Source organism: Granulicella sp. S156, from assembly GCF_009766105.1.
Taxonomy (GTDB): domain Bacteria; phylum Acidobacteriota; class Terriglobia; order Terriglobales; family Acidobacteriaceae; genus Granulicella.
In genome coordinates, this window is the sequence record NZ_LMUH01000009.1 from 147099 (window position 1) to 203118 (window position 56020).

54 protein-coding genes and 1 tRNA gene (2 of these 55 only partly in view) are annotated in these 56020 nt (G+C 58.8%); 34 read left to right on the top strand and 21 right to left on the bottom strand.

The window, feature by feature from the left end:
• Positions 1–173 carry the 3' portion of a glycosyltransferase 87 family protein gene (locus tag GSQ91_RS08200; RefSeq protein WP_158820968.1) on the top strand. Its footprint begins 1375 nt before the window's first position, so only the last 173 of its 1548 coding nucleotides appear in the window; its start codon lies off the left edge, out of view; its stop codon occupies positions 171–173.
• A gap of 51 nt (positions 174–224) precedes the next feature.
• Here the strand turns inward: GSQ91_RS08200 and GSQ91_RS08205 are convergent, their stop codons facing one another.
• The gene (locus tag GSQ91_RS08205) at positions 225–1220 is read right to left on the bottom strand and encodes a transaldolase (RefSeq protein ID WP_158820970.1); all 996 of its coding nucleotides are present in this window, start codon (positions 1218–1220) and stop codon (positions 225–227) included.
• Positions 1221–1560: 340 nt separating this feature from the next.
• Between GSQ91_RS08205 and GSQ91_RS08210 the strand changes: the two genes are divergently transcribed.
• Positions 1561–1758: a hypothetical protein gene (locus GSQ91_RS08210; protein WP_158820972.1), complete on the top strand. Its 198-nt coding sequence runs from the start codon at positions 1561–1563 to the stop codon at positions 1756–1758.
• Positions 1759–1896: 138 nt separating this feature from the next.
• The gene (locus GSQ91_RS08215) at positions 1897–2967 is read left to right on the top strand and encodes a hypothetical protein (protein ID WP_158820974.1); all 1071 of its coding nucleotides are present in this window, start codon (positions 1897–1899) and stop codon (positions 2965–2967) included.
• 4 nt (positions 2968–2971) lie between these two features.
• On the opposite strand, the gene glgA is transcribed toward GSQ91_RS08215, so the two are convergent.
• On the bottom strand, positions 2972–4216 hold the full coding sequence (glgA, locus tag GSQ91_RS08220; protein WP_158820976.1) for a glycogen synthase: 1245 nt from the start codon (positions 4214–4216) through the stop codon (positions 2972–2974).
• A gap of 180 nt (positions 4217–4396) precedes the next feature.
• Here glgA and GSQ91_RS08225 point away from each other — a divergent pair, with 180 nt between their 5' ends.
• Both GSQ91_RS08225 and GSQ91_RS08230 read left to right on the top strand, forming a co-directional pair.
• Positions 4397–6181, top strand: coding sequence for a DUF885 family protein (locus tag GSQ91_RS08225; protein ID WP_158820978.1), 1785 nt, complete (start codon positions 4397–4399; stop codon positions 6179–6181).
• 201 nt (positions 6182–6382) lie between these two features.
• Positions 6383–8047: a S10 family peptidase gene (locus GSQ91_RS08230; protein WP_158820980.1), complete on the top strand. Its 1665-nt coding sequence runs from the start codon at positions 6383–6385 to the stop codon at positions 8045–8047.
• 211 nt (positions 8048–8258) lie between these two features.
• Here GSQ91_RS08230 and GSQ91_RS08235 read toward each other — a convergent pair whose 3' ends face one another.
• The 3 genes from GSQ91_RS08235 to GSQ91_RS08245 all read right to left on the bottom strand — a co-directional run bounded on the left by GSQ91_RS08235 (position 8259) and on the right by GSQ91_RS08245 (position 10154).
• Complete coding sequence (locus GSQ91_RS08235) at positions 8259–8645, bottom strand: type II toxin-antitoxin system VapC family toxin (RefSeq protein WP_158820982.1); 387 nt, start codon at positions 8643–8645, stop codon at positions 8259–8261.
• Complete coding sequence (locus GSQ91_RS08240; protein ID WP_158820984.1) at positions 8642–8887, bottom strand: type II toxin-antitoxin system Phd/YefM family antitoxin; 246 nt, start codon at positions 8885–8887, stop codon at positions 8642–8644. Before GSQ91_RS08240 ends, GSQ91_RS08235 begins: the two co-directional genes overlap by 4 nt.
• Before the next feature lie 343 nt (positions 8888–9230).
• Positions 9231–10154 (bottom strand): DMT family transporter, encoded by a 924-nt coding sequence (locus GSQ91_RS08245; protein ID WP_158820987.1) that lies wholly within the window; start codon positions 10152–10154, stop codon positions 9231–9233.
• A 106-nt stretch (positions 10155–10260) separates the two neighbouring features.
• Here GSQ91_RS08245 and GSQ91_RS08250 point away from each other — a divergent pair, with 106 nt between their 5' ends.
• Entirely contained in the window at positions 10261–11175 is a 915-nt protein-coding gene (locus tag GSQ91_RS08250; RefSeq protein ID WP_158820989.1) for a LysR family transcriptional regulator, read from the top strand.
• Positions 11176–11429: 254 nt separating this feature from the next.
• On the opposite strand, the gene GSQ91_RS08255 is transcribed toward GSQ91_RS08250, so the two are convergent.
• The gene (locus GSQ91_RS08255; RefSeq protein WP_158820991.1) at positions 11430–12035 is read right to left on the bottom strand and encodes a TetR/AcrR family transcriptional regulator; all 606 of its coding nucleotides are present in this window, start codon (positions 12033–12035) and stop codon (positions 11430–11432) included.
• 66 nt (positions 12036–12101) lie between these two features.
• On the opposite strand from GSQ91_RS08255, the gene GSQ91_RS08260 reads away from it, so the two are divergent.
• The 5 genes from GSQ91_RS08260 to GSQ91_RS08280 all read left to right on the top strand — a co-directional run bounded on the left by GSQ91_RS08260 (position 12102) and on the right by GSQ91_RS08280 (position 19992).
• Entirely contained in the window at positions 12102–13769 is a 1668-nt protein-coding gene (locus GSQ91_RS08260; protein ID WP_158820993.1) for a DHA2 family efflux MFS transporter permease subunit, read from the top strand.
• 245 nt (positions 13770–14014) lie between these two features.
• On the top strand, positions 14015–14566 hold the full coding sequence (locus GSQ91_RS08265; protein ID WP_158820995.1) for an RNA polymerase sigma factor: 552 nt from the start codon (positions 14015–14017) through the stop codon (positions 14564–14566).
• Positions 14563–15489, top strand: a complete 927-nt coding sequence (locus tag GSQ91_RS08270) for an energy transducer TonB (RefSeq protein WP_158820997.1) — start codon at positions 14563–14565, stop codon at positions 15487–15489. The genes GSQ91_RS08265 and GSQ91_RS08270 overlap by 4 nt, the downstream gene beginning before the upstream one ends.
• Positions 15490–15727: 238 nt before the next feature.
• On the top strand, positions 15728–17857 hold the full coding sequence (locus GSQ91_RS08275; RefSeq protein WP_158820999.1) for a prolyl oligopeptidase family protein: 2130 nt from the start codon (positions 15728–15730) through the stop codon (positions 17855–17857).
• Positions 17858–18120: 263 nt separating this feature from the next.
• Positions 18121–19992: an HAD-IIIC family phosphatase gene (locus GSQ91_RS08280; protein WP_158821001.1), complete on the top strand. Its 1872-nt coding sequence runs from the start codon at positions 18121–18123 to the stop codon at positions 19990–19992.
• Here the strand turns inward: GSQ91_RS08280 and GSQ91_RS08285 are convergent.
• Positions 19989–20510 (bottom strand): Uma2 family endonuclease, encoded by a 522-nt coding sequence (locus tag GSQ91_RS08285; RefSeq protein ID WP_158821003.1) that lies wholly within the window; start codon positions 20508–20510, stop codon positions 19989–19991. The two genes, GSQ91_RS08280 and GSQ91_RS08285, sit on opposite strands and share 4 nt — an antisense overlap.
• A gap of 71 nt (positions 20511–20581) precedes the next feature.
• Here GSQ91_RS08285 and ispE point away from each other — a divergent pair, with 71 nt between their 5' ends.
• The 10 genes from ispE (at position 20582) to GSQ91_RS08335 (ending at position 29228) form a co-directional block, all read left to right on the top strand.
• Entirely contained in the window at positions 20582–21604 is a 1023-nt protein-coding gene (gene ispE, locus GSQ91_RS08290; RefSeq protein WP_158821005.1) for a 4-(cytidine 5'-diphospho)-2-C-methyl-D-erythritol kinase, read from the top strand.
• A gap of 38 nt (positions 21605–21642) precedes the next feature.
• Positions 21643–21716: transfer RNA gene (locus tag GSQ91_RS08295), tRNA-Gln, on the top strand.
• A gap of 487 nt (positions 21717–22203) precedes the next feature.
• Positions 22204–23151 carry a ribose-phosphate pyrophosphokinase gene (locus GSQ91_RS08300; RefSeq protein ID WP_174240667.1) on the top strand — a complete coding sequence of 316 codons (948 nt, stop codon included), beginning with the start codon at positions 22204–22206 and terminating at the stop codon, positions 23149–23151.
• A 151-nt stretch (positions 23152–23302) separates the two neighbouring features.
• Complete coding sequence (locus GSQ91_RS08305) at positions 23303–23989, top strand: 50S ribosomal protein L25 (protein WP_158821009.1); 687 nt, start codon at positions 23303–23305, stop codon at positions 23987–23989.
• A 95-nt stretch (positions 23990–24084) separates the two neighbouring features.
• Positions 24085–24681 (top strand): aminoacyl-tRNA hydrolase, encoded by a 597-nt coding sequence (gene pth, locus GSQ91_RS08310; protein ID WP_158821011.1) that lies wholly within the window; start codon positions 24085–24087, stop codon positions 24679–24681.
• A gap of 89 nt (positions 24682–24770) precedes the next feature.
• Entirely contained in the window at positions 24771–25235 is a 465-nt protein-coding gene (gene rpsF, locus GSQ91_RS08315; protein ID WP_158821013.1) for a 30S ribosomal protein S6, read from the top strand.
• Between the two features lie 181 nt (positions 25236–25416).
• Positions 25417–25791 (top strand): 30S ribosomal protein S18, encoded by a 375-nt coding sequence (rpsR, locus tag GSQ91_RS26215; RefSeq protein WP_158821015.1) that lies wholly within the window; start codon positions 25417–25419, stop codon positions 25789–25791.
• A gap of 88 nt (positions 25792–25879) precedes the next feature.
• Positions 25880–26410, top strand: a complete 531-nt coding sequence (gene rplI / locus GSQ91_RS08325) for a 50S ribosomal protein L9 (RefSeq protein WP_158821017.1) — start codon at positions 25880–25882, stop codon at positions 26408–26410.
• A gap of 140 nt (positions 26411–26550) precedes the next feature.
• Complete coding sequence (locus GSQ91_RS08330) at positions 26551–27741, top strand: hypothetical protein (RefSeq protein ID WP_158821020.1); 1191 nt, start codon at positions 26551–26553, stop codon at positions 27739–27741.
• On the top strand, positions 27738–29228 hold the full coding sequence (locus GSQ91_RS08335; RefSeq protein ID WP_158821022.1) for a hypothetical protein: 1491 nt from the start codon (positions 27738–27740) through the stop codon (positions 29226–29228). The genes GSQ91_RS08330 and GSQ91_RS08335 overlap by 4 nt, the downstream gene beginning before the upstream one ends.
• A 10-nt stretch (positions 29229–29238) precedes the next feature.
• On the opposite strand, the gene GSQ91_RS08340 is transcribed toward GSQ91_RS08335, so the two are convergent.
• The 4 genes from GSQ91_RS08340 to GSQ91_RS08355 form a co-directional block, all read right to left on the bottom strand.
• Positions 29239–30558: an ABC transporter permease gene (locus GSQ91_RS08340; RefSeq protein WP_158821024.1), complete on the bottom strand. Its 1320-nt coding sequence runs from the start codon at positions 30556–30558 to the stop codon at positions 29239–29241.
• A 114-nt stretch (positions 30559–30672) separates the two neighbouring features.
• Positions 30673–30948, bottom strand: a complete 276-nt coding sequence (locus tag GSQ91_RS08345; protein ID WP_158821026.1) for an MOFRL family protein — start codon at positions 30946–30948, stop codon at positions 30673–30675.
• Between the two features lie 24 nt (positions 30949–30972).
• Positions 30973–31974 (bottom strand): ABC transporter substrate-binding protein, encoded by a 1002-nt coding sequence (locus tag GSQ91_RS08350; RefSeq protein ID WP_158821028.1) that lies wholly within the window; start codon positions 31972–31974, stop codon positions 30973–30975.
• Entirely contained in the window at positions 31971–33257 is a 1287-nt protein-coding gene (locus GSQ91_RS08355) for an amidase (protein ID WP_158821030.1), read from the bottom strand. Before GSQ91_RS08355 ends, GSQ91_RS08350 begins: the two co-directional genes overlap by 4 nt.
• Before the next feature lie 99 nt (positions 33258–33356).
• Between GSQ91_RS08355 and GSQ91_RS08360 the strand changes: the two genes are divergently transcribed.
• From GSQ91_RS08360 to GSQ91_RS08390, 7 genes are all read left to right on the top strand, one after another.
• Entirely contained in the window at positions 33357–33911 is a 555-nt protein-coding gene (locus GSQ91_RS08360) for a nucleoside deaminase (protein WP_216845140.1), read from the top strand.
• Between the two features lie 80 nt (positions 33912–33991).
• A complete protein-coding gene (locus GSQ91_RS08365) occupies positions 33992–35362 on the top strand; it encodes an FAD-binding oxidoreductase (protein ID WP_254064470.1) in 1371 nt (456 codons plus the stop codon).
• Complete coding sequence (locus tag GSQ91_RS08370; protein WP_158821036.1) at positions 35359–36153, top strand: creatininase family protein; 795 nt, start codon at positions 35359–35361, stop codon at positions 36151–36153. The genes GSQ91_RS08365 and GSQ91_RS08370 overlap by 4 nt, the downstream gene beginning before the upstream one ends.
• A 48-nt stretch (positions 36154–36201) precedes the next feature.
• Positions 36202–37911 (top strand): CocE/NonD family hydrolase, encoded by a 1710-nt coding sequence (locus tag GSQ91_RS08375; RefSeq protein ID WP_158821038.1) that lies wholly within the window; start codon positions 36202–36204, stop codon positions 37909–37911.
• Positions 37908–38681 (top strand): ABC transporter ATP-binding protein, encoded by a 774-nt coding sequence (locus GSQ91_RS08380; RefSeq protein ID WP_158821040.1) that lies wholly within the window; start codon positions 37908–37910, stop codon positions 38679–38681. Before GSQ91_RS08375 ends, GSQ91_RS08380 begins: the two co-directional genes overlap by 4 nt.
• On the top strand, positions 38678–39469 hold the full coding sequence (locus tag GSQ91_RS08385; RefSeq protein ID WP_158821042.1) for an ABC transporter permease: 792 nt from the start codon (positions 38678–38680) through the stop codon (positions 39467–39469). The genes GSQ91_RS08380 and GSQ91_RS08385 overlap by 4 nt, the downstream gene beginning before the upstream one ends.
• 18 nt (positions 39470–39487) lie before the next feature.
• Positions 39488–40309, top strand: a complete 822-nt coding sequence (locus GSQ91_RS08390; RefSeq protein WP_158821044.1) for a DUF3891 family protein — start codon at positions 39488–39490, stop codon at positions 40307–40309.
• 35 nt (positions 40310–40344) lie between these two features.
• Here GSQ91_RS08390 and hpxZ read toward each other — a convergent pair whose 3' ends face one another.
• Genes hpxZ through GSQ91_RS08405 form a run of 3 tightly spaced genes read right to left on the bottom strand, consistent with a single transcriptional unit; the run spans position 40345 to position 42128 of the window.
• On the bottom strand, positions 40345–40725 hold the full coding sequence (gene hpxZ, locus GSQ91_RS08395; RefSeq protein WP_158821046.1) for an oxalurate catabolism protein HpxZ: 381 nt from the start codon (positions 40723–40725) through the stop codon (positions 40345–40347).
• A gap of 14 nt (positions 40726–40739) precedes the next feature.
• Positions 40740–41672 carry an acetamidase/formamidase family protein gene (locus GSQ91_RS08400; RefSeq protein ID WP_158821048.1) on the bottom strand — a complete coding sequence of 311 codons (933 nt, stop codon included), beginning with the start codon at positions 41670–41672 and terminating at the stop codon, positions 40740–40742.
• Between the two features lie 3 nt (positions 41673–41675).
• Positions 41676–42128, bottom strand: coding sequence for a RidA family protein (locus tag GSQ91_RS08405; RefSeq protein ID WP_158821049.1), 453 nt, complete (start codon positions 42126–42128; stop codon positions 41676–41678).
• A 53-nt stretch (positions 42129–42181) separates the two neighbouring features.
• On the opposite strand from GSQ91_RS08405, the gene GSQ91_RS08410 reads away from it, so the two are divergent.
• The gene (locus GSQ91_RS08410; protein WP_254064425.1) at positions 42182–42691 is read left to right on the top strand and encodes a DUF2165 family protein; all 510 of its coding nucleotides are present in this window, start codon (positions 42182–42184) and stop codon (positions 42689–42691) included.
• A gap of 30 nt (positions 42692–42721) precedes the next feature.
• Here the strand turns inward: GSQ91_RS08410 and GSQ91_RS08415 are convergent, their stop codons facing one another.
• On the bottom strand, positions 42722–43759 hold the full coding sequence (locus GSQ91_RS08415; protein ID WP_158821051.1) for a zf-HC2 domain-containing protein: 1038 nt from the start codon (positions 43757–43759) through the stop codon (positions 42722–42724).
• A complete protein-coding gene (locus tag GSQ91_RS08420) occupies positions 43756–44727 on the bottom strand; it encodes a sigma-70 family RNA polymerase sigma factor (RefSeq protein WP_158821053.1) in 972 nt (323 codons plus the stop codon). Before GSQ91_RS08420 ends, GSQ91_RS08415 begins: the two co-directional genes overlap by 4 nt.
• Before the next feature lie 95 nt (positions 44728–44822).
• Between GSQ91_RS08420 and GSQ91_RS08425 the strand changes: the two genes are divergently transcribed.
• The 3 genes from GSQ91_RS08425 to GSQ91_RS08435 all read left to right on the top strand — a co-directional run bounded on the left by GSQ91_RS08425 (position 44823) and on the right by GSQ91_RS08435 (position 47875).
• Positions 44823–45572, top strand: a complete 750-nt coding sequence (locus tag GSQ91_RS08425) for a bifunctional 2-polyprenyl-6-hydroxyphenol methylase/3-demethylubiquinol 3-O-methyltransferase UbiG (RefSeq protein WP_158821338.1) — start codon at positions 44823–44825, stop codon at positions 45570–45572.
• 163 nt (positions 45573–45735) lie between these two features.
• Positions 45736–46836 carry an IS110 family transposase gene (locus GSQ91_RS08430; protein ID WP_158821055.1) on the top strand — a complete coding sequence of 367 codons (1101 nt, stop codon included), beginning with the start codon at positions 45736–45738 and terminating at the stop codon, positions 46834–46836.
• Positions 46837–47374: 538 nt separating this feature from the next.
• Positions 47375–47875, top strand: coding sequence for an N-acetyltransferase (locus tag GSQ91_RS08435; RefSeq protein ID WP_158821057.1), 501 nt, complete (start codon positions 47375–47377; stop codon positions 47873–47875).
• A gap of 200 nt (positions 47876–48075) precedes the next feature.
• On the opposite strand, the gene GSQ91_RS08440 is transcribed toward GSQ91_RS08435, so the two are convergent.
• Both GSQ91_RS08440 and GSQ91_RS08445 read right to left on the bottom strand, forming a co-directional pair.
• Positions 48076–48702: a TetR/AcrR family transcriptional regulator gene (locus GSQ91_RS08440; protein ID WP_158821059.1), complete on the bottom strand. Its 627-nt coding sequence runs from the start codon at positions 48700–48702 to the stop codon at positions 48076–48078.
• A 99-nt stretch (positions 48703–48801) separates the two neighbouring features.
• Entirely contained in the window at positions 48802–49764 is a 963-nt protein-coding gene (locus GSQ91_RS08445; RefSeq protein WP_158821061.1) for an alpha/beta fold hydrolase, read from the bottom strand.
• Positions 49765–49906: 142 nt separating this feature from the next.
• Here GSQ91_RS08445 and GSQ91_RS08450 point away from each other — a divergent pair, with 142 nt between their 5' ends.
• Positions 49907–50950 carry a trans-acting enoyl reductase family protein gene (locus tag GSQ91_RS08450; protein WP_158821063.1) on the top strand — a complete coding sequence of 348 codons (1044 nt, stop codon included), beginning with the start codon at positions 49907–49909 and terminating at the stop codon, positions 50948–50950.
• Positions 50951–50978: 28 nt separating this feature from the next.
• On the opposite strand, the gene GSQ91_RS08455 is transcribed toward GSQ91_RS08450, so the two are convergent.
• Both GSQ91_RS08455 and GSQ91_RS08460 read right to left on the bottom strand, forming a co-directional pair.
• Positions 50979–51908, bottom strand: a complete 930-nt coding sequence (locus GSQ91_RS08455; protein ID WP_158821065.1) for a hypothetical protein — start codon at positions 51906–51908, stop codon at positions 50979–50981.
• 6 nt (positions 51909–51914) lie between these two features.
• Positions 51915–52127, bottom strand: coding sequence for a hypothetical protein (locus GSQ91_RS08460; RefSeq protein ID WP_158821067.1), 213 nt, complete (start codon positions 52125–52127; stop codon positions 51915–51917).
• A gap of 533 nt (positions 52128–52660) precedes the next feature.
• On the opposite strand from GSQ91_RS08460, the gene GSQ91_RS08465 reads away from it, so the two are divergent.
• Positions 52661–53491 carry a TIGR03435 family protein gene (locus GSQ91_RS08465; RefSeq protein ID WP_158821069.1) on the top strand — a complete coding sequence of 277 codons (831 nt, stop codon included), beginning with the start codon at positions 52661–52663 and terminating at the stop codon, positions 53489–53491.
• 69 nt (positions 53492–53560) lie between these two features.
• Here the strand turns inward: GSQ91_RS08465 and GSQ91_RS08470 are convergent, their stop codons facing one another.
• A protein-coding gene (locus tag GSQ91_RS08470; protein ID WP_158821071.1) for an ABC transporter permease crosses the window boundary here: on the bottom strand, positions 53561–56020 show its 3' portion. Its footprint extends 288 nt past the window's final position; the window shows 2460 of its 2748 coding nt (coding positions 289–2748); its start codon lies off the right edge, out of view; it ends in the stop codon at positions 53561–53563.

Consider the following 56020-nt stretch of genomic DNA (forward strand, 5'->3'; position numbering starts at 1 on the left):
CGACGCCACCCTTCAGCGACGTCTATGTTCTGCAGGCCGCGGCCCCCGGCGCAGCGGTCGACCAGCCAAACCTCGTGCTGCTGCCCTGTGCGGCTGCTTCTGCTCCACAACCTCAGCCCGGACTGTTACGCCTGGATGCAGGTTTCGTGGATCGTTCGCAGTGCAAGCCTTGACCGTTGATGGGAGGCAGAAAAATGGCGGCCCGCAAGGGCCGCCATTTTTTCTTATGCCTGAAGCGCAGGCTCAGGTAGTTCCGTCAGTCGTTCGGTCAGCAAGTGCTCAAGCCCTTCAAGCGCCTTGGAGAAGCCTTCGATGCCTTCCTTCAGCTTGTCGTGCGCCATGCGGTTCTCAGCATGCATCTTGTCGAAGGTGGCCTTGTCGACCGTAATCTTCTCGATCGCATCGTCTTTGGAAGCGGCAGGTTCGAGCTTACGAACCAGCGTGCCTTCGGTAGTCTGCAGCTCTTCGAGCAGCTTGGGTGCGATGGTGAGCAGATCGCAGCCGGCCAGTTCGATGATCTCGCCGGTGTTGCGGAAGCTCGCACCCATCACGACGGTCTTATAGCCGAACTTCTTGTAGTAGTGATAGATCTCCGTGACCGAGTGGACGCCGGGGTCATCCGCACCCTTGTAGTCCTTACCGGTGTCCTGCTTGTACCAATCGAGGATACGGCCGACGAACGGCGAGATCAGCGTGACGTGGGCTTCAGCAGCGGCGACGGCCTGGTGCATGCCGAAGAGCAGCGTCATATTGCAGTGGATACCCTCTTTTTCGAGGATCTCCGCGGCGCGGATGCCCTCCCACGTAGACGCGAGCTTAATGAGCACGCGATCGGTGCCGATACCGGCGTCAGCGTACTGCTTGATGATGTCGCGCGCCGCAGCGAGGGAACCCTCGGTGTCGTAGCTCAGGCGTGCATCCACCTCGGTGGAGACGCGACCCGGGACGATGTCGAGAATCTTGAGGCCGAAGGCCACAGCCAGCGACTTGAACGCCGAAGCCGCGACATCTTTGTCGGATGTGCCGGCGGGGGCCTTCGCGCGCGCGGTCTGCAACACGCCGTCGACGATGGGCTGATACTCGGGCAATGCGGCAGCAGCCGCAATGAGCGAAGGATTCGTCGTCGCGTCGGTTGGTTTGTACTTCTTGATGGCATTGATGTCGCCGGTATCGGAAACCACCGTGGTCATCGACTTAAGCTGATCTAGCAGGTTTGACATAGCAAAACTCCTCGGTGAGGAAAGTGTGGGGCGCGGTTCGAACGCGCGTAGGAAGTCCATTATAAATCTCTTTGCCGGCGTTCGCTGGATGCCGCCGAACAGGCGCTTTCGTCTGCTGTGAACATGGCATGAACGATGCCTGAGCGGAACACGCTAGTTTTCAGCCGCTTGGAGCGGATAATTCCCTGAAAATTGCATCCAAGGAGAAAGACGGAGCAGAGCCCCTATAGGTATACCCAAAGGCAATCATTTGGACGGAGCTTTTCAGCAAGAAAAGCTCCACTCCTCAGCTCTTTCCGGGGGACAGTAATAGGGGTTCTGCTCTAAGAAGGCAGGTTCAATGAGTGACGAGAAACATGGTGGTGAGCATTCGCATCGCGATACGGGACCGCATCCCCCGCATCCTCAGGGGATTCCCTATTGGCAACGCGCGCATAAGGACTGGAAGTTCTGGGTGGGTGTTGTCTTCATCGCCGCGGCGATCGTGATCTATGTCCTTACGCTCGATCTATCCACGGTTCCTCGCCCCCAGCATTAGAGTGTTAGCTCCGGGCAGCGTTGGCTTTTGCTCTGCCGGAACGGAATACTATCCGGTTGCAGGTATGCTCGCTTCTTCGGGCGAGAATCACAGGGGAAAAGGCACTATTCAGCCCCTGCCGCTGCAAGGGAGACCCGTTTGGACTTGCATTTTTCGTGGTACTTTATCGTGTTCTTCCTTCTGGTCAAAGGCTGGCCGGTAGTGCTGGTCGTAGCACTCGCCAGTCTGGCTGCCGGTTGGCGAACTCATGGAATTGCAAGAGTTATTTTTCTGTCAATCTCTGCGATTTTTATCGCCTTCCTTGTTGGCGTTGGCGTTTGGCTGCGGCTCGACAAGATCAAGGAAGCTCGCGAGGCCAGAGAAAATGCGGCATCCGAGGCCAGAGAATATGCGGCATCCGAGGCGCATCGCCACACGACACTCACTGCGCCCAGGCAGATCGAAGGGCTCGATCTGCCTGCCGGCACAGCGATCTACTGGAAGGATGACGCTCTCACGGATCTAAGCACGGCCGATCTGCCCGGTCCCACACGCATTCTGGGTGTCATGCTCTCAGGCCATATCGGTCACGACTATGACTCCTGGTGGGACGTGACTCTGGCGGAAGACGCGGTCATTGGTGGCTGGCCATGCAGCGCCGGAGACATCGAACTGGCCAGGAGAGAACCCCTGCTATGGCGATGCGATCTGTCGAAAGAAACGCCGGTGCGCGCACCCCGGCAGGCAGGCCAGCCAGCGGCGAGTCCGTTGCTCTTTCCCGCTGGGACGAAGGTCAGCCAATCTCCGGGTAGCGACATCGGCTTTGAGCTTTTCCTGCCTAAGGGCAAGTCGATGAAGCTGAACGAAGTCGGCGTTGTCATTCCCAGCGGTATCGACGTGCATCTTTTTCCGAACGGAGCTATTCGACAGCTCTATGCCGGGGGCGAGTCGTTATTTTCGATTCGCGGCATCCCCTTTGTGACGGACATCCGTTGGATCTATCCCGAAGATCTTCCCGAGGATTCGCAAGGGTCAACCATGGCTCCCATTGCCGTCTTCGGCACGCTTGGGCAGGACGTTCGCTGCGCTAACCATCTCTACTCATCGTCCGCGTTTGCCCGTATTACCCTCAAGTCGAACACAGTAGAGTTCATCGGGTATGACGGCGATAAAAGGATTGCCACGCCCCCGATAGCCACCTCGGAGTGCGCCATTGTGCCTCGGAGCTAAATAACTATCCCCGTGCTGCGATGAGCTTCTCGTACAGCTCGATCGTCTGATCCGCGATCGCAGTCCAGGAGAAGTGGTCTTCCACCCGCTTGCGCCCGGCTTCCCCCATCTGTTTAGCCTTCGCGGGGTCAGCAAGCACTTCAGAGATACGCGCGGCCAGATCCCGTGCAAACTGCGCCGTGTCGACTGGAAATGTCGTAACCGGATCGGCGGTAAAAGGCACCAGGTGACCGGTTTCGCCCTCTACGACCACCTCTAGAATCCCACCTGTAGCGCTCGCCACCACCGGAGCCCGGCAGGCCATCGCCTCCAGATTGATAATGCCGAAGGGCTCATAGACCGAAGGGCAGCAGAAGACCGCGCAGTGCGAGTAGAGCTGAATCGCGTCCTGTTTGCTAACCATGTTCTCAATCCACACGATATTGCCCCCGGCCGCTCGTGCAGTGGCGACTTTTTCCTGTATTTCGGCAGCGATCTCCGGAGTGTCGGGCGCACCCGCGCAGAGCACAACCTGCGTCCCCGCAGGCAGGTGCTGAACGGCTTCGACCAGATGCGTCACACCTTTCTGCCGTGTGATTCGACCGACAAACAGAACGTAAGGCTTCGTCTCGTCCACGCCAAAGGCGTGCAGCGCGGTTGTGTCGGGCGTCCACTGGTACTGATTCAGATCGATGCCGTTGTAGATAACGTGAATGCGCGCGGGATCAACATCGGGATAGGCCTTCAGGATGTCGGCCTTGGTGCCATTCGACACCGCGACAATAGCATCGGCATCCAGAATGGCCGTCCGCTCCATCCATGAACTCAAGGCATAACCGGTGCCAAGCTGCTCGGCCTTCCATGCGCGCAATGGCTCCAGCGAGTGCGTCGTCAGCACGAACGGAATGTTGTACAGCTTCTTCGCCAGAAAGCCCGCCATCGACACGTACCAGGTGTGGGTGTGGATGACGTCGAGCTTCTCCAGATGAAGCTGTTGCAGCAGGTTTAGCGAGAGTGCCTCAAGCGCTCCCTTGAACTTGGCCTGGGTGCCGTGCGAGATCAGCGGCCACGGGTTCTCGAAGTGGACATCGAGATGCGCCTCATGTGGAGTTTCGAGTTCTTTCAGCCCATCATGGTCCGGAGCATCGCCCCACGCATAGACTTCGACCTCGATCTTCCTGGCGAGTTCACGCGAGAGATACTCAACGTGGACGCCTGCGCCTCCATAGACGTAGGGTGGATATTCACGGGTCATCAGGCCTACACGCATGAAATGGGCTCCTTGAAATGCGTCTGCGTATGCGCAGCAGGCATAGATCGAATTTTACGGGATGAACACGGACCTCAGCCCCGAAGGGGCGAGATATCGTGCTACCACTGCAGCGAGCCAACAACCTGCCGTCTCTACCCACCGCCTTTAGAATTGCTGATACATGAGAGGCGAGAAACGATGAAGTTCAGGTTCGGGATGGCGGTCATCGCGGCAACCGTGTTTGCCATAACCTTTGCCGTATCGGCGGAATCACAATCATCCGCCGTGACCCCAAATACCCGTGAAGACGCTCGTCTGAAGGCGATCTACACCGCCGAGTCAGCGTGGCGGAAGGCGCAGCCCGGCGGCTCCGACGATGAGAACGACGAGACCATCCTCCCCGAACTGCCGAAGGTAGATGAAGCCACCCAGCAGGCCTATCTGGCGCACTGGACAAACGTGAGGTCGCAACTCGACGCGCTGCATGTGAAAGCTCTTTCCCCTGCGGAGACCATGAACTACCGCGTCTTTCGCTCGCAGATCGAGGTGCTGATCAATAGCGAGAAGTTCCGCGACTACGAGATGCCGGTAAACTCCGACAGTGCCTTCTGGTCGGGGATCTCGGACCCGCCAGTCAACTCCTTCAAGACGGCCGAGGATTACACCCACTACGTCTCCCAGTTGAACGACACACCGCGCTTCTTCAACGAAGAGGTAGCGAACATGCGCGCCGGCCTTGCGCGCCGGTTTACGCCACCCAAAGTAACCCTGAAGGGCCGCGATCTTTCCATCGCCGCGATTGCCGAGGCAAAGCACGCGGAAGACACGCCATTCTGGAAGCCCTTCGCCACGATGCCGGCCTCCATCCCCGAGAGCACGCAAGCCGAGATCCGGCTCAAAGCACGTGCCGTCATAGAACAGAAGATCATTCCGGTCTACGCGTCTTTGCTTAAGTTTTTCCGCGAAGAGTATCTGCCCGGAGCGCAGGAGTCGCTCGCCGCAGAGAGTCTGCCGGACGGCAAGGCTTACTACCGGTCGAAGATTCTCGAATACGCCACAGTCGATCTGTCCCCAGAGCAGATCCACGAGATCGGCCTGCATGAGATGGCCGGCATCCACGCCGAGATGCTCACCGCGATCCAGCAGACGGGCTTCAAGGGCGACTTCCCGGCATTCCTCCAGTACCTTCGCACTGATCCCCAGTTCTACGCGAAGACGCCGGAAGAGTTGCTGATGCGCGCTGCCTTTATCGCCAAGGAGTTCGACGGCGTAGCCGCACGCTACTTCGGCTATCTGCCACGAGAGCGATTTGGCATACGCCCTGTTCCAGCGGAGATTGCGCCGTTCTACACCTCGGCCCGAGGCGGCCCGGGAGTGTACTTCGTGAACACCTACGATCTCCCGTCGCGCGGCCTGTTCGCGCTGCCCGCACTCACCCTGCACGAGTCCGCGCCTGGTCACGCCTTCCAGATTCCAATCGCCATGGAGCACAAAGACCTGCCGAAGTTTCGCGGCGCGTATATCTCTGCCTATGGCGAGGGATGGGCCGTCTACTGTGAACGGCTTGGCACGGAGATGGGCATCTATCACACACCCTATGAGACCTTCGGCATGTTGAGCTATCAAGCCTGGCGCGCAGCGCGGCTGGTCGTCGATACCGGCATCCACTCGCAGGGCTGGACCCGCGAACAGGCGCGGCAGTATCTGCACGACAACACAGCACTCTCCGACCATGAGATCGAGACCGAAGTCGACCGCTACATCTCCTGGCCGGGGCAGGCACTCTCCTACTACCTCGGTGAGCTGTCGATCCTCAAGGAGCGCCACAAAGCAGAGGCTGCCTTGGGCACGAAGTTCAACATCCGTGCTTTCCACGACGCCGTGCTGGAGACAGGGTCCGTGCCGCTCCCCGTCCTCGAAGAACACCTCGACCAGTGGATCGCCGGTGGCGGAGTCGGACCCTATCCGGAGATGGAGCAGTAAACGCAAAGGCCGCCACGACACCCTCTGCGAAACCTCCGCGCCCTCTGCGTTAAAGCTTTTGCTGTTGCTTGTTCTTCGTGTAGTGAAATGCTCTACACTATTGGCCTCCGCCGTGTTCTGCAAACTGCCGCAATTGCAACTGCAATCGCAATATAGTAAAACTTCGAATCATACTGCGCGTCGTAGCAACAGGAGAAATAAATGCGTCCAACTCTTTCTGTGACCAATCTTTCGGTCTGTGTTCTCTGTCTGTTCTCCGCTGTGGCTCTAGCCCAGGAGCATCACGGCAACGAGAAAACCACCACGACAACCACCACTACCGTCGCTGCTGAGTCGGATAAGAAGCCCACACCTCCTCCAGCCGATTCCGTAACCGAAGGTTCCGTAACGGTCGAGGGTGGCAAGGCTATCGCGTATAAGGCCGTCGCCGGCATCATCACTGTCGGTTCAAGCGACGCACAGGACGCGACGCTTGGATTGGATGGCAAGCTGCTGCCGGACTCCGGTGTGGACCTCCCCGTTAAGCTCGAAGATCAGCCCGCCACAGCGCGCATCTTCTATACGGCCTACTTCGCCAAAGGCCCGGACGCAGGCACGCGGCCGGTAGTGTTCTTCTACAACGGCGGCCCCGGCTCGGCGACGATGTATCTGCGCATGGGCAGCATGTCTCCTGTGCGGGTCGTAACGCCGGACACACAGCACCAGTTCGGTGGCCCCTACAAGATCGTGCCCAACCAGTACAGCCTGCTGGATGTCGCTGACCTGGTCTTCATCGACGCACCGGGCACGGGCTACAGCCGCGTGCTGGGCAAGGACGCCTTCAAGTCGTTCTACGGCATCGATCAGGATGCGGGCGCCTTCGACCGCTTCATCCGCCGCTTCCTGACCAAGTACGACCGCTGGACATCGCCGAAGTTCCTCTTCGGCGAGAGCTACGGCACCACGCGCGACGCCGTGCTGAGCGCAACCCTGCAACAGCATGCCGTGGATCTGAACGGAGTGGTCCTGTTGAGCCAGATCCTGAGCTTCAACAACTCGGCTGACGGGGCCGATGGCAATCCCGGCACGGACAACGGCTTCTTCCTCGCGCTGCCGAGCTTTGCGGCAACCGCGTGGTATCACCACAAGGTGCCGAACCAGCCCGCGGAGCTCGAGCCCTGGCTGCATGAGGTGGAACAATATTCAATCGGCGAGTATGCCACAGCGCTGCTGCAAGGCGCGGACCTGGATCCGTCGAAGAAGGCTGCTGTAGCCACAAAGCTCGAAAGCTACACGGGAGTTCCTCAAGCCCTCTGGATAAAGGCCAACCTGCGCATGACAGGCGGCGAGTTCTCCAAGTACCTGCAGGACGGCAGCGACACGACGACAGGCCGTCTGGACTCGCGCTATGAAGGCCCGCACATCGATCCTCTGAGCGCGAGCGCCGACTATGACCCGTTTACTGAAGCCATTGGCTCGGCCTATCTGGCATCGATGAATGCCTATGCCCACCAGACGTTGAAGTTCGGCGACAACCTGACCTACAAGCCGAGCGCAGCCGAGCCTGGATTCAACTGGGACATGAAGCACAACGGACAGGGCGGATGGCCTGGCACGAGTGTGAACGTCTCGGCCGACCTGGCCTACACCATGAAGGTGAACCCGAAGATGCATGTGTTGCTGATGGGCGGCTACTTCGACCTCGGCACGCTGTACTTCGGCGCGACGTATGAGATGAAGCACCTTCCTCTCCCGGCCTCCCTGCAGAAGAACATCGAGTACAAGTTCTTTCCCACCGGCCACATGGTCTATGTGAATGAGGAAGCGCTACACGGCCTGCACGACCGAACAGCGGCGTTCATCAAAGAGAACGAGGGCGGACAGTAGGTTCGTTCCACGATCGAAAAGACAGAGGCCGGGCAAACATGCCCGGCCTCTGCTTTTTGAGCCCTGAAAGGGCGATATATACCAGCCCAGGGCGAAGCCCTGGGTTAGGGAACCACCTCAAAACCAAGCGCTGAAGGCGCGAAATATAGGTGGCGGCACGATGGTCGCACTTTCTTAACCCGCATAAACCACGTTGAATCTATTTTGCGTTTCAGATCTTTCGTATAGGGCCTGGATACTCGGCAACGGTAGCATCGACCGTCAGCAAAGTAATGCCTTCCACCATGGCCTGCGCAATCAGAATCCGATCGAAAGGATCTTTGTGGATCGGGGGCAAGTTCAGCAGGGCCATGGAGTGCTCACTTGTGAGCGGAAGTTCCTCGTAACCGTTGTCGAACAGATTGCGCCGCAAAACACGGGGATCGATCTGAAAGTCGCGTTTGCCCAGGCCCGCTTTGATGGTGATCTCCCACACACTGGCCGAACTGAAAATCAGATCGTTTTCCGGATCGCTAAGCAGGCGTTTTGTTTTTTCGGGCAATGGCCGCGTGACAAGAGCAGACCAGATCAATAGGTGGGAATCGAGGAGCAGCTTCATTCGGACAACCCGAACATCTCCTCGATCTCTTCACGCCCGACGGCCTTGAAATCCTCTGGAAACGTTCCTTGCCCCTTCATGAAACCAATCCGCTTCTTTGGTTTTTCTTCGGGGGCATCGAAAGCTACGAGCCTCACCATAGGCCTTCCGGCCTTGGCGATGATAATGGACTCTCCCTTCGAAGCTTTGTCGACGAGCTTCGAAAGATGAGTTTTGGCCTCGTGCATGTTGACGGTTTCCACTGGAGCCTCCATCGGACTTAGTCTAGTTAGTCTAGTCCAATCATGGCCTCTCATACAAGTTGGTATAGAGCCAACAGTTGCTGGTGCGTCTCCTGCGACAGAACACATATAGGACTTACGCAAGAACCTCGAAGCGGCATCGAACCAGCCCCAAAGGGGCGGTATATCCCAGCCTGGGCGCAAGCCCGTGACGCAGAGCGCGATTCAAATGTTTGTGGCGCGCTTTGCGTCTAAGCCCCAGGTACCAAGCCCATAACGAATCAAGCGCTGAAAGCGCGGTATATCTCGTCTGCACTGGCGAGACATACCGCGCTTTCAGACCGCCTTCTCGCCCCACCGAAACTCACGCATCAAGCGAAGCCCGACAAACTTCGATTGGAACCGGCATCTCCTTCGCCGGCACTTTCCGATTGAGCAGGTAAAGCCCCGAGATCACGATAGCAACACCGATATAAGCCGGCGCCGCGATGTGTTCATGCGCGATAGCTCCCCAGAAAAGCCCCCAGATCGGCAGCAGATACGTCACCGAGACCACACGCGTCGAAGAGATCCGATCCAGCAGGCTGTAGTACAGCAGATAGGCCAGGCCACTGCCGGCAATGCCGAGGGTAATGCCCGCAAGGATCGACTTCGTCTGCACATGAACAGGATGCGGGCCGAGCAGCGCGACCGGAAGGACCATGAGGCCGGCAAGGCTGAGCTGGGTAGTCGCCAGACCGATCGGGTCGAGGCCCGCGAGCTTGGCTTTGGCGATGACCGTAGCGATGGCATATCCGGCGCTGGCCAGGGCGATGAAGAGAATGCCTACGGCATACGAGTGCACGGAGCGCACCGCAGACGTGTCGGCCCCATGCGAGTAGACCACCAGGATGACGCCGAAGAAACCGAGCAGCACGCCGGGAATCGTGCGGCTTTCGAACTTCTGCTTCATGAAGCTGAGGCTGAGCAGGACTGCCCAGATAGGCGTGGTGGCATTGAGAATCGCGGCGATGCTGCTGGGAACGGTGCGCTCGCCGATGGCGAAGAAGACGAACGGAATCGCGTTATTGAACAGCGCGACCAGCAGCAGCCACACGATCAGGCGGCGCGGTGGGAGGGTGCGGCGCTTGGCCAGCAGCACAGTCCAGAGGAAGGCGGAGCCAAAGGTGACACGAATGAGCGCAACCCAGGTGGGGGGAAAGCTCTGCACGGTCAGGCTGATGAGCAGGAAAGAAGCCCCCCAGATAGCGGAGAGCAGCAGCAGTTCCAGTGTGTCGCGGAGTTTCATGCAAGCCTCCTTTGAGGCAAGGTAATGATTCAGCGTGACACCGCACAGGCATCGCGTCCAACGATTTGTTTCGATACTAATCATCGAAAAATGCGATAGTAGAGTCATGCTCGACCTGCGAGAACTGAAGACATTTCGTACGGTGGCGACGGAGAAGAGCTTTACCCGTGCTGCCAGCCTGCTGCACTACGCGCAATCGAGCGTAACGGCGCAGATCCATAGCTTGGAAGAAGAGCTGGCGGTCCCACTCTTCGATCGGATGGGCCGTCGTGTGGAGCTGACATTAGCGGGGCGGCAGCTGCTCACCTACGCAGACAAACTCCTGGACATGGCGGACGAGGCCAAGCGCGCGGTGCAGAACGACGGACAGCCGGCCGGTACGCTGACCGTAGGTGCACCGGAGACGTTGCTGGCATATCGGATGCCCGAACTGCTGAAGCGATTTCAGGCTCAGTATCCGGCCATTCATCTCTCGCTGACCGCAAGCGAGAGCTGTGAGATTGGACCAGGCGGGACCATCATCGCTCCAAACGTTGATATTGCCTTCACGCTGGACGTTCCTCTGCGGAGCACCCATCTGAAAATAGAGTGCCTGCGACCGGAGCCGATCGTGCTGGCGGTCTCACCGCAGCATCCGTTGGCAGGCAAGAAGAAGGTCAAGGCAGAGGCGATCGCTCAGCAGCAGGTGTTGCTGACGGACCGCGCGTGCAGCTACCGCGCTCTGTTTGAACGCACCTTGATCGGAGAAGGGGCGCCCCTTGGCGCGTCGCTCGAGTTCCTGAGTGTCGAAGCCATCAAGCAATGCGCCCTGGCCACCATGGGCATTGCGGTACTTCCGGAAGTCGTCATCGCAAACGAACTGAAGCGCGGAACCCTGGTTCCCGTGGACTGGCCAAGGAAGCCGCTACTGGTCTTCACGCAGATGTTTCGCCATCAGGACAAGTGGATGTCCCCGGTAATGTGCGCCTTCTGGAACCTGACATCCTCTCTGCTCCAGGGCGAACCCGGAAAGAAAAGCTAGGGCCTGTCATCAAGCCCAACCATCGCTGCACTGTGGAATGCTACAAAAGCCTTGACGCAACGGTTCGCAAAAAAACGCGACGGCATTTGTGTTTCAGAAGATGCTTGCCCTAAGCACTACAGCCGTCGCGTTTCTTTGCGAACCGTTGCGCCCGTTGCGTCAAGGCTTTTGTAACGCCCGGCAGGAACGATGGCATAGTTTTTATCCTGAATGGCAAGCGCCGATACCATTCAGGATACCCAATCTTGCGCGTTTCAAATCCCAAGACTCCGCAGCGCTGCCTCAAGAATGAACTCGGCATCCTGCTGCGGCGTCCTATCCGTAACACCGTCGAGGCGGCGTTCATTGCAGCCGCGGGTCATATCCAGGATGGCCCAGCAGAGCGCATCGAAGTCCTGAGCCCGCAGCTCTCCGGCAGCGACCCCTTCTTGGAAGATGGCGAGAAAACTGTCATGGCCGAAACGCAGGGCCTCGTTCGTCTGGCGGCGATGTTTGGGTTCGCGGCCAACGGTAAGCAGCAGGCGATAGAGGTTCTGCTGGCCGAACCAGAACTCCATCCGGATGGCGATAGCCGCGGCCAGTTTGCCCCGCACGCCGTTGACAGCCGATACGCGCTCCGCCACCAGCGTTCGCAACTGATCGACGGTATGCCGCACCGCCGTCGCGTAGATGTCTTCCTTGGATTTGAAATAGAGATAGAGCGTGCCCTTGGCGATCTTCGCGGCAGCCGCGACATCTTCGGCGCGAGTGTCGGCGAAACCCTTCTTTCCAAACACCTTAATGGCGGCCGCGAGGATCTCCTGGCGGCGCAGTTCGGTCAGCACCCGGCGGCTGGACGAGGTCTTGGGAGCGGAAGGCACAAAATCAACCTAGCATAGTGAGTCCATCGGCTGCCCGGATGCTCTAATGACTGAGGAGTCATTTTTGTGACTGGTGGGTCAACAGCCGTAGAAGAGATACTGGAACTTGAACCGGAGGCGCTGCTGGGCCGCGATCTCTGGCCGCATGTTGAGCCAAAAGCCGCCCCCGAACCGCGCATATTTAATCCTTGGATCATCGCGCTGGTCGTCACGATGGGCACGTTCATGGAGGTGCTGGACACCTCCATCGCGAACGTCGCGCTGCCCCACATCGCGGGCAGCCTCTCCGCCTCGCAGGATGAGAGCACCTGGGTGCTGACCAGCTACCTCGTCGCCAACGCGATCATCCTCCCCATCAGCGGCTGGATCTCCAGCGTGATGGGGCGCAAAAACTTCTACCTCTTCTCGGTAACCCTTTTTACGGTATTTTCGGCCTGCTGCGGCTTGGCTCCCACGTTGGGCATGCTGGTCGTGTTTCGCGTCCTGCAGGGCCTGGCCGGCGGCGGCTTGCAGCCCTCGGTGCAGGCGATTCTGGCCGATGCGTTTCCCGGCGAGAAGCGCGGCATGGCGATGGCGGTCTATACGATCGCGATTCTGTGCGCCCCGGTGTTGGGGCCGACTCTGGGCGGCTGGATCACCGATAACTACTCCTGGCGCTGGATCTTCTACATCAATATTCCGGTAGGCATCCTGTGCGCGTTCTTTACCCGCATGGTGCTGGTCGACCCGGCGCATCTGACCGCGAAACGCTTGCTGCAAAAGGGCAAGAAGCTGCAGATCGATATCGGTGGGCTGGCTTTGGTGAGTCTCGGGTTGGCAACGTTGGAGATTGTGCTCGACCGCGGCCAGGAGCTGGACTGGTTTGGCTCAACGTTCATCGCGTGGTGTGCGGCGATCGCCGTCTTCTCCATTGCAGGCGCGATCCTGTGGGAGCTGCACGTAAAGACTCCCGTCGTAAACCTGCGTTTGTTGAAAGAGCGCAACTTCCTCTTCTGCTGCATGATCGTGCTGGGTCTCTATACGGCGCTCTATGCGACGACATTCCTTCTGCCGCAGTTCATGCAGGAGTTGATGGGGTATGACGCGACCACAGCCGGGCTGGCCGTTTCGCCGGCGGGTTTGGTCACGATGATCGAGATCCCGATGATTGGGTGGCTGCTGAGCAAGGGCATGGACGCGCGGCGCATGATCTTCGTAGGCATCGTCACCATCGCCCTGGGCACCTGGTGGCTCTCGCTGGGCAACCTGCAGCTGGCCGAATCGAACTTTATCTGGCCGCGCGTCCTACAGATCATGGGCCTGGGTATGACCACAGTGCCGCTCAGTACGATCATGTTCCGCTTTCTGCCGACGGACCAGAGCAGCAACGCTGCCGGCATCTATGCGCTGGTACGCAACGAGGGTGGCAGTATAGGTATCGCGCTTTCGAGCACCTTCCTGCAACGCGCCCAGCAGACCCACCAGACCTACCTCACGGCGAACCTGTCGACGACCAACCCACTTGTTCAACAAGCGTCTCATGCGATGGGCTCAATACGGGGCGGAGCCGCCTCGGACCAGGCCTATGCCGGGCTGGCGCTGATGTATGAGCAGGTGCACCGGCAGGCGTCCTTGCTGGCCTATATGGATCAATACCGCATGTTTGGCTACCTGCTGGCCGCCATGCTGCCGCTGGTCTTCTTCCTCAAGCGCCCACCCAGAGTCGTCGGCAAGATCGAACTCGACGCCCACTAGCCACAAAACCAGCCCCGAAGGGGCGGCTCTATCACAGCCCAGGGTGAAACCCTGGGTAACAGGGCAAGGAGAAGATGAGCCCTGAAAGGGCGGTCTATCGTGGATTGCCTCGATAGGTCGCCCTTTCGGGGCTGGCGTAATGCCGACAGGGTGGGATCTCTCTCAAAAAATACTTCAAAACCCATGAACACTTTTGCCATCCGCCCGGTCTTGATCAATGAAGGGACACGGTGCCGCAGCCGACGATGGCAGTTCCCAACCAGACACGCGAGTCCGCCTTTACACGGATCGTCGCCGAACACGCGAGGTTTCTCTATCGCGTAGCCCATAGCGTCCTGCGCCACCCGCAGGACGCAGAGGACGCCGTACAGGACGCGCTGCTCAAGCTGTATCGCAGCGAGGCCTGGCGGGCGATGGAAGACGAGCGGGCATTTCTAGCCAGAGTGGTTTGGCGAACAGCGCTCGACCGGATGCGAATACGTTCGGTCTCTGTGGACGACGAAGGCGCGGAGCTGCGATTGCCCGACGCACGGCCTACGCCTGAGTCAGCAGTTGCGGAGAGCGATGAGCGGGCACTGCTGCACGAACTCATCGACACGTTGTCAGACGAGCTGCGCGAGCCGCTGCTGCTCTCCGCCATAGAGGAGCTGAATTCGCGAGAGGTCGGTCTGATGCTGGGCCTGCCCGAGGGCACCGTGCGAACGCGGCTGATGCGGGCCAGAACAGAGTTACGGGCGCGGTTTGAGGCAAGAACTCTCAATCAGGTGGCTGTGGCAGGAATAGGGAGAAGGCGATGAGCGAAGTGATTGCAATGCACGAGTTCGGCGAATTCAATGCGCTGCTGCAGAGCGTTCTGCGTGAACGCTCTTCGACTGAGACCCCCAAAGGATTGGAGCAGCGGCTTCTGGCTCACCTGGCGCAGGAAGAGACCTCACGGCCGTTTGCCTTTGCCGAACGTGTTGCCACGCGAGCCAGTGCGGCTTCGATGGGTGTGGCTGTAGGAGCCCATGCGGCTGTGATTCTGGTGATCTTTGCGTTAGCCGCCCGGCATATACCGACGATTGTGCCGGGCAAGATGGTCATGACTCAACTGACTGCCCCGCACCTACTGGTCGCACCGAAACCGGACATAGTCGGTGGCGGAGGAGGCCAGCATGATCTCGCACCGGTCACGCAAGGGCATCTGCCCAGGCTGGCCCTGCAGCAGATTGTTCCGCCCATGGCCCCGCCAACCATCCCACCCAAACTGGCGGTGGAACCTACGGTCGTTGCCCAGCCCGACCTGAAGATGGCCGACAGCACGATGCCCAACATCGGCAACCCGAACTCATCGCTGAAGGGTTTTTCACTGGGCATGGGCAGCGGTACGGGCATTGGCTCGGGGGATGGGAACGGCATTGGGCCTGGTTCAGGTGGCAATGTCGGCGGTGGGGTGATGCATCCCGGCGGCTCAGTGCATGCACCGGTACCGCTCTACGAGGTTGACGCTGAGTTCTCTGAAGAGGCTCGCAGGGAGAAGTTTTCGGGCAATGTCGAGATCTATCTAGTGGTAGACGAGCATGGAAATCCGACGCACATTCGTGTGACCCGTGGCGTGGGTATGGGACTGGATGAAAAGGCCATCGAGGCCGTCCGCCAGTACAAGTTCAAGCCCGGGACGCTGAACGGCAAGCCAGTCAAAGTGGATATGAATATCGAGGTGGACTTCCACATATACTGACGCCCCTGGCGCAGAAAAGACCATCATTCTTGTGGCAAAACGTGGCATGCTTCGCGATATTTGTGTCGGGCCCTCCGCGAGCGATAATCGCACGATAAAATGCCAGGGCCAAAAGACGGTTTTACTGCAATGTCCAACAGTTGGTATCCAGCGAAAATCCCTGGTTCGCTTTTCCCCAACGCTGTTGCCCCGAGGTAGAGTAGCGGTACGCGCTGCAACGGCGAAATCAGGAGTGGACATGCGGGAACGAGTGAGAAGATCGGCCGTCGTGCTGACGGCTGTATTGGTTTTGGGTGGCGCAGCGCGAATGCTCGCGCAGCAGGGTCCGACGGCCGACACGGACAAGTACATCTGGCTGGAAGATGTCTCCAGCGACCGGGCCATGAGCTGGGTGAAGGCTGAGAACGAACGCACCGCCAATGTGCTCGAAAACGACCCGCACTTCGCGGCGTATCACGAAGAGGCGCTGAAGCTCTCGCAGGCTCCCGATCGCCTGCCCTATCCCGACCTTCGCGGCGGCGATGTCTACAACTTCTGGCGCGATGCGCAGCATGTGAACGGAATCTTCCGCAAGACCAGCCTCGCTGACTACCTCGCTGCGCAGCCCAAGTGGCAGACCGTGATCGACTACGACGCCCTGGGCAAGCAGGACAACGTGAAGTGGGTCGCGCACGGGCTCGACTGCCTCTATCCGGGAGACCACTATTGCCTGGTCGGTCTCTCCGCTGGTGGTGAAGATGCGGACACGATGCGCGAGTTCGACCTGAAGACCGGACAGTTTGTAGAGGGCGGCTTTACGCTTCCGCACAGCAAACAGAGTGCAAGCTGGCTGGACAAAGATACCTTGTTGGTCGCGCGTGACTGGGGCCCAGGCACGATGACCAAGTCGGGTTACCCGTTCGTCGTGAAGGAGTGGAAGCGCGGCACGCCGCTCGACACCGCGAAAGAAGTCTTCCGTGGGCAGGAGTCGGACATCAGCGCCGGTGCCTATACCCTCCACGACACGCAGGGCCACTCTCTGACAGTGTTCACGCGCGGTGTGAGCTTCTTCGAACAGCAGAGCTTTGTGCAGACACCGCAAGGTCTGAAGCAGCTGTCCATTCCCCTGAAAGCCAGTCTCGCCGGAATGATCGACAGCCGCGTACTGCTCTCGATCAATGAGGACTGGACGCCTGCAGGGCAGGCCAGGAGCTTCAAGTCGGGATCGCTGCTGGAGATAAAACTCGCTGACGTAGTGAAAGACCCCGCGCATCTGAAGCCGGCTGTAGTCTTTGAGCCAACGGCGCGGGAGTTTTTGCAGGGAACGGATACGACCAAGTCTCGCTTGCTGCTCACCACCCTGGACCACGTGCAGGGCAGGGCTTATATCTACACCCCGACCGCGACCGGCTGGACGAAGAAGAGCCTGCCCGTGCCGGAGAACTCGACTGTCGGCGTAGTAACCACCAACGAGAGCGACGACACCTTCTTCCTCTCCATCACGGGTTTTCTGACGCCCTCGTCACTATGGCTGGGCAATGCTTCAACGGCTTCGTTGAAGCTGGAGAAGACCGAGCCCGCTCGCTTCGATGCGTCGAAGGATGTAGTCGAGCAGTTGGAGGCGACCTCGAAGGATGGAACAAAGATCCCGTACTTCGTCGTGCATCGCAAGGACATCCAGTACAACGGTTCCAATGCAACGCTGCTGAACGCCTATGGCGGCTTTGAGGTGTCGGAGACGCCTTCTTACTCCGCGAACATCGGCAAGCTGTGGCTGGAAAACGGCGGCGTCTTTGTCCTGGCAAACATCCGTGGTGGTGGTGAGTTCGGTCCCGCATGGCATGAGGCTGGTCTCAAAACAAACCGTCAGCGCATCTACGATGACTTCGCCGCGGTTGGTGAAGACCTGATCGCCCGCAAGATTACTTCGCCGAAGCATCTGGGCATCATGGGTGGATCGAACGGTGGTCTGCTGATGGGCGTGGAGATGACACAACATCCGGATCTCTGGAACGCCGTGGTCATCCAGGTGCCGCTGCTCGACATGCTGCGCTTTGAGCAGATCGCGGCCGGCGCAAGCTGGGTGGGTGAGTACGGTTCGGTTTCGATTCCGGAGCAGCGCACGTTCCTGGCCTCGATCTCGCCGTACAACCAGCTCAAGCCGGATGTGAAGTATCCCGAGCCGCTGATCTTCACCACCACCAAGGACGACCGCGTGGGCCCACAGCACGCCCGCAAGTTCGCCGCGAAGATGGAGGAGTATCACGAGCCGTTCTTCTATGACGAGATCATCGAAGGCGGTCACGCAGCGGGTGCCGACCTCAAGGAGCAAGCCAAGACCTGGGCCCTGACCTATACCTATCTAACGCGGAAGTTGATGGGAGAGTAGAAAGCATTTTTGCTTTTGCCGTTGTCTGTTTTTCGCCGTCATCCTGAGCCGTAGGCGAAGGACCCCCCGCAAAGTGGTGACACGAATGCGGGGGTCCTTCAGCTACGCTTCAGGATGACGACGAAGAACAAAAGCATCGCATTCCGGGCCACGATAACCAGCATGTTGTTTGATACGTCTCTAACAAAGGTGTAGCCGTACAATCGAGGCGGCTCGCAGTACCCGGCTTTCAAGCTGGGGAAGCAAAGGGAGATCGTTCACGGATGCATCTGAACTGGCTACCAGTACGCGAGAATTGGGACAGCCAACTGCGCGCGGTGAAGGCTCTGCCTCCAACCGAAGTGGCGGCCCAACTTGGCGAACTGGCGGTCAGCCGGATGGAGTTCTCGCAGGTCGTCCGCCTGGATCGCACCGTGCAACGGTTTCTGGCTTGCCATAACGGTGAGCTGCCCGGCTTCGAGCGCGTTCGGCTGGCGGTCCTCGGTTCAGCGACGACGGCGCATCTGGCTCCGGGAATTCGTGTCGCCGGTCTGCGCCGCAGGCTGAATATCGAGATCTACGAAACTCCCTACGGCATGTATCCGCAGGAGCTGGTGGATAAGGCTTCGGGCTTACACGAGTTCCGCCCTGACGTTGTTCTGTTTGCGTTCGATGCGCGGCATCTCGCAGCAGCGCAGGGTGCGGACGACGCGCTTGGGCTCATGCGCTGCTGCTGGCGGCAAGCCAAAGAGAGCTTCGCCTGCCAGGTGCTGCAGCAGACCGCCATGCCAGTCTTCTCCAACCTCATGGGCAATAACGAGGAGCGGCTGCCGCAGTCTCCTGCTGCGATCCTCTCGCGTATCAATGAGTCGCTGCGTCCGGCGGCTGCGGAGGCCAGCGTCGAGCTGCTGGCACTCGACCGGCTCATTGCATCGGAGGGTCTCGCCGCATGGTACGACCCCGGCATGTGGCACCACTCCAAGCACGAGGTCCACCCCTGCGCGGCGGAGATGTATGGCGAACAGGTAGCGCGGCTGGTAGCTGCCGGTCGCGGACGCTCGGCCAAATGTCTGGTGCTCGACCTCGACAACACACTGTGGGGCGGCGTGGTCGGCGACGATGGCTTGAACGGCATCGTGCTGGGTCAGGGCAGTGGACAGGGCGAGGCCTTCGTCGAATTCCAACGCTACGTGAAGGGCCTGAGCCTCCGCGGGGTCATCCTCGCGGTATGTTCCAAGAACGATCGCGAGAACGCACTGGAACCCTTCGAGCGTCATCCGGAGATGGTTTTGGGTACGAAGGATATCGCCTGCTTTGTAGCGAACTGGACCGACAAAGCAACGAACCTGCGGAGCATTGCGAAGCAGTTGAATATTGGTCTGGATGCGTTGGTCTTCGTCGACGACAATCCCTCCGAGCGCGAACTCATTCGTCGCGAGTTGCCGATGGTCGCCGTGCCGGAGATGCCGGAAGACCCGGCGGGATATGCCGCGACGCTTGCAGCAGCAGGCTACTTTGAGGGTCTGCGCACGACGGAAGAAGACCACAGCCGCTGCAAGCTCTATCAGGCCAATGCTGAGCGCGAACAAGTGCGCGAGATCGCAACCGACATCGGCAGCTATCTGGAGTCGCTGCACATGACGATGATGGCAACGCCCTTCGACAGCCTGGGACTGACGCGCATCACGCAGCTCATCAACAAGACCAACCAGTTCAACCTGACGACCCAGAGGATGACTGAACCTGAGGTTGCCGCGCTGATGTCCGACCCCAAAATGGTGACCCTGCAGATGCGGCTTGCCGATCGCTTCGGAGATAACGGGATTATCGCTGTGCTGATGGCGCGGATGTGCCCGTCCGGAGAGGCGATGATCGAGACATGGCTGATGAGTTGCCGTGTGCTTGGCCGCAAGGTGGAAGAGGCTTGCCTGAATGTATTGGCGGAAGCCTGTGCAGCACGCGGAATGAAGCGGCTTATCGGAGCGTATCGTCCGACGGAAAAGAATGGCATGGTGCGTGAGATGTATGGCGCGCTTGGTTTTGAACGTATCGAAACGGATGAGACAGGCGCCACGTGTTGGGTGCTGCCCCTGGAATGCTTTCAGTCAAGGCCAGCTCCGATAAAGGTCGAACTGATGCGCGAGGCGCTGGTTTAAAACTCGTCCAGCTCTGCAAATATTTCCTGAAGCGAAATCTCTATCGGTGTTCCGGCAATGCGCAGCATTCCGTCTGATGGCTGTTCGAATCCACGAGTGGAAGCGTAGTAGGCCTTGCGCTTCCATGGGTCGAGCACCCAGATGTTCGCTACGCCGAGCGCAGCAAATTCGTCTACCTTCGTTTGAAGTTCGGTTAGCCGATCTTCTTCGGAGAGCACCTCAATGCAGAGCAGGGGAGCCCAGTGGACGATGCGGTCTTTGGGATCATGCCTATGAAGAATGCAGATATCGGGAATACGAAACCGCATTTCGGATACCTGGACCCGCTGTTCGGTGAGTACGCGAATATCCCAGTCCTGTTTGTGTATCCCGAAGATGCGGGTGAGGATCGCCTGTAGTTCTGAGTGTGGCTGCTCTCCCACGTTGCGCTCCTTCAGCTCACCGTCGAGATAGTCGCAGTCGGGGTGATACATGCTGTTCAGGTACTCGCTGACGGGAACAAGGACCGAGTTTGCCATCGCGCACACTCCGTAGACTTATCTTAGCTCTTTATGTGGCTCGCGGAGGCCCCGGCTAGAATGGCAGTCGTATGTCCACACGCGTTCGTTCGTTTTCCAAGATCAACCTCGGGCTGGCGGTCGGCCCGGCTCGGGCGGACGGCTTTCATGGTCTCGCGACGATGTACCAGACGCTGGCGCTGCATGACTTTGTGACGGTAAGTGCCCGGGCCTCATCCTCCACAACGATCCGTCTTACCGCTGACCACAGGGCTGTCCCAACGGATGCCCGGAATACGGCCTGGAAGATGGTCGAAGGCGCACTGGCTCGGATGGGCGTTGTGGCAGAGGTGGAGATCGACATCCAGAAGCGGTTGCCGGTGCAGGGAGGCATGGGTGCGGGATCTGCGAATGCCGTTGCCGCGTTACTCGGGCTGGAGCGCGAACTTGGCAAGGCGCTGCCGGGGCCGGAGCGGTTAGATCTGGCGGCTGAGGTCGGTTCGGATGTGCCACTGTTTCTGCTGGGCGGGTCGGTCCTGGGGCTGGGGCGCGGCGAGGAAGTCTATCCTTTGCCCGATCTTCCAGCGACTCTCTGTGTTGTGGCGATTCCGTCTGTCGGGGTCTCAACCGCGCAGGCGTTTCGAGACCTGGATGCCAGGAGCGAGAGGCTGGGCACGAGCGCCGAGAGTGGGCCAGCGTTGACTTTTCAACAGCCTCCCGATAAACTAAGTGAGTTGAGCCGCGTTCTGGCTGCTATCTGGACAACAGATGGTGTCGATCCTGGCCTCTCCGGTATCACTCGCAGGACGAGTGATCTGGCTGAGAACCCTCTTCTCACGCTTGTCCGCACCGGGATCGAAAACGACTTCGAAGAAGTAGCGTTTTCACAGCATCCCTCCTTGCGTTCAACCAAGCGTGAATTGATGGGTACTGATTCCGGCGGCAGCGCGCTGTATGCGGCGTTGTCCGGTTCAGGTTCGGCGTTGTTTGGACTCTATGGGTCCCAGGCAGACGCACGCGCCGCTCAACAACGTGTCCAGCAGTCCGGCACGCAGGCGATCCTCACGGAGACTCTGCCTCGCGCGGCCTATTGGGATACGATGTTCGCAGAGTAGCGTTGCCGGTAAATGCGTATGAAGCGCACCGGCAGTACTGGGCGATCGACTAATGGTAGGTCAAGTGCCTTTGACGCACTTTGTCTAGGTTCGAATCCTAGTCGCCCAACCACTTAGATCGTTCGCCAGGTTTAGTTCTCTAAATCCTCCGAGCAAGTAACAAGGGAGCTTTTGATTTTTCGGCGATGGAAACTTTATCGCCAGAGGATTGAGCAAGGCCCGCACATGTAGTTCGGCACAAAGCCGATGCGCGGGAGTAGCAGAGTTAGCGGCGCAGCGGAGAAGGAAACACGATCCGCTGGCAGCCGATAGGGAACCGAAGTCTCGCAGTTATGCAAATGGCCGGTGCAGAAACAAGCCCGGCTGCAAGAAGTAAGACAGAGCAGTTTTGAGATACCCATAGGTCAACCAACCTGGAGGATTTCTACGTGAACGAACAAGACACGACTGCGGTTCCTTCCCCGAGTTCTAACAATGGCTCCAGCGCCACGGCCCAGGCCGAGCTGGAGCAACCGAAGCAAGCTGCCGAGTTTGTATTAACACCGGCAACCTCTGCTTCGGGAGCAAAGGCGGCGGCGGAGAAAAAACGCTCCTCGCGCCTGAGTGACGATAAGCGCTTCAAGATCTTCTCCGGCTCGGCGAACCGGCCGTTGACGGAGGAGATCGGTAAATTCCTGGGTGTACCCGTCGGCGAGACGCGTTTGCAGCGCTTCTCCGACGGCGAAACCCACTTTCAGCTCCTTGAAAATGTGCGCGGCGTAGACGTATTCCTCGTCCAGCCCACCTGCCACCCGGTCGACCAGAACCTCGTCGAACTGCTGATTATGATGGACGCGCTCCGCCGCGCCTCAGCAGGGCGAATTACGGTCGTCGTTCCGTATTACGGGTATGCACGTCAGGACCGCAAAGACCGGCCTCGCGTGGCGATTACTTCGAAGCTCGTCGCAGACCTTTTGACGACGGCCGGAGCCAATCGCGCTTTGTTTGTCGACCTGCATGCAGCGCAGATTCAGGGCTTCTTCAATATCCCTGTCGACCATTTGTTCGCCAGCCCGGTGCTGGTCGGGTACTTTCGGGACTTGAAACTGCCGAACCTTACTGTAGTAAGCCCCGATGCGGGCGGCGTGGAACGCGCCAGATTTTTTGCAAAGAAATTAGAAGTACCGTTGGCGATCGTCGACAAGCGGCGCACCGACATCAACGTGACCGAAGTGATGAACGTGATCGGCGAAGTACGCGGACGAACCTGCCTGATCCTCGACGACATCGTCGATACGGCAGGAACGCTGGTGAAAACCGCCGACGCATTGCTCGAACAGGGAGCGGAAAAAGTTTATGCCTGCGCCTCGCATGCCGTGCTCTCCGGGCCGGCTGTGGAGCGAATCGCGAATTCGGGGCTGGAGGAGTTGGTTGTCACCAACACGATCCCTCTCTCCGAGGCCGCGCTAAAGGTAAGCAAGATCAAGGTGCTTTCCATCGCAGGTCTGTTGGGCCGTGCGATCGAGAGCATTCACATGGAGACGTCGGTTTCGACGCTCTTCAATTAGTGCAGGAAACTGCAAGAAGTTTTGAACGCAACAATAACTCGCGGCGAGAGCCGCAAAGGGAGCGAGCCGGTAGAGAGATAGAAGTGCGACAGGGCTGTTTCCTGTTTGCTACTTCCTGTTTCCTGCTTTTCGTGCCCGAAAGGAAAACAACATGGCAAGCAACAGCAAGATCGAAGCAGTAGTGGCAACACCCCGTACCGGGACTTTCAACAAGAACCACGCGCGCCGCGTGCGTGTCTCGGGTCTGATTCCCGCCGTTGTGTACGGCGCGGGCCAGGAGTCGGTGGCCGTCACGGTCGACCCCAAGGTCATCACCAAGATTCTGTACTCGGACTCCGGTCACAACACCATCTTCGATCTCACGATCGAAGGTAAGGGCGCGACCAAGGTCATGATCGTCGATTGGCAGAACGAGCCCATCAAGGGCAAGCTGCTGCACATCGACCTGAAGCGCATTGCGATGGACAAGGCTATGCGCGTGTCCGTACCGGTTCAGTTGGTCGGCGTTCCCGTTGGCGTCAAGGCGAGCGGTGGCATTCTGGGTCAGGTGCTGCACGAGGTTGAGGTGGAGTGCCTTCCTGGCGATATTCCTAGCCACATCGATATCGATGTGTCGAACCTGGATATCAACGGCGCGATCCACATCTCGGACCTGCCGCACACAGACAAGTTGACCTTCCTCGATGAGGAGGATGCACTCGTTGCACACGTCACCGTGGCGAAGGCTGAAGCCGAGCCGGAGCCGGTTGCTGGTCCGTCTGAGCCGGAAGTCGCCAAGAAGGGCAAGCAGGATGCACCTGCTGCTGATGCTGCGGCTGCCGATAAGGGCAAGAAGTAATTGGAGGTTGTCAGTTTTCAGTGATCAGTTCTCCGTAATTGCGAGGCAACTGACAACTGAGAACTGACAGCTGAGAACTGAAAGGCATTGCGGTTGTGAAACTTATCGTCGGTCTTGGGAATCCTGGTCCGGAGTACGCTTTCACACCGCACAATGCCGGGTTTCTGGCAGTGGACCGCATCGCGGAGATATGTGATGCGCAGATTGCCAATCGTCGCGGACGAGCGCTGACGGTGCGGACAAGGCTTGCAGGGCACGATGTTCTGCTGGCTAAGCCCGAGACCTTTATGAACCTGAGCGGGCTTTCGGTAGCCGCTCTGTTGAATGAGTTGGAGCTTGGCGTCCAGGACCTGATTGTCCTCTATGACGAGCTGGCAATCCCGCTAGGCACGCTTCGCATCAGGGAACGCGGCTCGGCGGGCGGGCACAACGGAGTGAAATCGATCTCCGGAGTGCTTGGCACGGAGGAGTGGCTTCGCATCCGAATCGGGATCGGCAAACCGCCGCTCGAAACCGGGCGTGAGGTAAAAGCAGGAGGCACTACCTATCTGTTATCGGCAATGCGCAAAACAGAGTTAGTGGTGCTGGATGAAGTGCTCGACCAGGCGGTACGCGCAGTCGAGGCTGTTCTGACGAAAGGTGTCAGTGCGGCAATGAATGAGTTCAATCGCAAGGTTGAACCCGAGAGTTAGAAAGACTAATCTTCCACACCGAACTTCGGAGTTGGGTAGGAAGCAACAACCGAAGCGGTGCGGGGCAGAACCCCGCAGAAAGAAACACTATGAATCGCACTTACGAAATCATGTTTATCGTTCGGCCTGACGTTGAAGAGGCCGAGCTCGACAAGCTCGTCGAGACCTTCTCCGGCTACGTCACCACGGGTGGCGGCGTTGTGAAGACCACCGAGAAGATGGGCCGCCGCCGTCTGGCCTACACCGTCCAGAAGTTCAACGACGGTTTCTACGTCCTGCTCGTCGTCGAAGCGCCCGCCTCGCTGATCTCCGAGATCGAGCGTCGTCTCCGCGTCTCCGAGCCGGTCATCAAGTTCATCACCGTGCGTATGGACGAGGAAGACAAGCGCGTGGCCAAGATCAAGGCTCACCGCGACGCCCATGTGAAGCGCAGCGCGCTGCCGACATCCAGCCCTGAGGCCGCCGCACCGGTCGCCGAAGCTCCGGCTGTTGAAGCAGTCGAGCCCGAGGCTGAAGCTGTTGCCGCTTCCGAGCCGGTTGCCGCAGAAGTTTAATGCAAGCTTCGCGAGTCTCTGTTTGCAGAGCTCGCTGATAGGACCATAGCAACGCTGCCTGACGCTTCCACGGTCTTTCTAAGAAAGACCAAGTCCAGAGGCCCCCACGCGGGTCTGGAGCGCAAACAGCAGAACCGGCCGGCAGGCACTAAGCTACCGGCAATAAAAAAGGATAAGCAACATGGCTGACGAGACAAATCAAGCAGCACCCGCAGCATCTACTCCTGCCCCGGCACAGTCTGCCGGAGCTCCCTCCTCGGGCGGCTTCCGTCCGCGTCCCGAGGGCGGTTCGCGTCCTCCTCGCACGGGTGGCCCCGGTGGCGGCCCTGGCGGACGCAAGTTCTTCCGCCGCAAGAAGGTCTGCAAGTTCACGGTGGAGAAGATCGACACGATCAGCTACCGCGACGTGCGCCTGCTACAGCAGTTCGTGTCGGATCGCGGCAAGATCATTCCGCGCCGCCTCACGGGCACCAGCGCTCCGTTCCAGCGCAAGCTGACCAAGGCCATCAAGCAGGCTCGCGCTATCGCCCTGCTGCCTTACGCCGCGCGTTTCTAGTTTTGAACCTGCGCCGGCTAGGCGCGCACCTTGTCCGGGGTTAGGGTACTAACCCGCGGGCAAGCTTGAGTAAGTCTGGAGAAGTGTCATGGAAGTCATCCTGAAGGAAGATGTGAACAAGCTCGGTCACCGTGGCGATGTGGTCAAAGTCGCTGCGGGTTATGGCCGCAACTACCTGCTGCCCGGCAAGCTGGCTATTGAGGCTACCGCAGCGAACAAGGCCGTCATCGAGCAGATGAAGGCGTCGGCCATCCGCAAGTCGGCTGGCGAAAAGGCCGGAGCTGAAGAGCTCGGCGGAAAGCTCAACGAGATCGCATTGGTGTTCGAGCGCAAGACCGGCGACGGCGGTCACCTGTTTGGTTCGGTCACGTCGCAGGACATCGCGCGCGAACTCGAAGCCCAGGGCTACACGATCGATCGCCGCAAGATCCACCTGGACGAGCCGCTGAAGACTACCGGCGAGTTCCATGTGCCGGTCAAGATTCATCGCGAAGTTACGGCGCACGTACAGGTCACCATCAAGAGCGACGCTCCTGAGGGTGCGGAAGGTGTTGTGGAAGACAATGACACCGGCTTCGTTTCGCTCTACACGGGCGAGCTCGATGACAACCGCGACTAACGATCTTCGTTAGCGACATACCTGGCAGATCGAACGGCGCCACCTTTTGGTGGCGCCGTTTTGTTTTTGAGACACGCTTGGCTCCGCGTAGAATTGGTCGCAAGCACGCTGCTTTGTAAGATGCACCCTAGAGAGACACCATGTCATCCGCCGCATCTGCGCCAGCCGTTCTAGAGGCCTCTTCTGAACGAGCCGCATCGGTGCCCTGGTATATCTGGGTGGGTGTTGTCGCGCTGACTTCGTCCAGCATCGGCGGGGCGTGGGACGTCTCCTGGCACCGCTCGATCGGCCGCGACACCTTCTGGACACCGGCCCACATGGCGATCTACGTGGGCGGAATTCTGGTGGGCATCGTCGGCCTGTGGCTGATGCTGAGTGCGACCTTCGGCAGCAGTCAAGAAGCTCGTGAAGTGCGCGCAGTGTCCGTGCGCGTACTGGGACTGCGCGCCCCGCTCGGTGTGTTTCTCGCGGGGTGGGGCGGCATTACGATGCTGACCTCGGCGCCTTTCGACAACTGGTGGCATAGCGCTTATGGGCTCGATCTAAAGATCGCGAGCCCACCGCATATGGTGCTTTTGCTCGGCTTACGAGCGGTTTCGTTCGGGATACTGCTCCTGATTCTTGCGGCAATGAACCGCGCAGCACTGAGCGGCGCCTCCAACTTCAGGAGCCTTCAAACCCTGTTCCTCTACCTCGGCGGGCTGGCTGTCTGCGCCCAGATGGGCTACATACAGTTCAAGGTCGGGGATATCTTTCTTCATCGGGCTACACCCTACCTCTACATCGGCTTCGCGGTGCCTATTCTGTTGATGACGTTTTCGCAGGCATCGCGCTTGCGTTGGGCCGCGACAGTCACCGCCGCCGTGTATACGGTCTTTGTCATCGGCGAAATCCTCATCCTGCCGTTGTTTCCCGCGACGCCGAGGGTTGGGCCGGTCTTCAACGAGGTCACGCACTTTATTCCGGGGAAGTTTCCGATTCTCATCATCGTTCCTGCGTTCGCGCTCGACTTGCTATGGCAGCGCGTGCGTGACTGGAAGTCTTGGCAGATCGCGCTTGCCTCAGGTGTTGTTTTCATCGCGGTGCTCGTAGCAGCGGAATGGCCCTTCGCTAATTTTCTGATGTCGCACGCCAGCCAGAACCGTTTCTTTGGCACAATGTACGTCGACTACAACACGAACCCCTTCGGCTGGGACCGTGGCCGACGGTTTTTCTTCCCTCAACACGGCTTGATTCTCGCCAGGGGGCTTGCTATGGCTGTTGCCTATGCGTCTGTCTCTACCTGGATCGGCCTGGGCTTCGGTCGCTGGATGCGCAGGGTACAGCGATGAAGCGTTCCGTCTGGCTGCTGCTTCTCGCTGTGCTCGTTATCCCGGCCTACGCGCACGTGGGCAACAAGGATGTCTTCGAGCAAGTCACCGCCGGTTCCTACAAACTCTTCATTACGATTCGCCCTCCGCGGGTCATTCCGGGCCTCGCAACGATCGAAGTGCGCAGCACCGGCTCTGCCATCGGCTCGCTCAGTATTACGCCGATACCGATGAGCGGCGAGGCCTCGAAGCACCCTCCTGCGCCGGATCTCCTGAAGCCTTCGAAAGTAGACCCCGCATTTTATACCGGCTTCCTCTGGCTCATGAACCCGGGGTCATGGAAGGTGCGCGTCGCTGTTGACGGAGCTGCGGGACCCGAGACAACCAGTGTTCCCGTACCTGCTATGCCTACGGAGATCCGCCACATGCAGCGCCCTTTGGGAACTCTGCTGGGCGTCCTTGGCATCATTTTGGTCATCGGTTTGGTGTGCATCGTGGATGCCTCTGCCGGCGAGGCACAGCTTGGCCCCGGCATAGAGCCCGAACCGGACCAGCGTAGCCGTACTGTGGTTGCAAGGGCTGTGACACTGGTCATTGTCGGCCTGCTGGCCTTCGGCTATGGCCATTGGTGGAACGTGCTGGCTGCCGAAAGCACCGCGCAAATCTATCGCGCCTCCGAACTTCGTCTGACGCTGAGAGGCAACACACTCGATCTGCTCATTGGCAACCCTGCCCCGAAAGAACCCGGAGCTTGGGTCGCACTGAACAACGCCGATCTGCTGCCGGATCATGGCCACCTGATGCACCTGTACGCGATCCGCATGCCGGAGATGGATGCGGCGTTTCATCTGCATCCGGAACCAGTGGGCAAGCAGGGACTGCGCGATACGTTGCCCTCGATGCCGCCCGGAACCTACAAGCTCTTCGCGGATGTTGTCTTTCCCGACGGTTTTGCTGAGACTGAGACCGCAACGCTCACTGTGCCCGTAGGCATGTCCACAGCGCCGTTGTCGTCTGAGGACGCCAGCGCAGCGCCTCCTGCATTGTCTGTCGGGGAATTGGGCTCCTCTTACAAACTCCCCGACGGCTACAGAATGGTGTGGGACAAGCCAGCTGACATCGAAGCTAACAAGGGGTACTCCTTCCGCTTCACGCTGCTCGATCCCGCAGAGAAGCCTGCGACGGATATGCAGCCGTATCTCGGAATGGCTGGTCACGCTGCTTTCGTAAAGGCCGACGGAAGCACCTTTGCCCACACGCATCCGGAAGGCTCAGCGGCCATGCCGGCGATGATGCTGGCGAACCCCGATCAGAATCCGCAAGCATCCGGTATGGAAAGCACAGGTGGGATGGACTCAATGCCTGGAATGAACATGTCTCCCGAGGCTATCTCGCCAACCGTTGAATTCCCTTATGGTTTTCCGTCATCCGGCCGTTACCGCATCTTCGTCCAGATGAAACACGGGTCGACTGTAGAAACCGGCGTCTTCGATGCAGAGGCGCGTTGACGACGTCGGCCTACTCGTATTTCAGGGTCGCTACCGGATCGAGCTTCGCGGCGCGGTTCGCCGGGAGTGTTCCGAAGATTACGCCGACCACTACCGATGTCGCCAGCGCGATCACCGCGCTCCATGCCGAAACCGGAATCTTAAAGTCGGAGAAGAAGCGCACGCTGAACGGCAACGCCATCCCCAGCACCGTACCGACGAGGCCCCCGGCCAACGATAGAAACACAGCCTCCGTCAGGAACTGCATTCGTATCTCGCGGCTGGTTGCTCCCATCGCCTTGCGTATGCCGATCTCACGAATGCGGGATTGCACATTCGCAAGCATCGAGTTCATGATGCCCACGCCGGACACCGTCAGCGTAATCGCCGAGCCCAGGATCATTACGAGCAAAAGCATATCGGCGATCTTGGCCATAATTCTGATCCAGTCAGTCAGCGTCTGCGCCTTATACTCGCTGGTGGGGTAATGGCGGTTGTGGATGATCTGGGTGATTTGTGCCGCACCGGGTTCCACCTCTTTACTGGTCCGCATGCTGAAGAAGATCTCCTTCAGGTCGTTGCTGCCTGTGAAGTAGCGTGCGACCTCGTAGGGAACCAGCAGGGTTCGGTCCGAGCTGATCTCCGACTGACCTTGAGTATCGATGCTCTCCAGGAAGACGCCGATGATCGTGAAAGGGATGCCGCGGATGGAGATCTGGTGACCGATTGCGTCAGCGTAGCTAGTGTAGAGCTGGCGGGCCATGGGCCCAAAGATTACGGCAACTTTGGCATGGCTAGTTGCGTCCTGGTCGTCGAAGAAACGGCCAGCCATGACCTTAAGGTTCCGCACCTCTTTGTACTGTGGGTTTACGCCGAGCAGCATGGCCTCTTTGGTCATGCCGTTACCTATCGAGATGTCGTCGTGGAACTCCAGCATGGGAGAGCTGGCAATGATACCGGGCACCTGGTTGTCGACCGTTTGCATGTCTTCGATGGTCATGTAGTCGGGCGTGCTCACGTTATCCGGACCCATGGTAATGCCCCCGGTGTACTGCATTTCTACTTTGTTGGGGCCAAGGCCGGAGATGGTGTCCAGTGCATATTGTCTTCCGGTGAGGCCCAGGGTCACGACCAGCACGATGGATGCCGAGCCGATCACCATGCCGAGCATGGTGAGCAGAAAGCGCGTTTTGCTGGCGCGGAAGCTGTCGATGGCGAGGTTGACCGTCTCGCGAAAGGCGATCGTGGAGCGTGCGCTGCGCAGAGTCTTGTCGAAGCTCGAGTTCGCCCGTTTCCGAAGTCGTGCTGTTTCGGTGGCGTCGTTCGGCGGATTGGTGACACTGGTAGACATCGGCTGCGCGTGCATCCTGGCGCTCTTCCAGTATCGCAGCCTTCTGCCTGTCTGGGCTAGCGGGGTAAGCATCCAGGGAAGCAGGTCAGGGAGAAAATGCTTTTGGATCCTTTCTCAACGAAGGCTTGCGCCCGAAAGCAGAATACGAAGATCGCGGAGATTATTCCCGGAGCGGCCGGTGACGATGGCATCTCCCAGAGAGGCGAAGAGCGGGTAGGCATCGAAGGCCTGAAGACTATGCTCCGGGTCGAGTCCCTGTTCCTGGGCGCGGCGCCAGGTCATAGCTCCGCTCTCCTGCGACGAGTGCGTTGTCGTGTACTGCCAGCGCACGGGCACACGCTGCCTCGACGGTGGTTGCTGCCATGGCTTCGGCAAAGATCTGTCGCGCAAGCTGACGTCCGGTCTCAGACATAGTTACTTCAGAAACTTCGTCGTATAGGCGGTTGAAGGGTCGATGGGCTTTTGGATGACATGCAGGTCGAGCAGTTGCTGATACATCGTGTTCCAGCGTGCCGGGTCGAACTGGCCTAACTGCGCACCGGAGGGATCGTCACCGTCGATGTAATGGCCATTCTTTAACTGCGTATAGCTATAGTTCATCCACTCGGCGTTGAGCGCGGGGTTCAGTTTCTGGATGAGTGCGTTGGCGGCAGTGGGGTCGGCGAGGTAATCGTGCCAGCCACGTAACGAGGCACGCACGAACTTTGCCACGATATCAGGATGCTGTTGTGCGTAGGCCTGCGAAGTGTAGAAGACACGGTACGGGTTATAGCCAGCGTCGCTATTGAGCAGCATGCGCGTGGGGACGCCGCCCTTCTGCGCGAAGTAAGGTTCTGAGGTGACGAAGGCCTGCTGAATGTAGTTAGGGTCTTGCAGGAAGTTGGCGACCGAGTATGTCGCGGGGATCTCGCGAACGTGTGTAAGGTTGAAGCGCTTGACGATGAACTCCCACCACGTAGAGCCGGGTTTCACGGCGACAGTGCGGCCGTCCAGGTCGGTCCAGGTATGCACGGGCGAACTAGCGCGCACCAGGATGCCCTGTGGGTCGTGCTGCATGGTAGCGCCGACGGCGATCAGCGGCTCTCCGGTATTGGCGACCGCTTCGAGCACATGGTCGGACGAATTCATGCCGAACTGTACCGTCCCACTGGCGACCAGAGTCTCGCTTGAGATGTAGGGGCCACCAGGGACGATCTGAACGTCGAGCCCTTCGGCTTTGTAGTAGCCCTTTACGAGTGCGGTGTAGAAACCACCGTGCTCCGGCTGCGGGTACCAGTCGGCCTGGAACTTTACGGGAGTCAGGCCTGTGCTGTCGTTATGCGAGCGGCAGCCTGCAGCAGATAACAACAGCAGGAACAGAACGAAGGACGGGGCAAGGATCCGAGAGGAGATTCGGGCGGCGCACGCAGGGTTCATGCGTGCAGCGTAGCATGCCCTTCCGCAAATTTGGCACTGAACGCCAGCAATTCCGCATCGCCGCCGAGCGGGCCAACGAGTTGCAGTCCCCCGGCAGTCCCCGGCAGGGTAACGACCGGCAGGCCCGCCAGGCTGATGGGAGCGGTGTAACGCAGGATACGCACGCGCGTCTGCGACTGGTCTTGGTTGGCGAACAGTGCGGACATGGGGCTGCACGGCAGCAGGAGGTAGTCGAAGCTCTCGAAGAGCGCGGTCGTAGTCTCGCGAAATGCGGCGAGCTTGAGACGCAGGCTTGAGATCTCCGGCTCGGGAAGGGTTGCACCCCAGGCAAGGCGTTCGGCGATGGCGGCCTCGAAGTGGTGAAAGTGGCCGCGATGCAGTGCTGCTGCCTCGTGCGCCTGAATGGGCGCAAAGAGGCTGAGTGCATCGTTCCAGTACGCCGCATCGAAGGTCGCGATGTTTGCTTGTTGTTCCCTGAAGATCTGCTGCCAGTGCTGCAGCGTAGCCAGAACATCGGCTTCGCAATCGTGCAGAAATTCGCTTTGCGGGATGCCGATACGCGGCGAGCGAAGCGGTGCTGCTGCTGTTGGCGTGAGTCCGAACAGCGTCTGCGCTAGCAGAGGGCCATCACGCAGATCACGATAGAGCCAGCCCAGGGTGTCGAACGAGGAGGCAAGATGTGCGCCGCCGCGCCAGAGATCGTCCTGAAGAGTAAGAGACGACCGATAGCCCGCGAGTCCACACAGCGCGGCGGGAACTCGAATCGATCCGCCCGTATCGGTGCCGATGGCCGCCAGTGCAGAGCCCTCCTGTACGCTGGCCGCCGCGCCGCTAGATGAACCTCCGGTAAGCAGCGTGGGGTCACGTGGCTGCACGCAATCGCCGAAGTCGCGATTTTCTCCGGTGATGCCGTAGGCCAGCTGATGGAGATGAGTCTTGCCGGTGACGACAGCACCCACAGCGCGCAGGCGTTCGGCGACGGCGGAGTCTTCAGCGGCAACGCCGTTGTGTTCACGATAGAAGTTCGAACCATAGGAGGTGGTGAAACCTCCAAGATCGAAGCAATCTTTTAGCGAGACGGGAATACCCCAGAGCAGCTGTCGTTCCATGTCCTCGCGCCGGAGCTTTGCTGCTTCGGCCCGCGACCACGCGGCTTCGTGCACGAGGTAGACGTTGCGACCCGCATTGCTGTTGGCCTTTGCGAGAGCAGCGTCGAGTTCGGTGATGGGATCGGTCTCGCCGCGAAGGTATCGCTCGCGAAGAGATTGGATAGCGGAGAGCATAGGAGCATTTTATCTACTGCCACAAATCCGGGTGCCCAGATGCAAAGCGCTCCTGCCCATCTCTGCATTTGCCTGTGGTGTTCGTATTCCAGCACTGTCATGTTACGTTCAAATATGGCTCCCAAAACCGCGCGCGCACGTGCGCCAAAGTTCACAGCGGTGACTCCTCGCGATGAAGAGAGGATGCGCGCGCTGGTGGCCTGGACCGCGCGCACACTGGAGACGCCAAATCCCGTCCCATTCGGCGCGGAGATCGTCCATACCAGAACTGGCGAACGGCTGATGCGCGCTGCCAATGCGGTCAAGAAGCAGAGCGATCCCAGCCTCCACGCCGAAGTCCGCACTGTACGGCTGGCCTGCAAGAAGTTGAAGTCGTTTTCACTGCGTGGTTACACGCTCTACACCACCTGCGAGCCCTGCCCCATGTGCATGGCCAACGCCCTGTGGGCCGGGCTGGATCGCGTTGTGTACGGCGCTACGATCGCCGACGCGAATCGCTTCTGCCGGCAGATACGGATTCCTGCGGTTGAAGTGGCTGAACGCTCGGACATGACCTGCACCGTTGTGGGGCCGGTATTGCGCGAGCTTTGCCTTACACTTTTTACACACCCGAACATGCAGAAGGCATTCAAGACCTGGAGTTCCAGGAAGTAGCGACGGCACCTGTAGCAGCTGCGAAGAGTCGAACGCAGAGGACGCAAAGAAAAGCATCACCGGTTCATGAAAGGGCCTTGATGGATGATCTGGCGGCGGGATTGATTGCAGAGATCGGCGATACGGCGCGTGTCATCACGCAGCCGCAGATCGTCGAGCGGTTGTCGCGCGATTTCTACTGGTACTCGCCGGTGTTGAAGCCGCTGCTGGATGGCAAGTGCGCCGATGTTGTGGTGCAGCCTCTGAATGCGAAGGAAGTATGCGATGTGCTGCGTTACTGCTATGCACATGAGGTGCCAGTAACGGTGCGCGGAGCGGGCACAGGCAACTATGGTCAAGCGGTGCCGTTGCATCGCGGCGTGGTGCTCGACTTGCAGCGTATGGATCGCATTGAGTCGATCGGGGAAGATGGCGTTGCCATCTGCGAACCGGGAGTGCGGCTGGGTGCGCTCGAGAACGCGGCGCGCGAACAAGGGTGGGAGTTGCGCTGCTATCCCTCAACCATAGCGAAAGCGTCGCTGGGTGGATTTCTCGCTGGAGGCTCCGGGGGGATAGGCTCTATCGCGCATGGAGGCGTGCGCGACTTCAACACGGTGCGCGCAATCGAGGTCGTGACGATGGAGTCCCAGCCGCGTGTTGTGCTGCACGAAGGCCAGGCGGTGCACGACATCCTGCATGCGTGGGGAACGAACGGTGTCATCACGAAGATAGGTTTCGCGCTCACACCGGCAGTTGCATGGGCACAGTGCGCGGTTGCGTTTGAGAGTCTGGAAGAGGCCTTCGACTTCAGCGAAAAGATTGCCATAGATGCGACTTGGACTAAGCGGCTTCTCACCGTCTTTGAATGGCCAATTCCTCTGTTCTTCTCTCCGGTAAAGGAGGTGACCCGTCAGGGGAAGGCGTTGATCTTTGCACTGATCGCCGAAGATCAACGTGCTGCTTTTGAAGAGCGCGCTCTTGCGGCCGGTGGTGAGATGACACTGTCCGCACCCTACATGGGATTGCGCTCTATGCCGCTGCTTTCGGATTACACCTGGAACCACACAACGTTGTGGGCGATGAAGGCCAATCCTGCGTATACGTATCTGCAGTGCGGCTTCGATGCGGTGCGGGTGCGCGAGCAACTGGCAATGCTTAAAAACAAGTTTGGTTCGGAGTTCCTGCACCATATGGAGTGGTGGAAGAACGGCCAAGGAGCCATCGTGCCGCTGGCCATCCCGGTGGTTCGATTCACAACAGAAGAGCGTTTGAACGAGATGATCGATTTTTGCCGCGAGATCGGCGTATTTGTTGCCAACCCGCACGTGAACAACGTAGAGGGTGGCGGACGTTATCGCGAGGACAACGCGCAGTTGCAGGCGAAGTATCGCTACGACCCGAAGGGATTGATGAACCCTGGAAAGATGGCGACGTTTACGCCCCGCAACGCAGCAGAGGAGCAGCCGGCATGAAGACGTGGATTCCCGATGCGCGAAACTTCGCGTACCTCAACTGGAAACAGGTAGAGGCTCTGCCGAAAGAGAGCACTTTGTTGGTGCTGCCGACAGCTGCCATCGAACAGCATGGGCCGCACATGCCCCTGGCTACGGACACGCTCATCAACAATGTATTGCTGGGCCGCGCTTTGCAGCTGCTGCCGGATGAGATGCCGGTCTATGCGCTGCCTCCGATCTGCTATGGCAAGAGCAACGAGCACATTGGCTTTCCCGGTACGCTGTCGGTTTCGTCGGCTACATTCATGGCGGTATTGCGTGACATCGGCGCGAGCGTAGCGGCAGCGGGCTTTCGAAAGCTTGTGCTGTACAACACGCACGGCGGCAACGCCTCGCTGGTGGATGTGATGGCGCGCGATCTGCGCGCAGAGTTCGGCCTGCGCACGTTCTCGATGTTTGGCTCGGCAGGCGCAGTATTCGAGGGGCTCAATCCCCAGGAACGCAAATACGGCTTTCATGCTGGCGAGTTGGAGACGGCTTTCCTGCTGGCGACAACGCCGGAGTTGATCGACACGAAGGCCTACACGGTGAACTACATCGCGCGCATCGAAGACGATACGCTGCTGCAGCCGGAGAATGGTGCGGCAAACTTTGCATGGCTCACTCGGGACATCGCCGAGAGCGGCGTGCTGGGCGATCCGCGCCCGGCAACGGCGGAGAATGGCGAGCGGTGGATTGCATCAGCAGCAAAGCAGATTGCAGCCGCGCTGGAAGCGATGTTTCGTTACGAGAACAACTACAAGCCATAAGGAAAGATGCGGAATGATGTGTGGAAAGAGTTGTAGGTGCGAGAGCGTATGAAGGAAAACGCCCGAGTGGATTGTGGCGATGGAGTCACGCTGGAGCGCGGCGTCCGCTGCCATCTGTCCGATGGCGTCGTGCTGCTCTCCGATCACTACTACGCCGCCGGCGTTGGGCCGCATCCTACTCTGCTGATGCGGCAGCCCTATGGACGCGATATTGCGTCGACTGTGGTGTACGCGCATCCGGTGTGGTTTGCACGGCACGGGTACAACGTTGTCATTCAGGATGTGCGCGGCCGCGGCGGCTCGGAGGGCGAGTTCTATCCGTTTCGCCACGAGGGCCGCGACGGTGCGGAGACGATTGCATGGCTGCGAACGCTGCCGGAGTCCAACGGCCGCATCGGCATGTACGGCTTTTCGTATCAGGGCGCGACGCAGTTGCTCGCAGCAGCGGAACGGCCTGAGGGGTTGCAGTGTATTGCCCCGGCGATGACGGCCTGCGATCTGTATCACGGATGGTTCTATCACCACGGGGCTTTGCGGCTGGCGTCCACACTGGGCTGGGGCTTGCAGATGCTGAAGGAAGACGCACGCAGACTGGGCTTGCGCGAGGCCAACACCAGACTCGAAACGGCATGGACGAACGTACGCGCCCAGGCATCGTACCTGCCCTATGCCGAGCACCCAGCGATAACCGATCCCGCACTGCCCTCGTATGTGCGCGACTGGTTCGAGCACGATGCGCCGGGGCACTACTGGTCGGCCATGGATGTCAGCACGCGCGCGCAGGAGATCGATGTGCCCGCGCTGCATGTGTCGGGTTGGTACGACACCTATCTCGAAGGCAGCGTGCATGGCTTCAATCTGCTGCGGAGCAAGGCGAGATCGGCCCATGCGCGCGAGAACCAATTCCTGCTCGCCGGCCCATGGGTGCATATTCCGTGGGGCGACCGCATTGGCGATACGGACCTCGGCGCTGAGGCCTTGTTGGATACGGACGCGTTGCTGCTGCGCTGGTTTGATCACTGGTTGAAGGATGCAGGTACCTTCGCCAAGGAGCCACACGTTCGCCACTTTGCGATGGGCACAAATCGCTGGCACGAAGCGGAGGACATTAGCGGGCAGACGGAGAAGACATTTCATCTGCACAGCGGCGGCAGAGCTGAGTCGCGCAAGGGCGACGGCCTGTTGTCTCTCTCCGCTGCCGCCAATGAGCCACCGGACGTGTTCGTCTACGATCCCGAGGTGCCGGTACTCGCGCCGGGCGGAGTGCAGTCGCTAAGCGGACCGCACGATCAGTCGGGGCTGGAGCTTGGCAACAACCTGCTGGTCTACACGAGTGCTCCACTGGAGCACTCGATGCACGTCTTCGGCTCGCCGCGTGTGGTGCTCTATGCAGCGACTTCTGCTGCATGCGCAGACTTTACAGCCAAGCTGATGCGTGTGCTGCCGAACGGGCGCGCGGAGTTTTGCTGCATCGGCATTGCGCGGTCGACGTATCTGTTTGGCGACGACTATGCGGCGGACACGGTACATCGATGGGAGTTTGCGCTGGAGCCGACGTCAACTGTGTTCTCGGCGGGTGAGCGTATACGGCTTGAAGTTGCCGGCTGTGCGTTTCCGCTCTATGACCGCAACCCTTCGAACGCGACCAAACCGAGCCGGATGTCGCAGTGGAACTGGGAGCGTTCGACACACAGGGTCTTTCATGCGGAAGGCCGCTCTTCGGCTCTGTATCTTCCTACGATTGAGAGGGGCTCATGACAGTAACAGTGCCCGAGGTGCTCTTTCGTGCCGTGAGCAAGCGATTCACAGGCAGTAGTGCGCCGGTGCTGGAGGGGATCGATCTTTCCATTGAGCGCGGCGAGTTTGTGTCCATCATTGGGCCTTCGGGGTGTGGAAAGTCCACACTGCTGAAACTGGTCGCGGGGCTTGCACCGTGCACGAGCGGAGAGATCGCCGTGAACGGCATGACGCCCGAGAACGCGCGTGAGGTCGTATCGTTCGTCTTTCAGGATGCGACACTGCTGCCGTGGCGCACGGTGGAGAAGAACGTCTCGCTGGCACTGGAGTTGGAACGCAGCCAACCTCCTCCGGAGCGCAGGCAGATAACGCAGAAGCTGCTGGAGCTTGTGGGTTTGTCGCATGTGGCGAAGCACTATCCACGACAGCTCTCCGGTGGCATGAAGATGCGAGTATCGATCGCAAGGGCCTTAGCCACGAGGCCGCGATTGCTGCTGATGGACGAGCCCTTTGCGGCGCTCGACGAGATGACACGCGACCGCATGAATGAAGAGTTGTTAAGACTTCGCGAGGAGCAGAACTGGACGGTCCTCTTCGTCACGCACTCCGTTGCGGAGGCCGTCTTTCTTTCGTCGAAGGTGATCGTCCTGGCTCCGCATCCTGGCCGCGTGGCGCACGTCCTTGACGTGGATCTGCCGTATCCAAGGACCGAGGCCACCCGTGAGTCCCAGGAGTTCGACGATCTGGTGAACCGTACATCGCGTCTGCTGCGGGAGGCCCATCGCCTATGAAACAGCGCTTGATGCTGGTGTTGAATGCCGCAATTGTGTTCGCGGTGTTAGTACTGGTGTGGTGGGCGATCGTACGGGTGTTCAAGGTGCCGCCCTACATGGTGCCTCCGCCGATGCAGGTCGCAAAGATAGCGGTGGCGCGGTTCCCGGAGCTTTGGGCCTCTCTGCTCATCACCACGGAGGAAGCTGTCGGCGGCCTTTTTGCCAGCATTGTCATTGGGGTATTGGTAGCGCTCATCTTTGCGAGATCCCCCTGGATTCGCCGTACTTTTTTCCCGTATACGATCCTGCTGCAGACAGTGCCCATCATGGCCATTGCACCGCTCATCATCATGTGGATAGGCCCGGGACTGTCCTCTGTAACCCTTATTGCGTTTATCTTCTGTCTCGCATCCATCATCGCGAACACCACCCAGGGCCTCATCAGCGTCGACGAGAATCTGGTGCAGTTATTTCTGATGCACAACGCATCACAAGCGCAGATCCTGGGCAGGTTGCGGCTGCCGCACTCCCTGCCGTATCTGTTTGTGGGCATTCGTATCTCCAGTGGCATCGCGGTGATTGGCGCAATTACGGGAGAGCTCTTTGCGGGCTCCAGTCAGGTTGGGCAGGGTGGCGTCGGTTACTCCATCCTGTATGCGATGGCGCAGTTGCAGACCGCCTATCTGTTCGCTCTGGTGATGGCTGCGACGGCACTTGGCTTTACATTTTTCTTTCTCGTCATGTTTTTCGAATGGCTGCTGCTTCACAACTGGCACGAGTCAGCTGCACGCCAGAGTGGTTCGTAACAGATTGAAGGAGAGCGCATGCTGCGGTTGGAGACGAACGAAGGCTGGTGGTTGGTGACGCATCCCGACCACGCCGACTTAGCAGGTCAGTTCGCAACGAAGTGGGGCAACGAGATCTTCTGTTCGCCCGAGCCGCGTGCAGAGGTGCTGCGCGGCATCTTCGCGCACGATGACGGATGGGCAGCACGCGACGCGAAGCCGCTGATCACGAAGCAAGGCAAGCCTGCGGCATTTTCCAGAGAGTTGGTAGGCAAGTATTCGGCGTTCGAGGAGATCGACCTCGAGGAGTATCTCGCTGTGCGGCGCGGCGCGGTGCAGTTGATGGCACAACAGGACGCCTACGCAGCGATTTTGATCTCCATGCACACGCACAATCTGCTCTCCGCACGCGCAGACCGCAGCACGATTCGTCCGGAGCAATTATCGCTGCTCGATGCGTTTCTCGAGGAACAGGCATCGCTGCAGCGCGAGTTGCAACAGCGGCTGGCCGATGCAGGCGAACTGCCGCCCGAGCAGATCACGTGGGAGGCGCTAACGGAGAACTTCAGGCTGTTACAGGCGACGGACAATCTTTCCTTGCTAAGCTGTGTGGACTTCGGTGGTGAGGCCACGCTCTTGTGGCCGCAGCGAACTCGCGACGGCGCAGCTGCCGAGATACAGGTAACCCGGATTGCAGACCGCAGTTTTCGTTTGTCGCCGTATCCATTCGCGGAGCCGCAACTGATGTTCAAGCTACGCACGCGGTTTGTGCCTGGGTTGGAGTTTGGGTCGAGCGAAGAGTTACAGACGCGCTTTGATGCGGCGAAGGTTGAAGAGATTGAGATAACGGTGTCGAAGTAGCGCACTATGCTCAAGCAGCAGCAAACGTCACACATCTACCTCAATATCGAGACATGCGCCGAAACGATCCGCCAGCCCTCCGGCAGGCGAACCCACACCTGGCTCTGCCGCCCCCGCACTACTCCACCAGTGGCATCGCGTTCGAACTCAAGCGTAACGCTGCCAAAGTCCTTGCCGAACGTGACTATCTCAAGCCGCACCATGCGTCGGGCGAGATTCACCGCAGGACGGCTCTTGCGAAAAGCTTCAATCTCGTCGATGCCGTAGAGATTCTCTCCTGCCCCCAGGCGGATGGCGTGCGGGGACGCCCAAAACATTTTTGTCAGTGTCTCAACATCGTTGTTCACGAGCGCGGCTTCATAGAGCGGATATAGCTCGCGGAGTTCAGCGATGGTGGCGGGATCGTTGATCGTCATAGGCGCTCCGAACGTTAGAGAAACAGGCTGCGCTGGGGCAGGATACTCTTTGCGATAGCTGCGGAGACCGTGATCATCGGCTCGTTGACTACCTGGCTGATCTGCAGCTTCATCGCCACGCTGCACAACAGGTACGCCTGCACGGGATCGAAGCCCCAGTTCGTGCTGAGTAGATCGACCATGCGATCAGTGGCGGTGCGAGCTGCGTTAATAGTGTCGGTAGAGGACTCGACGACCAGCCAGCTCGAACCTGTCTCGTCGGAGGGCGCGGACTCTACCAGCGGCCCAGCGAGTGCCTGCCCTTTGTGCAGATGGAATCGCAGTGTTACGTCAGCGGGGCACTCGATGCCGTTGATGCAGACCTCGCCATCGCCCTGCGCGGCGTGTGCGTCGCCGCAGGAGAAGAGCGCTCCGGGCTGCTGCACAGGCAGGTAAAGCGTCGAACCTGCAGCAAGCTCGCGCACATCCATGTTGCCGCCGAAGACTCCTGGAGGCCTCGTCCTAAACTCACCGTGCTCCGCTGGAGCAACGCCCATGATTCCGCAGAACGGGCGTAGAGGAACGATGGCCGGTGCGAGCGAACGCGTGACTTCTTTCTCAAGCTGCCAGTGAAACAGAAAGGGTTCCGCGAAGCGCTCTTTCAGGAAGCCGAGTCCAGGAATCACACTCGACCAACCCCAGCCCTTGTGTTTCAGGTCGAGTACGTCAATCTGCAACACATCACCGGGCATGGCACTGTGAATCGCAACTGGGCCGGTGAGTGCGTGAATACGTCCGCGATCGATGCTGCCGAACGCGTCGACGGTCATGCCGGGATGCACCTGCGCGCCGCTGGAGTCCTGGCATTCGAAGTGGACTGTGTCACCGGAGTCGATGGTGAGCCGCGGCAGCAGGTCGGCATTCCAGCGCGAGTGGGTGGGTTCGGCGGAAAGCGTGTGGTTGGCCATGATTTAGATCTCGACCGTCATCTGCAGCTCGACGAGCGCATGTCGTGGCAGCCCACTGACACCGATGGCGGCGCGCACATGGCGACCGGGCTCTCCGAAGACGGACATAAAAAGATCGGAGGCTCCATTGATGACCTTGGGAGAATCCGCAAAACCCGCAACAGAGTTGACGTAGCCGTTGACCGTGAGAATGCCGCGCACCTTCGTGAGAGAGCCAAGATGCTTTTCCAGCACGGCCAGCTGTAGCAGTGCGCAGCTGCGAGCGGCGGCATAGCCTTCTTCGATCGTGCGATCCGCACCGACCGTTCCGGTGATGATGCCATCCGCAGTCTGAGAGATGACGCCGGCAAGGAAGACGAGATTACCCGAGGTCTTCGCGGAACAGTAGTTTCCGCCCGGTGCGGGAGGCGCGGGCAGCTCCAGGCCAAGCTGTGCAAGGGCAGAGTGAGGGTCCATCTTGATTGCTACTTTAGCATCTGAATCGCCGCAGGAATCGGCTACGATAGCGCATGACCGAACAGATCGTTGCTCGTTGGTCGAAGATCCTATTGCTGGCGGCGGTTGGGTTGTACTTCACGCTGGTGGTGTTCAACAACGCGACCGACTTCGGCTCCAACTATCAGTATGTGCGGCATGTGCTTTCGATGGATTCCACCTTCCCCGGCAATCACGGGATGTGGAGGGCCATTGGCCAACCGGCCATCTATCTGGCGTTCTATCTCGGCATCATCGCGTATGAGGCCTTGAATGCGGTGCTGTGTTGTTGGGGAGCACTTGCTCTCTTCCGCGCGCGTACCGCACCGGAGCCCGTTTTTCAGCGGTCGAAGCGTGTGGGCATTGCGGCGCTTACCGCGGGCATGCTTCTTTGGTTCGTAGCGTTCGTCTGCGTCGGAGGCGAGTGGTTCCTGATGTGGCAGTCGAAGATATGGAACGGGGAGGAGACCGCGTTCCGGATGTTTGCCATAGAAGCGGTCGTTTTGTTGTTGTTGCAGATGCGCGAACCGAGTGAGGCTTCATAAGGTATCCAGACAAGGGGGCGCAGAGAACCCTTACTGCTGCCGCCAGTGCACCCCATCCTCACTAATCCAGATCACTCCTGCCTCTGTTGTGAGTTGAAAACTCGAAGGTGCAACCACGCGGTTATCTGTCGCGTCCTTCGCCTCAGCTTGTGGCGCAAGCGCTAGTCGAGTCACCTTCCCCTGCCACTGCTGCTCGACGGCCTGCCAAGACTCACCGCCATTTTTGCTAACAAACAGCGTCCCCGCGGAGTCCGCAGCCAGAATCGACGCACCGCTGGAGACGGTTGTGGCTATGGGCAGCTTGCTGGGCAAAGGATGAAGAGCGGCCTTTGCCGGCAGCGTCTGCGTGATGCTACCGGTCGCTTCGGCGCGCCTGCTGAGAAAGGCGCGCCCATTGACTGGCAGGTTCTCCACCGAGGCCCCAGCGAGAGCGTCTGCAGCACTGGGTGATGAGACGTATGGCGGTGCGGGTGACGGCGCTGGTGCTGGGGGCTCAGCGCGTCGTAGCTGCGTATGCACTCTGACATTGTCTTCACTCGTACTCGTTTCAGCCGAAATAGCGCCGTCCTGGATTGGGTTTGCGGGGGGCGCAGAGGACGCAAGACTTTGTGGGGCCCGAGCACGTGGTGGAGGTGGTGGAACGGCTTTGGCTGCGGGCCGTGCAGGGGCAGAGGGAGCTGCAATCGGAGCCTCTTCTTTCGGGGCTGGTGGAAGGTTTTGGACTGGTTCGACTTTTGCAGTCTCTGTCGTAGGCGGCGGTGGTGCGCTATGGTGCAGATGCAGTGCTACCGTTGCGATCAATGCGCAGGCCAACGCTGCCGATGCCGCACCGACCATCGACAGCGGGTTGAATCTGAACCAGTCGCGCCATCCAGGAGCGGCCTTCACCGGTACCGGCTCTTCCGATTGCTGGGCCTGTTGCGCTAGAAACACGATCTGCCGACAGTGCGGGCAGTCGGCCAGATGCGCGAGGGTCTGGATCCGCTCGTGGTCGGGCAGCACGCCTTCGACGAAGGCATTGAGCTGGTCTGGATCCAGGTGGTGGCCGGGTTGGAGGAGATCGTTCATGTTTGCTTTGTGCCCGAAGACTTTGTCTGATTGGAGAACGTTCCAGCTGTTGGAGCTTGCAGTAAATTGCGTAGATTGAGGTCGAGGTCGCGGGGATCGGTTCCCAGCGCTTCATCGGCCGCGCGCTTGCTCATGCCTGAGGCTTGCAGGCGTTTTAGTAGTTGCCGGTGCAGGCCGGCGGTCAGGTTTTTTAGCTTGCGGCTTACTGTAGATTCATGAATACAAAGGAGTTGTGCGATTTCTAGAAGAGTTCGCCGATCCAGGAAGTAGGCGGACAGCAGGAAGCGGTCGTCCGGCGTCAGAGCGCGTAATGTCTCCGCTAGCGAGTCGCCCAGCCGGGAGAGCGCCTCGGTGGTGGGCGTTGGGGCCGACGAGGCGGCGGCGAAGTCGGTGTCTTCGAGCGGCGTCTCGCGCCGCGTGCGTCGATGGTGATCCACATGACGCTGGGCGAGCGTCGTGCGCAGCCACCCCATCAGCGATCCCCTGCCGGAGTAGGAAGCCAGCGGCGAGCGGCGCTGACCGTCGCGTTCGGTCAGGCCAAAGAGCTCGGAGTAGAGGGAATCGGCGAGGTCCTGCCCCAGGGAGGACGATCCGGTGATGGCGACGGCAGCCAGGGTAAGCGGCGCTCGAAAGCGCTGTAGAAACTGCTCCCATGCCGCCTCCCGCCCCAGCGCGCAGGCATGTGCCAGCGCCAGCTCGCGAAGTTGCAGCGCGCGATAGAAGGTTTCTACCTGCATGGAGGAAGCCCGTTGCCCAGGAGCCAGTCCGTAGTTGTATTTGGCGCCGACGGCCATCAGCTTCTGGGCAAACTCATCTCTGCTGAGTTCGAGGCTCCCAGCTTCCGCCTCACTCCAAAGCGTGTCGAGCAGCGCTGCAGGGATCTCCACCCCCGTAGACGCGGGCGGCAAAGCCACCGGCGTCCCCACCGGGGAGCCAAGCTCGACGGGTTGGGTTGAAGCAGAGTCCACGCCCCCAAGATACGTGAGTGAAAGGTCGTCCGCCCAGGGCGTGGTGGAGGTGATTTCTTTAAATCAGGGACAATGGAGAGCACTTAGTGAAGACGATGGATACTTTTTACGAGGATCTTGCGGAGTACTACCACCTCCTCTTCGAGGATTGGTCTCGGAGCATTGAGAGGCAGGCTGCCGTTCTTGGACCACTTTTGGAGCGATATACCGGGCGAGGGGCTCCGCGTGTTCTGGATTGCGCCTGCGGCATAGGAACGCAGACTCTTGGGCTCGCTCAGAGGGGGCATGATCTTGTTGCCTCGGATCTGAGCCGTGCCTCGGTTGCACGGGCTGAACGAGAGGCTCGCTTGCGGGGGCTCGAGGTGCCGTTCCATGTGGCGGATATGCGTGATTTGAGCGCTCATCCCGCGCAGGATTTTGATGCGGTTCTGGTGGCGGACAATGCTCTGCCTCACCTGCTGCTCAAGGAAGACCGTGATCGAGCTTTGCAGGAGATGGCAGGCAGATTGCGGCCTGACGGCGTTCTGATAGTGACTCTGCGAGACTACGACCGCCTGATCCAGACACGTCCTGCGATGCAGCCCCCGTCGTTCTTTGGCGAACCTGGCAGCCGACGGATCGTTCATCAGGTTTGGGATTGGGAGGGAACGGAGTATGACGTTCATCTCTATATTTCACTCGAGACCGATGCCGGGTGGGTCGTGAAGCATTTTGTCTCGCGGTATCAGGCGCTGCTGCGGGAAGATCTTAATGCGTCGCTGAGTGTGGCTGGGTTTGCGGATATCCAATGGTTGGAGCCGGAGGCGACGTCGTTCTATCAACCTGTTGTGATTGCGAGAAGATAGTGCCTCCCGGGTTGAGGGCCTATAGGATGCCGAGCCTTGAAGGAGCGACTATTGTGCTGCCACTGACGTCGATAGATCGCCCCTTCAGATGGGATGAGACGGCTGGTCTCGGGGGAGAAGCTAAGCTTTCCCAACGCACTCGGAGTGCAAAAGGAGACCAGCCATGAAGAAGAGTAGCACCAGGAAGCCGTCGATGAAGAGCCAGGGGATCAAGTCGAAGCCGGAACGGACCGTAGGATTGGATCTTGGTGACCGAACCTGCTACTACTGCCTGTTGGACAGCGCAGCGGAGTTGATGGAAGAAGGCCGTATTCAGACCAGCGAAGCGTCGTTGCGCAAGCAGTTCGACAACGAAGCGCAGATGCGGATCGCGCTGGAGGTGGGCACACACTCTCCCTGGATAGCGCCGCTGTTGGAGTCGATGGGCCATGAGGTGATCGTGGCCAACGCGCGCAAGGTGCGGGCCATCAGCTCGAACGAAAACAAGAACGACCGTGAAGATGCCCTGTTGCTGGGCAGGCTGGCAGCGGCGGATCCCAAGTTGCTGCATCCACTCCAGCACCGTTCGATCCAGAGCCAACAGGACCTGGGTTTGATCCGTGCGCGGGCTGCTGTGGTCAGGGCCCGGACGCTGCTGGTCAACTGTCTGCGCGGGTTGGTCAAGAGTTCCGGATACAGGTTGCCATCCTGCTCCACAGAAGCTCTGCCAGAACAGGCCCGTCAGCATCTGCCTGCGGACCTCAAGCCAGCCTGCCTGCCCCTGGCTGAACAGATCGGGAAGCTGAACCAGACCATCGCGGAGATGGACCGTAAGGTTGTGCAACTGGGCAACACCTATCCAGAGATCGGGGTGCTGCGCACGGTGCCCGGCGTCGGCCCGCTGGTAGCTGCCTGCTATGTGCTGACTCTGGACCATCCCAGTCGTATTCGTGACAGCCGCCAGGCAGGGGCCTACTTAGGACTCCGCCCCCGGCAGGAGCAGTCCGGCGACTCCAACCCCGAACGGGGCATCGCCAAGAACGGCAACACCTATCTGCGCAGTCTGCTGGTACAAGCTGCCCATTACACCCTGGGCCGCTTCGGCCCAGACTCCGCCTTACGCCGTTGGGGCCTCAAGCTGGCCGGCACCAGCAAGCGCAACAAGAAGCGAGCCGTCGTGGCCGTGGCCCGCAAACTCGCCGTTCTGCTGCATCGCCTGTGGCGCTCCGGACAGACGTTCGTTCCTTTTCCCCACCCCTTGACCGCTGCTGTTGCTGCGGCCTGATCCCTCAACCTCTCACCGAAAGCTTTTTGTTCCCTTGTGACACACACGATGACATTGCGCGTCCCGGGTGACTGCGATTGAGCCCCGGCCTCTTAGGCCGACCTTCAGATAGCAGCCCCACTTCCTGTATCGGACTCCATCAGACACCGGGTTCTCTTGATCCCACTAGAGTGCGTATAGAAGCCCGAAAAGGAATCTTCACCCCCATCGTCTCGTGCCACATCGAACCAAAAAACTTTCCTTAATAATGTCTAGCTTGGGATAACTTTTCGCTTGACCTTGAACTGCCGTCTCATAGAAGGGCTCGGGATTATTGGGGTCCGTAACCCAGGGTTTCACCCTGGGCTGTGATGGGGGCGCCCCTTCGGGGCTTAGATTGAGGCCCGTTCCTACCTCTGTTCCTCCATCTGCATTTCTTCTCTATCTGCATTTCATGCAATTACATGCCTTTAGGTCTTAGCCCGCCGAGGATTTCAAATGCGATTGCTCTGGCATGATGACTTAGTAGAATTTCTGGATAGACCGTAGGGGCCCTGCGATGCCAGTTCTTGAACAGATCACTCAGGCTAATGTTTTGGCGTACAAGACGACTCGCCTTTGGGCGTTGCAGGATTCACCCAGATCCTTCGGCAGCACCTATGCCAGGGAGTCTCAGTTCTCCGACGCTGACTGGGTTCAGCGCACCGCCAATCTGAATACGGAAAGGTCGGTGGGCTATCTGGCCGTGGACAGCGGGAGTTATTGTGGCATCGCCGGAGCGTTTTTGGATCAACATGATCCTCGGCGGGCGGAGATGGTCTCCATGTGGGTGGCTCCTACTGCTCGACGAACAGGTGTGGGCGGGATCTTGATCAATGCCATTCGATCGTGGTCCAAGATGCGCGGAGTTCACACGCTGCAGTTGATGGTTACCAGCGAGAACCATAGCGCGATCCAATTCTACGAACGGAATGGATTCAGCATGACTGGCCATACGGAACCGTATCCAAATGATCCGGCGCTCTTCGAGTATGAGATGGCGCAACGGTTGTTCGCGTAAAGCTTGAAGCGCAAAGCGCAGTTTAAGTGCAGGAGCAGCGAAAGTCCGTGCTTGAAACGGTTCAGACCATATCGGCAAGTAGAGTTCTTCGGGGTCCTTCGACTGCGTAGCTCGCAAAGTGCGCGAGCTACTTCGCTCAGGATGACGATTTTACGGTAACTGAAATACAAATCAATACAAAAGCATTGGTGTGGCTCGATCTATTGCTTGCGAGCGGCAGTCAGCAGAGCTTGCGCGGTGGCTTGCAGGAGCGGGCGTGCCTCGCCTGGAGAAAAGACCTGCGAACTTACGAAGGCTCCGTTGATGAGCAGCGACAACTGTCCGGCGAGTTCGTCCGGGCGTTTGACGCGTAGCCGCTCGGCGATTCCCTTGAGGCGACGCCGGAGTTCCAGCTTGTGAGCCTTGGCTACTTTGCGGGCCGGGTGGTCGGAGTCTGGAAACTCCGCAGCGACGTTGAGTTGGGGGCAGCCGCGGTAGTTGGGCCGTCCGACGCGTTCGGCGATCCAATCGAGGTGCGCTTCCAGTTCCGCTAGCGGATCGGTCTTGTGGAGTTCTGTGACCCCGTTCCAGTGGTTCCAGAAGTCCTCGTCTTCGCCCTGCAGGAAGGCGGCGATGAGGTCATCCTTGGTGCGGAAATGGCGATAGAGGCTGGTCTTGGCGACTCCGGCTTCTTCGACGACGAGGTCAACGCCGACGGCCCGCACGCCTCGTTGATAGAAGAGCGTCGAGGCCGTGCGGAGGATACGGTCCCTCATCTCGGCGGAGTTGCCGTGCGCCTCGCTAACGTTGGTGTTTTTGGCGTTGGCGTTTTTGGGATTTCCTGGCATTCTCGAACCTCCTGAGCGGACATCGTAACTTCATAACTTTTGATAGAAACGGGCCAGAGTCTCAACTCTATGCTGAGTTTCTGGCCCTTTGTTGGAACGCTATGCCTTCACACCCCACAGCTTTACCGCTTCCTCTGCAATCAGGTCCGGCATCTCTTCCGGGAAGAAGAGTTTTGCATCGTCTATACGGCGGATGCCGCGTGAGCCTGGCAAAGTTTTGTCGAGCCACTCGGCTCCCTGCACGGGGAAGAGCGTATCTTTCAGGCCCCACACCATACGCGCTGGGCGTTTCCAGTGATGTAGTTTTTCGCGGATGGGTACGAGCACATTTTCGCCAAGCGCAACGGCATACTCATCCGCCTGCCGTTTTCTTAAATCGCTTGAAGCCAGCGGCTTGAGATACATGTCGAGCGTCTCGTCTGTCAGCTTGTCAGGATAGGTGTAGACGCCACCCAGGCCCTTCGGAGACCGTGCGAGATTCTTGTCGGCAATCTCCGGCACCAGCACACCCTTTACAAACAGGCCCTTCTTCGCCAGGTTGATGAGTGGCACAAATCCTGCTGGAGGATTGTTCGTATCGACATCGCAGTTGGCCAGCAACAACGTACGTACGCGGTGCGGATAGGTTGTGACGAAGAGCTGGGAGACGAGACCGCCGCTGTCGCTGCCTACGAGGTCGACGGCATGGATCTTGAGGCGATCGAGCAATGCTGCCAGCATCTCGACCTGTGTGGCGGGCGTGATCGTTTGCGTGTCGGGAGCTTCGGTGAAGCCGAGCCCCATCACATCGGGCGCAAGGCAGTGGCGATATTGGCTGAGCCGCTCCAGCGCGCCTCTCCACTGATAGCTGTTGAGCGGGAAGCCGTGGACGAAGAGCGCGGTGGAGGGGCCTGAGCCTCGCTCCACATAGGCCACGCGCGCGATGGGGAGCTGCGCGAACTTGCGGTTCTGCGTGTACCACGCTGCGTCGATCGTCTCTGTTTGCTGCGCGAAGACATGCTTACCGATTGCGGCGGTTGCCATGACGGAAGCTGCGGCCTTCACAAACTCTCTGCGTCTCATGTGCTCGATATCACCTCTCAGCTTGTTTTAGATACGGTGTGTCAGGGGCAGTTGCGCAAATTTGTAGCTTCGAGATCTTGACGCACTACAGACCTGTATGTACTCTACAGGAAACAGACAGGTCTGTAGCGAAAGGGAAAGCATGAGTGCTCAAGCTGATAAGTCAGGAAATGGCCGGACGATTGCGGTCTTTGGCGCGTCGGGACATACGGGACGCTTCGTGGTCGCCGAGCTGCTGCGCCGCGGGTTCGCGCCAATAGCTATCGGCCGCGACAGCGCGAAGATGGCGGAGTTGGGGTTTCAGGAGCGTGGCGTCACGATCAGGACCGCTTCCGTCGAGAATCCTGCTACGCTCGACCGCGCTCTGGCTGGTGCTGCGGCGGTCATCAACTGCGCGGGCCCGTTTCTGGATACAGCCGACGTTGTGGCGGCAGCGGCGTTGCGCGCCCGCATGCACTATCTGGATGTCACGGCCGAGCAGTTGAGCGCTCAAACCACGTTCGACCACTTCGGTGCTGTTGCAACAGCGGCTGGAGTGTTGGTGATTCCGGCGATGGGGTTCTATGGAGGCTTTGCCGATCTGCTGGTCACAGCCGCAATGGGAGACTGGGAGGCAGCTGACGAGATCCGTGTTGGGATTGCGCTGGATAGCTGGCGTCCGACGCTGGGGACGCGGGTTACCGGCGAACGAAACACGGCACCGCGGCTAGTGGTGGAAGGCGGAAAGCTTGTACCGCTGGCGCAGCCCGCACCCCAGACGTTCTGGGAGTTTCCTGAGCCCTTTGGGCGTCAGGATGTCACGGAGGTCCCGTTGTCTGAGGTTCACGTGATCGCCCGGCACGTGCGCGTGGCGAGCCTTCGCACGTACCTCAACAACACACCGCTGCGCGATCTTCGCGATTCCGCGACTCCACCACCGGTTGCTGCGGACGAAAGCGGACGGTCGGCGCAGACCTTCCTGGTCGAGGTTGTTGTCCGGAAGGGAAGCCGTGTTCGCCGGGCGGTCGCGCAGGGACGCGATATCTATGGATTCACCGCGCCCCTCGTGGTCGAAGCTGTCGAGCGGATTCTCGACGGACGAGCTCACTGCAGCGGTGCTCTTGCGCCGGGTGAGGCGTTCGATGCTGCGGACTTCCTTCGGGCTCTCGCGCCGGAGTATCTGACGTTGGAGCTCGATGCCGACTAGGGAGCTTTGAAGATAGTAAATGTAAGGGTTACGAAGATTGCCGATTAGATCGATCCAGCGCATCCGGAAGAGCTACATTGACGATCCTACTCAATTCGCTAATTAACTTGGTTAAATTCTTATCCTCAAGCGGATTCACGGATATCAGAGTCCTAAGTGTATGGCGGACGTTGACGCTGGAAATTTCACTGCCGACCAATAGGAATAGGTCGCCGGGAATAGGTCGCCAGTATTCGGATGATATTGGCTTAGCGACCACGCTTTTGTCATCCTGAGCTTCATAGGCGGAGCAGTCGCGAACAAAATCGTTATGACGAAATCGATCCGGCTTATCTAGTAAAAGAGTCTGCAGGGATCCATCACTACCGATTTTCTTTTCGCTTACCCGCCCGCGATAAAGAACTCCACCTTTCATCATCACATCGACTTCAATTCCATATTGATCCCGGTCATGCAGGAGCATGGGAGAGAGTGCGATGTGCCATTCCGAAATGAGTGGCAAAACGAGCAAATGCATCCATTTGGTTAGTCGGCCGTGCCTCCGGAATTGGGCCCGGACTACACCGAAATTGCGCGCAATAAGGCCTAAAATAACAGACGCGATTAGGACAACTAGGTAGATGCGAGCCAATAGCGATAGGTTTGCATGAACAAAGCCGATGAATGAGGGAAAGAATACGAGGTGTAACTCATCGAATAGTTTGTCACTGTAGAGCGCCGTGAAGACGATCTCGGCCTTCGCTTTCGCATCCGCTGGAAAACGAAAAAGCAATAGATTTCGAGTCGACCATGCAATTACTAATGGAATGATCGACCAAAGAGCACCGCGCATTAATTCTTCGCTTTTGGACGCGGCCATCGAGCGTCGAATGAGAAAACAGCCAACAACCGTACGACAGAGCAGTAAGGGGACAACGAAATAAGCTGTCGCCAGGACAGTTAGCAGGAGCGTCAGCATGAGGCTCTATACGGCAAGGAGATTAAGATCCTTCATTGTGATCTCGATTTCGCCCAGAGTGGTAGGGATACGCGCTACGCCCTTGCTAGCAATATCGTTCGCAACATCCTGCATATGCTCTCGCAGATAAATGGCAATTTCTTGACGAACGACTGCGCGATTCTGATCGCTCTTCTCTTCGATGACGTTTAGGATGTGCTCAATCTGAATACCGTTCATGATGACCCTCCGGACGCAAACATAAATGCCAGCAGCCCTTGGTGTTTCAGACTCGATCAAACCTGAAAAGTCGCAGAAAACGCTAGAAATGGAATCCCTGTGATGGGAATTCATTCTAATACAGTATTTTGATGGCTCGCCTGTTATGTTCCACAAAGGGTAATGGAGGAATCACTAAGAATTCCCGGCTGGCATTCACACATCTGCGTTTACGGCGGGCAAAACTAACGACGGAAGTGCCTTCATTGGTTGCGGTGTAATGGATGGTCATATCCCCGAGAGGCCTGGGCTAGTGAAGGAAAGCAATTCAGTCGTTGCGGCTGCGCCTTCACTCCGGCCTTCGGCAGAGAGGAAGGGGCTATTGGCCCGGTCTTTGCGGCACGGTTGAAACCGTGCCCTTCCGGTTCTTGCCACAGCAGAGTGTTTGCACGCTGTTAGGCTCGGTACTCGTGGCCGCCGGCTCACGCGCAAAGAACGCGCCTGAACGGGGTACCCGGCATAATGACTCATCCTCCCTGTACCCCGGAGGCCACATGAAGCGATCGCTGCTCTTACTTCTATTGATTGGAGGCTCCATACCTTCGATGGCTCAAGATCCGAATGACAACGAAGCTTTTCATCGTTCTCGGCACGTTCAGCATCCACAACGACCTGAATTCTCACCGTCAGACACGGTCCACATATCACCGACGCAAAAAGAGATCGGTACATCTATGTGGAGCGCGCCGAATTATTGGATCACTCAAGGCTATGAGCTTCAGGGGCTTGTCGGAATGCTCTACGACTATGCTGCAACGCGCATTGAATTTGAGGACCCGGAGCTTGCGCAACAACGATATGATGTAGCACTGGTCCTGCCGAATGAAGAGGATGAAGCGGCGATGAAGGAGTCTATCCGCATCGCTCTGCAGCGTGAGTTAGGTCTTCTCATCACGAGAGACGTTCGGCGCCGCGATGTTTACATTGTGACCGCCCCGCATGGCCCAGGGCCCAAACTTCGCGAATCAAGGGATATGGGAGGATTTACCGCGACGCACAGTCTCGTGACTGTCCTAAGTGGGAAAAGTGCGCCTACACGTGAAGACATAGAGCAACTTCAGCTTTCAAAAAGGGCGAATGAGGGGATTGCTGTCGATTCAATCTCGATATCGAGTGGAACGATTACAGAATTCTGCTCCACGCTAGAGCAAAGTTTGGATCGTCCTGTAGTTGATGAGAGCCAATTGCAAGGTCGCTATTCCTTTGAGTTGAGGCGGGAGAAGCTGAGTAGAGATCAATTCTTCGAACGGATACAGAAAGAACTGGGCCTGCTGGTGTCACCCGGGGAGCGGGAAGTAGCTATGCTGATCGTCCAGCGTAAGTGAACGGTGTGGCCGCCCAATCATGCGCGAAGACCGCGCATGAATAAGGACCCGGCAAAAATTGTAGATCTCTTATTCGTGTCGCAAGGCCTTGATTGGATCAACATGTGCGGCGCGGCGGGCGGGAATCCAACTGGCTCCCAGCGCTACGGAAACGAGCAATAGAGCAGCTGTCGCCAGGGTAAGAGGGTCCCAGAATGTAAGGCCAAAGAGCATACTCGTAATGAGGCGTCCCATAGCGGCAGCGATTCCAAGTCCAGCAAGTACACCGACTATCGTGAGCCACGAAGCCTCTCCCAGAATCATGCGAAGCACCTGCCCGGCCTGGGCTCCAAGCGCCATGCGGATGCCGATCTCATTGGTGCGCCGCGAAACGGTATACGCCATAATGCCGTAGATTCCGATGCAGGCAAGGACCACCGCCAACACGCCGAAGCCCCCAGTAAGAGCGGCGAAGATACGCTCCTGGCTGGTGGTGTCATCAATTTGCTCCTGCTGCGTGCGGATATCCATCAAGGGAAGGTTCTTGTCGACTGATTGAATCGCGTTACGCAGCATGGGGACGATCGCTGCGGCCTTCATGTGTGTGTGGACCTCGTAGGTCACGCCACTCTCCAGATTGTCCAGTTGGATATACGGCTCATAAAAGGTTGCGGGTGGGTCTTGCCTGACGCTGGTGTATTTTGTATCCGCAACAACCCCCACAATCTCAGTTGGAACGCTATGGGATAGGCTGCTGGTGAAGATCTTTCCGATGGGGTTTGCTCCGGAAAAGAACTTCTTTACTAATTGTTGATTGACGATGGCCACTTTCTTGGATGTGGATGTATCGCTGCTCGTGAAACTTCGACCTGCAAGCACAGGTATTCCAAAGGTAGAAAAGAAGTGAGCGCCGACTGCGTTGAAGTTTGCCGAAACCTTGTCGGCGTCTTTTGTGGACTGTCCCGCCGGAGTAAAGTCATACATCCAGCGTGCGCCGGAGATCAAAGTCGCCTGGGAGAGCGTCAGCGAATCGACTCCCGGAATCTGAGAGAGCTTTTCTTCCAACTCGCGGTGGAGTTCGATGTCTTTCGGTGCTGGATAGCGAGTGTTCGGCTGTTGAATATCGAAGAGCAGGATATTTGCGGGGTTGAAACCGAGAGGGGCTTTGCTGAGGTTTGACAACGTTCGGGTGAAGAGCCCGGCGCCGACGACAAGGATGACGGAGAGCGAAATCTGAAGTACGACGAGGGTCTTACCGGCAAAGCCTCGTCTGCGCTGCGTGACGTTTTGCGCAGTTTCTTTCATCGCGGAACTGGCCTGCGTGCCTGCGGCCTGCCATGCGGGAGCCATTCCAAAGAGCAACCCCGTTAAGACAGAGATGGCCGTGGTATAGCCAAATATCTGCCAGTCGAGATGATTCACAATCTTTGTTGCCTCCCAGGAGCTGGAGAGCAGATTGGGAATCAGGTTGTGACCGAGATAACCAAGGAAAAGTCCTCCGATTCCGCCCATGGCGGAGAGCAGCAGGCTTTCGGTAAGCATCTGCCGGAGTATGCGTCCTCGCCCGGCACCGAGTGCAAGTCGCACGCTCATCTCGCGTTGACGTGCGCTGGAACGGGCCAGAAGCAGGTTCGCAAGATTGGCGCATGCCAGCAACAAAACAAAGCCGGTGAGCGCGAGGAGAACATAGATAGGTTTAGCAAATTGCCGTCTCATCTCGTTCAGACCACGGCTTCCATCGACCCAGTCGAAGCGTGGCATGGTCGCATCCTTCGTCAGCGTCATCGTTGCTTTGACGGCGTTACTGAGAGCTGCATCAAACGAAGCACTCGCGGCTGCTTCATTGGCACCGGGTTTTATTCTTCCCATAACGACAACCCACCAGTTAGTGGTGCTCGCGAGGAGAGACGGAGCATATCGTCGGAATGCGATAGGCTGCATGCTGAAAGGGCAGAATATATCGGGTGAGATTTGAACACTCTCGGCACCGGTAAATGACGGAGGATTCACGCCAACGATTGTGACGGGAACCAAGTTCAGTTCAAGGGTCTTCCCAATAACAGAGGTAGAGCGTCCAAAGCGGCGCGACCACAGGCTGTCGCTGATGACGGCGACAGGACTACTGCCGACGATGCCATCGTCTGAATCCTGAATGCCGCGCCCCAGTTCGGGCTTCACCCCAAGCGCCTTGTAATAATTGCCTGATACCAGCTCTGCTTCGACAATCTCTGATTGACCATCGATGGTGACTGTCGTTCTTCCAAAGTTCTTAAAGGCGAAGATGTCTTCCATCTCCTGGTGTTGCCGTTTCAGTTGCTGATAGATCGGATACGAGAACGAGGTGTCTATCATCTTCCCTTTAGGAGTAGCCACGTCGGTGCCCCATTCCCACTGCACAGCACCGCTCTTCTCGTTTTGCGACCAGCCGAAGAGCCTAAGCTGCTCGGGATGCTCAACATTCAATCGATCCAGCATCACCTGTTTGGCGAGAGTGAAGATAATGGTGTTGGCACCGATACCCAGAGCGAGTGATCCAATGGCAATCGCAGC

What these genes read in the sequence shown, in the direction of transcription:
- GSQ91_RS08375 (WP_158821038.1), top strand. Translation starts at nt 36,202, where the DNA reads ATGAAGGAAAACGCCCGAGTGGATTGTGGCGATGGAGTCACGCTGGAG.
- GSQ91_RS08455 (WP_158821065.1), bottom strand. Translation starts at nt 51,908, where the DNA reads ATGCTGACGCTCCTGCTAACTGTCCTGGCGACAGCTTATTTCGTTGTC.
- GSQ91_RS08410 (WP_254064425.1), top strand. Translation starts at nt 42,182, where the DNA reads ATGACCGAACAGATCGTTGCTCGTTGGTCGAAGATCCTATTGCTGGCG.
- hpxZ (WP_158821046.1), bottom strand. Translation starts at nt 40,725, where the DNA reads ATGACGATCAACGATCCCGCCACCATCGCTGAACTCCGCGAGCTATAT.
- GSQ91_RS08435 (WP_158821057.1), top strand. Translation starts at nt 47,375, where the DNA reads ATGCCAGTTCTTGAACAGATCACTCAGGCTAATGTTTTGGCGTACAAG.
- GSQ91_RS08285 (WP_158821003.1), bottom strand. Translation starts at nt 20,510, where the DNA reads ATGGCAAACTCGGTCCTTGTTCCCGTCAGCGAGTACCTGAACAGCATG.
- GSQ91_RS08305 (WP_158821009.1), top strand. Translation starts at nt 23,303, where the DNA reads ATGGCAAGCAACAGCAAGATCGAAGCAGTAGTGGCAACACCCCGTACC.
- rpsF (WP_158821013.1), top strand. Translation starts at nt 24,771, where the DNA reads ATGAATCGCACTTACGAAATCATGTTTATCGTTCGGCCTGACGTTGAA.
- GSQ91_RS08210 (WP_158820972.1), top strand. Translation starts at nt 1,561, where the DNA reads ATGAGTGACGAGAAACATGGTGGTGAGCATTCGCATCGCGATACGGGA.
- GSQ91_RS08225 (WP_158820978.1), top strand. Translation starts at nt 4,397, where the DNA reads ATGAAGTTCAGGTTCGGGATGGCGGTCATCGCGGCAACCGTGTTTGCC.
- GSQ91_RS08235 (WP_158820982.1), bottom strand. Translation starts at nt 8,645, where the DNA reads ATGAAGCTGCTCCTCGATTCCCACCTATTGATCTGGTCTGCTCTTGTC.
- GSQ91_RS08415 (WP_158821051.1), bottom strand. Translation starts at nt 43,759, where the DNA reads ATGAACGATCTCCTCCAACCCGGCCACCACCTGGATCCAGACCAGCTC.
- GSQ91_RS08445 (WP_158821061.1), bottom strand. Translation starts at nt 49,764, where the DNA reads ATGAGACGCAGAGAGTTTGTGAAGGCCGCAGCTTCCGTCATGGCAACC.
- GSQ91_RS08440 (WP_158821059.1), bottom strand. Translation starts at nt 48,702, where the DNA reads ATGCCAGGAAATCCCAAAAACGCCAACGCCAAAAACACCAACGTTAGC.
- rpsR (WP_158821015.1), top strand. Translation starts at nt 25,417, where the DNA reads ATGGCTGACGAGACAAATCAAGCAGCACCCGCAGCATCTACTCCTGCC.
- GSQ91_RS08400 (WP_158821048.1), bottom strand. Translation starts at nt 41,672, where the DNA reads ATGGCCAACCACACGCTTTCCGCCGAACCCACCCACTCGCGCTGGAAT.
- ispE (WP_158821005.1), top strand. Translation starts at nt 20,582, where the DNA reads ATGTCCACACGCGTTCGTTCGTTTTCCAAGATCAACCTCGGGCTGGCG.
- GSQ91_RS08330 (WP_158821020.1), top strand. Translation starts at nt 26,551, where the DNA reads ATGTCATCCGCCGCATCTGCGCCAGCCGTTCTAGAGGCCTCTTCTGAA.
- GSQ91_RS08245 (WP_158820987.1), bottom strand. Translation starts at nt 10,154, where the DNA reads ATGAAACTCCGCGACACACTGGAACTGCTGCTGCTCTCCGCTATCTGG.
- GSQ91_RS08425 (WP_158821338.1), top strand. Translation starts at nt 44,823, where the DNA reads ATGGATACTTTTTACGAGGATCTTGCGGAGTACTACCACCTCCTCTTC.
- GSQ91_RS08355 (WP_158821030.1), bottom strand. Translation starts at nt 33,257, where the DNA reads ATGCTCTCCGCTATCCAATCTCTTCGCGAGCGATACCTTCGCGGCGAG.
- GSQ91_RS08380 (WP_158821040.1), top strand. Translation starts at nt 37,908, where the DNA reads ATGACAGTAACAGTGCCCGAGGTGCTCTTTCGTGCCGTGAGCAAGCGA.
- GSQ91_RS08385 (WP_158821042.1), top strand. Translation starts at nt 38,678, where the DNA reads ATGAAACAGCGCTTGATGCTGGTGTTGAATGCCGCAATTGTGTTCGCG.
- GSQ91_RS08450 (WP_158821063.1), top strand. Translation starts at nt 49,907, where the DNA reads ATGAGTGCTCAAGCTGATAAGTCAGGAAATGGCCGGACGATTGCGGTC.
- GSQ91_RS08335 (WP_158821022.1), top strand. Translation starts at nt 27,738, where the DNA reads ATGAAGCGTTCCGTCTGGCTGCTGCTTCTCGCTGTGCTCGTTATCCCG.
- GSQ91_RS08280 (WP_158821001.1), top strand. Translation starts at nt 18,121, where the DNA reads ATGCATCTGAACTGGCTACCAGTACGCGAGAATTGGGACAGCCAACTG.
- GSQ91_RS08350 (WP_158821028.1), bottom strand. Translation starts at nt 31,974, where the DNA reads ATGAACCCTGCGTGCGCCGCCCGAATCTCCTCTCGGATCCTTGCCCCG.
- GSQ91_RS08250 (WP_158820989.1), top strand. Translation starts at nt 10,261, where the DNA reads ATGCTCGACCTGCGAGAACTGAAGACATTTCGTACGGTGGCGACGGAG.
- GSQ91_RS08405 (WP_158821049.1), bottom strand. Translation starts at nt 42,128, where the DNA reads ATGGACCCTCACTCTGCCCTTGCACAGCTTGGCCTGGAGCTGCCCGCG.
- GSQ91_RS08370 (WP_158821036.1), top strand. Translation starts at nt 35,359, where the DNA reads ATGAAGACGTGGATTCCCGATGCGCGAAACTTCGCGTACCTCAACTGG.
- GSQ91_RS08265 (WP_158820995.1), top strand. Translation starts at nt 14,015, where the DNA reads ATGGCAGTTCCCAACCAGACACGCGAGTCCGCCTTTACACGGATCGTC.
- rplI (WP_158821017.1), top strand. Translation starts at nt 25,880, where the DNA reads ATGGAAGTCATCCTGAAGGAAGATGTGAACAAGCTCGGTCACCGTGGC.
- GSQ91_RS08365 (WP_254064470.1), top strand. Translation starts at nt 33,992, where the DNA reads ATGGATGATCTGGCGGCGGGATTGATTGCAGAGATCGGCGATACGGCG.
- GSQ91_RS08460 (WP_158821067.1), bottom strand. Translation starts at nt 52,127, where the DNA reads ATGAACGGTATTCAGATTGAGCACATCCTAAACGTCATCGAAGAGAAG.
- GSQ91_RS08340 (WP_158821024.1), bottom strand. Translation starts at nt 30,558, where the DNA reads ATGTCTACCAGTGTCACCAATCCGCCGAACGACGCCACCGAAACAGCA.
- GSQ91_RS08275 (WP_158820999.1), top strand. Translation starts at nt 15,728, where the DNA reads ATGCGGGAACGAGTGAGAAGATCGGCCGTCGTGCTGACGGCTGTATTG.
- glgA (WP_158820976.1), bottom strand. Translation starts at nt 4,216, where the DNA reads ATGCGTGTAGGCCTGATGACCCGTGAATATCCACCCTACGTCTATGGA.
- GSQ91_RS08360 (WP_216845140.1), top strand. Translation starts at nt 33,357, where the DNA reads ATGTTACGTTCAAATATGGCTCCCAAAACCGCGCGCGCACGTGCGCCA.
- GSQ91_RS08465 (WP_158821069.1), top strand. Translation starts at nt 52,661, where the DNA reads ATGAAGCGATCGCTGCTCTTACTTCTATTGATTGGAGGCTCCATACCT.
- GSQ91_RS08270 (WP_158820997.1), top strand. Translation starts at nt 14,563, where the DNA reads ATGAGCGAAGTGATTGCAATGCACGAGTTCGGCGAATTCAATGCGCTG.
- GSQ91_RS08390 (WP_158821044.1), top strand. Translation starts at nt 39,488, where the DNA reads ATGCTGCGGTTGGAGACGAACGAAGGCTGGTGGTTGGTGACGCATCCC.
- GSQ91_RS08205 (WP_158820970.1), bottom strand. Translation starts at nt 1,220, where the DNA reads ATGTCAAACCTGCTAGATCAGCTTAAGTCGATGACCACGGTGGTTTCC.
- GSQ91_RS08230 (WP_158820980.1), top strand. Translation starts at nt 6,383, where the DNA reads ATGCGTCCAACTCTTTCTGTGACCAATCTTTCGGTCTGTGTTCTCTGT.
- GSQ91_RS08430 (WP_158821055.1), top strand. Translation starts at nt 45,736, where the DNA reads ATGAAGAAGAGTAGCACCAGGAAGCCGTCGATGAAGAGCCAGGGGATC.